We start from the raw sequence: 57,671 nt of genomic DNA on the forward strand, positions 1-57,671 counted from the left end.
GGGTCACTTCGGGGTAGGTACCAGAGGTGACCCTGTTTCCACAGGAGTCAGTTACGACTCTAGACGAGTTTGGGACACGACCAATCAATTACGCAACGGGGTCTGAGATACAAATAGAAATAGTGAGCCACTGCCGGTCTCGACCGAGTCGTGTGTCTCTACCGCTATCAGAGTCTTAGAATTATCTCTGTCCCATCTGTTGTCAATACTTATTGCCTATCGGTAAGGAGAGCGAGAGCGCCGATCCGACGCCGACCTCCGAATCGACTCGAACCTCGCCGCCGTGGCGCTCGACGATCCGTTTCCACAGCGCTAACCTGATACCCGTTACCGCGTCGAGTACTCGGAGGTCTCGCCCTCGAGAACCTGCTCTTCTGGCGCATCGGCACTCGAAGTAGCCCCGTACTCTCGGAAGCCGAGGAACGTGGTCGTCGCGCAGGCGGTCAGGAACGTCGCCCACGTGATCGCGGTCAGCGAGAGGGCGTGCATGTCGGCGTTGCCGGGGACGGCCGTGCCGACGGTCTCGAGGCCGATCAGGTGGAGGCCGGCGACCGCGAGGAAGCCGACCCAGAGGGCGAAGGAAAGTTCCGCGAGGGTGCGTCGGGAGACACGGCTTGCGTACTGGGCGACGCAGTAAACGGCCGTGATGGCGAGTGCCGTCGCCCCGAGCGTCGGGGCGAGTGCGTCGACGGCACCGGTAGCGGTGCCGGCGACAGCAAAACAGGCGAACGAGACGGCGAGCAGCAGCCAATCGGAGCTAATAGTGGACGGAATCACGTCATGCACCGCTTTCGTGGGACCAGTAGGCCGGTGAATATATAGCTGTTGGCTCGGCGTCTGAAATGGCGGTGTGGTGCCGTACGCGGTCACGAACCGACTCGAGAGTGGCGAAATACAGCGAAACGTGGGCGACTGGATTGCGTACCTCACAGCGCCGGGTTTCCCGACGATTTCTGTTGGGCACCGTCCGATCGGTGATCGATGGGCCCGGCAGTCAGCCTACCAATAGCGGCGACTCGAGAACCGCGACCATGTGTGACAATCTGTTGACTTATTCTCGCCATCTGCACAGCTATTCCTCACGGCCGACACCAAAAACCGAGAGAAATAGCGATAGTGGCGAAAGGTTAGCATTCCAAACACTACCGACTGGATAAATACCGGAATACAGACAGTAATTGGCTGCCACCATGGAAGTAGGGGCGGGAAACAACTGTCAATGGGATACCTTTTTGCTTCTGTGCGATACGGGAGAGCCGGATTGTGACGGACGTTCCGAATCGAAGGGGGTGAGATACCGACCCTACCAGTCGGTTTCCTTTCGGGATAGCGACGGTGAACGGAATTAGCTGAGAATCGATTTTCCGATACCGATATTCCGAGAGCGACGGGATTCACTTCTCCGTACAGCTATCGGATAACAATGGTCACGACTGTCTGAGTGTTCGGTACCCGCGACGGTCACGACGACGATGACCGACTCGCGAGTGATCAAACGATGTCAGACGAAACCAATCTCTCACGACGACAGAGCCTGCTCGGAATCGGTGCTGCAGGGGCCGCCATCGGTGGCACAGCACTCAGTGTTAACGCACTCGCTGGCGAAAACGAGACGAAAAGCGACGATAAACCGACGGACGACGAGCAAAAAGACGACGAGAAAAACGGCGATGATAAACCGACGGACGACGAGCAGAAACACGGTCTCGAGATCGAACTCGTCTGCCATAAGAAAGCGACGGCGGAGTTCCGTGTCCACAACGAGAGTTCGAAAGCCGCCAAGGTGAACTGGAAGGTCGATACCGACCGACTCGACCTGGACGGGATCGACGTCGATGATCTCGACGACCTTGACGACCTCGACGATCTTACTGACGCGAACGGAATCGACGATATCGTCGACGACAACGGGTTCGACGATATCGACGACCTCGACGGCCTCGAGGATCTCATCGGCGACAAGAAAACCCGCGACAAGAAGATCAACGTCGACGATCTACGCGGGAAGCTAACGGTTCCGAAAAAGGATTCCGAGACGTTCAACGCCGCGGCCATCTCGAAGGACGCGACGGTCGACATCTACTACAACGGGAAAAAGGTCGACTCCGCGAACGCCCACAAAGACGCCTGCGAGAAGTCGGCAGGCGACATGATCGATCTCGAGGCGGTCTGTTACCGCACTCGGAAGGTCGACTTCGCCGATATCGACGACCAGAGCTTCGACGCCGTTACCGATCCCGACGTCTCCGAGGTCAGCGAGGACTTCGATCCCGACGGCGAGATGCTCATCAACGGCGAGGAGGTCGACGAAGACGACTACGACGACCTCACCGACGACAACGGGTTCGACGACTTCGACGACGTCGACGGCCTCGACGATACCGATGATATCGAGGGGCTCGAGGGAACCGGAACGGTCCGTGAGGCGAAGTTCCGTGTTCACAACTACGGCAAGAAGCAGGTGAAGGTTGGCTGGACCGTCGACGCCGACAAGCAGGGCGGCAAACTCGAGGTCGACGACAAAGACGCGGCGGACATCTGGGTAACCGCACCCGAGGGCCGGAAAACGTACGTAACCCTCACTCACGACGATACGGCCGTCGACACGAAGAAGGCGGATACCGACACTGAGTGCGACGGCAGTCACTGCGACGACTGATCCGCGAGACGTTCGAAACACGCCTTCGCGCCACTGCCACGCGGTCTATCGGTCTTCTATTCCTCGACTGCCGGTAACGTCATCGAAAACGTCGTCCCGTCGCCGGGCTCGGACTCGACCCAGATCTCGCCGCCGTGGCGTTCGACGATCCGCTGGCAGAGCGCCAGTCCGATCCCGGTCCCGTCGTGTTCCTCGTGGCTGTGCAGTCGCTGGAAGATTTCGAAGACCTGGTCGGCGTCGTCCGGATCGATTCCGATTCCCTCGTCGCTGACCGAGACGATCCACTCTTGTCCGTTGCGTTCAGCCGAGACCGAGACGCGAGGCGACCCGTCGCTGTATTCGATCCCGTTCGAGAGCAGGTTCTGGAACACCTGCCGGAGCTGGCTCCGGTCACCGCGGACTGCGGGCAGCGACGGGGCCGTGATCTCGGCCTCGCGCTCCTCGATCTGCAGTTTGAGATCCGCGCGAACGTCTTCGAGCACGTCCTCGAGTTCGACCGGTTCGAACGGTTCGCCCTGCGTCTCGACCCGCGAGTACTCGAGCAGGCCGTCGATCATCTCGCGCATGCGGTCCGCGCCGTCGACGGCGTAGTCGATGAACTCCTCGCCGTCTTCGTCTAGCTCGTCGGCGTACCGTCGCTCGATCAGCTGGAGGTAACTCGTCACCATCCGCAGCGGCTCCTGGAGGTCGTGGGAGGCCGCGTAGGCGAACTGCTCTAAGCGCTCGTTGGACGCCTCGAGTTTCCGTTCGTACTCCTTTCGCTCGGTGATGTCCTGTACGACGAGCATGCCCATCTGTACCCCCTCGTCGGTACGCACGGGAAGGGTGTGTGCCAGCAACTCGAGTCCGCGGTTGGTTATCTCGAAGGAGCGTTCCTCGCCCTCGAGTGCGGCCTGAAAGTGCGGTTCGATCTCGGAGAGCAGGGCATCGGAGTACCGGTCGTAGATCGAATCGCCGATCGCGTCCGAGCGGTCGATTCCGAGTTTGCCGAGGAGTTGGCCCCCAGCGGCCGTATACCGCAGCTCGTCGTCGTAGAGCGCGACGACGCCGTTCGGGAAGTTCTCCGCGAGGGTGCGGTATCGCTGTTCGCTCTCCTCGAGTTTGCGCTGTCGGTCCCGCCGCTCGGTGATGTCGCGGACGACGCCGACGCGTTCGCGCCCGCCGCCGACCGTCGCGAGCCCCGCCACCGTCGCCTCGATCGGCACGCGACCGCTGGACTTCGTCCTGATTTCGGTTTCGATCGTCGAAACGTCGCTCTCTTCCGTCGCAACCGTCTGAGCGAGGTTTCTGATCGTTTTGTCGGCGATGATCGAGGCGTGTTCGCCGATGAGCTCTTCGCGGTCGTAGCCGGTCAGTTCCGCGTAGGCCTCGTTGACGGTCGTAAACCGTTCGTCCTCGTCGAGGACGTAGATCCCGTCTTCGATGGTTTCGACGACCGTCTCGTAGGTCGTCAGCTCCCGTTCTCGGGCTTTCTGGTCGGTGATATCGCGGAAGTAGATCGAGAGCCCCGTTTCGGACGGATAGACCTGTACCTGTGCCCAGATTCCGAGCGGTTCCGAGTGGCGTTCGAACGAGACCGGCTCCTGGGTCCGCAACGCCTCGTGAAACCGGTCGTCGAGATCCGAGTCGACGGCTTCGGGAAACAGCTCCCAGAGCACGTTCCCGAGGAGTTCCTCCCGCGAGCGACCCAGTAGCTCCTTGGCGGTTTCGTTGACGTGCGTAAAGCGGAACTCCTCGTCGAGCGCGTAGAACCCGTCCGAGACGCGACCGAGGATCTCGCTCAGCTCGGTCTCGAGTTCGCTCTTGCGACGCTCGAGGCGACGTTCGTGTGCTTTGCGCTCCGTGATGTCCTCGCCGACGGAGATGACTCGCTCCAGCGCGCCGTCGGCCCCGAAGACCGGCGCGGCGTTGACCGAGAACCACTTGCGTTCGTCGCTCGGTCCGTCGAGGACGAGTTCCCGATCGAACACCGGTTCGGCGGTCTCGCGGACGCGCGTCGTCGGAGAGCGGTCGGACGGGATCGAGTCGCCGTCGGCGTCGACCACGTCCCAGCCGTCGATCGCGGCCGCCTTGTCGATCGGAACTCCGTCGGTCACGCCGAGAGTCTCCCGCGTGCGTTGATTCGACAGCAGCGTCTCGCCGGTCACGTCTTCGACCGAGATCGCGACAGGTGCGGTCTGCAGGAGTTTCTCGGTCTGAGCGCGCTCGCGCTTGAGGACGCGCTCGTGGCGGATCCGGTCGAAGATCACCTCGAGACTCGAGGCGACGACCTTCGCGAGCGACAGATCACCGTCGTCGAACGCGGTTCGTTCCTGCGAGCCGATGAGGACGACGCCGTGGTCGCCGATCGGGAGACAGATCTCGCTCCGGATGGGTGTCTCCGGGTTGTAGCGGTCCGGATCGGTCGTGACGTCGTCGTAGATCACCGGCTCTCCGGAATCGAAGACGCGCCAGGCGATCCCCTCGTCTTCGGCGAACGTCGGGAGATCGTCGAACAGGGTTTCGGCCGGGTCGGACCAGCCCGCCGGCTGGAGGGTCTGCGTGTCCGTGTCGTGGAGGTAGATCCCGTTGATCTCGAGGTCGAGAATCTCTCGGATGTGGTGACTGGCCGCGTCGGCGACCGCCGCACGCGAATCTTCCCCGAGCCACTCGCGAACGGCTTCGTTCAGCTGACGGAGCTGGGCGGCACGGTCGTGTTGTTCGGTGACGTCGTAGTACAGTTCGACTCGCCCGCCGGCGTACGGGCCGGACTCGATCGGTTTGCTCCGGTGTTCGAGCCACCGTTCGTCGCGCCCGTCGCCGGCGGTGACGTGACACTCGAACCGCTCGACGTAGCTGTTGTCGCGGTAGGTGGCGGTAACGGTGTCGGCGAATCGCTCGGGATCGGCGAACCGTTCCCGAATCGTCTCGTCGATCAGTTGCTGTTTGTCGCGGCCGAGGACGTCCGATCGGTCGAGTTCGAAGTACCGCTCGGTCGCCTCGTTGATCCACGCCACGTCGAACTCGTCGTCGAGGATGAAGACGCCGACGTCGGCTTCGTCGAGCACGGAGGTGGCGGCTTCGAAGGTTGACGCCGTCGAGGGTGCGGGGTTCGACCTCGCCGCCGCGTCAGGTTCGGCTCGACCGCGGTCTCGAACGACGCCGATCACGCCACGAAACCGGCCGTCGGTTCGGACGGCTTGCAGCCGAAGCGTACCGGGAACCGCCGCCCCGTCGGCGGTCTGGACCGATACCTCGAGCGCCGCGTCATCGCTATCGCCCCGATCTGTACGTCGTTTTGCGTACAGGTCCTGCTCGAGTCGCGTCGCATCGGATTCCGAGACGAGCGCGGAGACGTGTTCGCCGATAATCTCGTCGCGGGTGTACCCGGTCGTCTCGAGAAGTGCGTCGTCGATCGCAACGAACCGGTCGTCGGTATCGAGTTGAAAGACCCCGTCTTCGATCGCGTCGACGAGCGCCTGAGAACACTGGAGCGCTGTCCGGTCGTCACCGGCCGTCCAGAATCTCGCGTCCGACGACTCTGTCCGTTCGCTCATTGGACACACAACGGCGCTCGGACGCATAAGTCCAGCGTAGCTGCACCGAACATGTTCCTGTAGCCGACCGGGACTGCGCGCGATGGTTTCGGTGGCTCGGTCGGCCGAGCACGGTCAGTTCTCCTCCAACCTCGAGACGAGTGCTACCGTCGGCCGGTTCGCTTCCCCTCGCGGCCGCTGCCGGGCTGGGGGTCCAGATGCGAGTCCGGCATGAGGTCATCGAAGGGCTGATCGTCGAGCCACTCGAGCAGGGCGACCAACTGGTCGGTCGCGGCCGCGAACAGTTCCGCGCCGATTTCGGGGGTCGCGTCCGTCTGATCGCCGAAGACGCCGTTTTTGCTGTTCTCGATACAGTCGTAGAAGGTGGTCGCGCCGTGGACGCGCTCGGCGTCGTAATCGAAGACCGCGCCGCCGTCGCGGGCCGACTCGAGGCGGTCCTCGCGGACGAGGTTCTCGGCGATGTGCATGATCATTGCGGTCTCCTTGGGGCCGCCGTGGGGGCCGGGGGTCTCGAAGACGTCGTCGATCAGTTCGGGGATCGATTCGTCCCACATCCACTCGATGGCGTAGGCGGTGCCGTCGTCGTGGAGGCGGCTGCCGACCTCGCGGAGATGGGCCACGTTGCCGCCGTGGGCGTTGACGTAGACGATGCGGTCGATACCGTGATAGGTGAGGTTTCGCGAGAGGTTTTCGACGTAGTCCCGGAACACCGGCGGCTCGACCCACATGGTGCCGTGGAACTGTCGGTGGTGGGAGCTGACGCCGATCGGAATCGGTGGCGTACAGAGGTAGTCCGTCCGGTCTGTCGCCTCGCGGGCCAGGGCCTCGGCGATCATGTGATCGGTCCCCTCCGGGAGGTGTGGTCCGTGCTGTTCGGTCGACCCGAGCGGGACGACGGCGAGCGATTCGTTCGCGTGATACTCGCCGAGTTCCGGCCAGGTCTGATGTGCGAGGTACATATGCTGTCCTCACGACGAACCGGGAAAACAGTGTGCGCTATTCGAGCGTCGTTTCCGCCTTCGGCCGCGGACTCGCCGTGTCACGCGCGACCGACGCCCGGCGAACTCGAGTCGATGATAAGGCTTAATAGATTATCCGCACCGAGTTATTATATGGCAGTCGTAAGCGTCTCGATGCCGGACGAACTCCTCGAGCGACTCGACCAGTTCGCGGACGAACACGGCTACACCGGCCGCAGCGAAGTCGTCCGGGAAGCCTCCCGAAACCTGCTCGGCGAGTTCGAGGACACCCGTCTCGAGGACCGAGAACTGATGGGGATCGTTACCATTCTCTTCGACTACGAGACGACCAGCGTCGAAGAGCGGATGATGCACCTTCGCCACGAACACGAGGACCTCGTCGCCTCGAACTTCCACAGTCACGTCGGCGATCACTACTGTATGGAACTGTTCGTCCTGGAGGGCGAACTCGAGGATATCTCGACGTTCGTCGGCAAGATCCGAGCGACCAAGGACGCGCTGACCGTCGACTACTCGGTGATCCCGGTCGACAGTTTCGATCCGATCGCGCAGGACAACTGAGCTGAGGCGCTCGTACGGACTGTTGTCCGTCATCGCCGATGCAACCGCGATTCGGGCGGGTTACGTCGACACATCGGTACAGCGGTAGATCGGTACATCGGCACAGCAGCCGTATCACACGAACCACTCGTACTGCCGTGACCGACTGCGAACACGGACCGTCGCCCACCGGATCGTTTCGTCCGCAGCACGTCAGTGAACAGTATTGTTTTACTGTGGCCCGCCGAAGAGACAGCTATGACCTACCGGAAGGTGAACTACGAGGAGGTCGATCAGGTCTCGAGTGCGATGCACTTCCTGAGCGATCCGCTCGAGACCGAGCGCGTGGGCGTGACGGTGGCTCGCTGCGATCCCGGCTGGAACAGCCAGCCACACGATCACACGGAGAACGACCACGAAGAGGTCTACGTGCTGATCGAGGGGAAAGCGACGGTGATCGTCGACGACGATCCGATCGAGATGGAGACCGGCGACGCGCTCTGGATCCCGCCGGAGTCGACGCGCCAGATCCGAAACGGCGACGAGGAGAGCGCGTTCGTCCTGGTCAGCGCCCCGAGTATCGACGACGACGAAGACGAGGACGGGGAGTGGCTGCTCTCGGGCTTTGCCGGCTGAAACGCGTGTTCGGAACGGACCTCTCCGCGCGGTATTCCTACTCCCACGGTCAGCGTCAGCGTCACCGTCGCTGTGTCCGCGACCAGTTACGGACCGAGCGACTCGAGCACGCCGGCCACCGGCCAGCGAAAAACGCCGGGACGAGGGCGATTTGTTCCCGCGCCGTCAACGCCGCCGGGTGAGTCACCATCTACTCCAAACACCACGCGGCGATCTCGTTCATCGTCGCCAGCGGCCTCGGCTACGCGCTGTCGCCGATCACCGTCTTCGGCTACGCCGTCCCCGTCCCTCTCGTCGTCGCGTACGGCACCGCAGTCGGCGTTCTCATCGATCTCGACCACTTCCTCATCGCCCGGTACAAGACCGGCAGTTGGGGCGCCGTCCGATTCTGTCTCGCACACCCCGCCGCGGCCGTCGCCGACCAGCGCCGGATCTTCGAGCCGGGCGACGTCGGCGTCCTCTCGCGGCTGTTGAGCCACCTGCTTCTCATCGGCATCGCGGTTCCGCTACTCGCTCTCTCGAGTGCGTCGCTCGCGGTCGTGACCGGCGTCGTGCTCTACGTCCATCTCGTCAGTGACGTCGCCTGGGATATCTCGCGACTGGACCAGTACGCGCATCTGTCCACGGACGAACTGCTCCGCGAGTTTCGGTAACGTCCGTTTCGATGGGCGGAACGGTATCGGAACACGGGGTCTGATCCCGGAGTCGAACCGGAGTGCTGCGAGTCTGTTCTCAGGGCTTGCACAGTTGCCCCGCCCCTATTTCCACCACCTTGTCGTACGAGCGGACATGGAACTGCTCGACGACAGCATCGTCCCGGAGCACGCACACGACGTCAAGGCGGAAGCGCGAGAGTTCGCCGCCGAACACATCGAACCCAACGCACAGGAGTACTTCCAGAAAGGCACGTATCCGGAGGATATCCTCGAGGCCGGTCAGGAAGCGAACCTCGTGGCACAGGACATTCCGGAGGAATGGGGCGGACGAGGGTTGGACCTCCCGCAACTGCTCGCGATTACGGAGGAGTTCTACCGAGCCGATGCGGGGATCGCACTGACGCTCCAGTTGGCGAGTTTCGGCTGCGAAATAACCTACGAGTACGGCTCCGACGAGCAGTGTGAAGAGTACATTCGACCGGTCGCGGAGGGGGACATGCGGTCGGGGCTCGCCGTATCCGAACCGGAGACGGGCAGCGACCTCGCCGGGATGCAGACCACGGCCGAGAAAGACGGCGACGAGTACGTCATCAACGGCGAGAAGTACTGGATCGGCAACGGCGTCGAGGCTGACTGGGTGACCCTCTACGCGCGGACGGGCGACGACGAGGACAACCGGTACGGCAACCACTCGATGTTCATCGTCCCGACCGATACCGACGGCTACGAGGCCGAGCACATCCCCGAGAAGATGGCGATGCGCGCCTCGAAGCAGGCTCACATCGAGTTCGACGACTGCCGGATTCCCGAGGAGAACCTGATCGGAACCGAGGGAGCCGGCTTCTGGATGCTCGCCGAGTTCTTCAACCACGGTCGCGTCGTCGTCGCGGGTCACGGCCTCGGCATCGCAGCGGCCGCTATCGAGGAAGCCTGGGAGTTCACCCACGACCGCGAGGAGTTCGGCCGAACGATCAGCGACTTCCAGGCGGTACAACACGGCCTCGCGGACATGCTCCTCGAGTTCGAGAGCGCGCGGACGATGGCCTGGCGCGCCTGTGACAAGGTCCAGAACGGAGAGAACGCCGGCTACTGGGCCGCGATGGCGAAGACGAAGGCCACCGAGACGGCCGTCGACGTCTCCGAACAAGGGATGCAGTTCCACGGCGGGCGATCGATTCTGGACGAACGACGGATCGCTCGCGTCTACCGCGACGCGCGGATTCCCGTCATCTACGAGGGCGCAAACGAGATCCAACGGAACCTGATCTACGGACAGGCACCGTAGTCGACTCGAACCCACCGACTTCGATCTTTTCGCCGATCGAGCTGCGCGAGACCGTGTTCTCGACAGGGTACGGCTCGCCGTCGGCTCGTGTCGAAAGAACAAACCGGTTTGGAAGCAATCGTTCGTATACCACCGATTCCGTCGTGACCGCAAGTAGCGCAACCGCTATCGGTGAACGGCGATCGGTAACATCTGAGATCTGAGATCTGAAATGAGCCGTCCACGCGTCCTCTGTGTGAGCAACGACCGGTCGACGCGAGCGTCCGTGACGCTCTCGCTAACCGACGCCCCGGTCGACGTCGTCGTCGCCCAATCCGCGTCGGAGGGCCTCGAGCGACTCGAGCGACAGTCGATCGACGCCGTCCTCATCGACGCGAGCACGATCGCGAACGTGCCGACGCTCGTCGACGCCGTCGAATCGGCGTCGCCGGAGACCCCGATGTTCGTCCACTGGGGCGATAGCGCCGCCACCGCCGCCAGCGATAGCAGCAACGGCCCCGTCGCCGTGCTCAGCGAAGTCGTCGCCCGCATCGACGACACTGACCGATCGGATCGACTGGCCGACGCGATCACGGCGCGGATCGACGCCGACTCGAGCGACGACGTCGATTCGGAGGAGGCGTTCGACGATACCGGTTTCCTCACCGCCGAGACGGCCGGGTCGTCGGCCGACAGAACCCGCGACGCGACCGGTCTTTCCGACGATTTCGCGGCAATCGTCGCCGCCGTCAGACGGCGGCTGGTCGACGTCACGTCTCCCATTGCGGTCGAACGAGTGCTTCGAGAGGAGTTCACGGCGAGCGATCGATTCGCGTTCGCCTGGGTCGGCGAGTACGACCGCGGCGAGCGGGAGGTCGTCCCGTGGCTGACCGACCCCGACGATATGGAGTGGCCGATGCAACGCACGTTTAGCATCGGCGAGGGCGACCAGCCGCTGCTCGAGCGCGCGATGCGGAGCCGGAAACTCCAGACGCTCCGGGACGTCGCCGACAACCGCGACGCCGTTCCGTTCGGCGATCACGTCTGCGATCGGGACGTTCACGCCGTCGCGGCTGCCCCGTTGGCTTCCAAAGACGAACTCTACGGCGTGTTCGTCGTCTACGCGACCGAACCGATCACCGACGCCGAACGGACGGCGATCCGCTCGGCCGCCGCAGTCGGCTCACACGTCCTCGAGACGATCGCCATCCGCGGCCGACTTGAGCAACGCGAGCGTGCGCTCCACCGATACGAACGGCTCGTCGAGACCGCGGGCGACGGCATGTACGTCCTCGACGAGCAGGGCCACTTCATGACAGTCAACGACGCGCTCACCGAGATGACCGGCTACAGCCGCGAAGGCTTGCTCGGCGAACACGTCTCGATCGTCTTCGATCGAGCGGATACCGACGCCGGCGAGGAGACGATTCGAGCGTTGCTCGAGGACGACGCGAGCACGGATACGGTCGAACTCCGCCTCGAGACAAAAGCGGGTGACACAATCCCCTGCGAAGCGCAGATCGCCGTCCTCGTCCCCGACGAGGAGTTTCTCGGCTCGGTCGCGGTCATCCGTGACATCACGGAGCGAAAACGAGACGAGCGGCGACTCCGCGAACAGAACGAACGACTCGACGCGTTCGCACGGATCGTCAGCCACGACCTGCGAAACCCGCTGGGAGTCGCACAGGGGTATCTCGATCTGCTCGAGGAGACCGAATCGCTCGAGCACGCCGAGAACGTCCGCGACGGTCTCGATCGGATGGAGACGATCATCGAGGACGTGCTGGCGATCGCTCGCGACGGCGACTGGGTGACCGATACGGAGCCGGTCGACCTCGAGTCGGTCGCCGTCGACGCCTGGGAGCACGTCTCGACGGAGGACGCGACGCTCTCGGTCGCGGAGACGACGACGATCGAGGCCGATCGGTCGCGGCTCTTGCGGTTGTTCGAGAACCTGTTTCGGAACTCGATCGAACACGGTGGCACCGACGTCAGTGTCCGAATCGGGCTGCTCGAGTCGGACGGTTTTTACCTCGAAGACGACGGGGCGGGGATCCCCGAAGCGCGACGCGAGAAGTTGTTCGATCCGTCGGTTTCGTCCTCCGAAAGTGGGTTAGGGATCGGTCTCTGGGTGGTCAAAGAAGTCGCTACCGGACACGGCTGGACGGTTACCGCGACCGAGGGCAAGAGTGAAAGTGGGCGCGAGGGCGAGGGAGGGGGCGAGCGTGAGGACGGCGGAGCCCGGTTCGAGTTTGCGTTCGACTCGAGCGACCGAGACTGAGCCTCTAGTTCTCGGACTGAAGATCCTGGAACGCCCCGACGAAGTCGTCGTGAGAGGTCATTCCGGAGACCGTCTCGTCGACGCGTTCCTCGAGTTCCGCGACGCGTTCACAAAGTTCCTGATACTCCTCGTGCTCGGCGAGTTCGCGGTCTGCCTTTTCCGATTCCAGGAGCGCCTTCTTCGAGACGAGCGCGTAGTACTCCTGAATGTCCGACTCGTACTCCGACCGACCGGCGACGTTGTCGACGATCGTGACCAGGTCCTCCTTCGAGACCGGCTTGACGAGGTAGTCGTCGAAGCCCATCTCGATGATGTCGAAGTCGGGATCGACCGCGGTCACCATAACGACCCGCGAGTCGTAGCCTGCCTCCCTGATCTCCGCCAGGACCTCGTCGCCGGAGAGACCCGGCATTCGCCGGTCCAACAGGATCACTTCGACGGAGTCCGCCATCTTCTCGAGGGCCTCCTCACCGTCGTAGGCCGTGTCGACGGTCCACTCGCTCTGGAGCCACGCTGCGAACAGATCCGCAAGTCGTGCCTCGTCGTCGACGACGAGTACCTCGAGTTCGTCACTCACTGGTTGCCCCCTCTGTTCTCATCATCCATTGCAGCCACGACTCACCAATGGTATCTCTGCGTGATAAATCTCGCGCCCAGCTGTTAGTATACTATAATGTTTGAAACTCAAATACGGATCCTTCTCTCGGTAGTTATTTGTTACCGGTTGGACAACGTGTTCAAAACTGTCTCTATCGGATGCGGTCGTTCGGAGCCGTGCGCAAAACGAGCGGGTCGGACGGAATCGATTGCGGTCCACCGTCGGTCGACGGACGACTTACCGCCCGTCGGACCCCGTCTCCATCCGACGGAGTCGAGACGCGAGTCGGTCGGCGCTCGTTACTCCCCTTGGAAGTCCGGCTCGCCGTCGCCCATGAAGGCCGTGATGCCCTCCATGAGGTCGTCGGTTGCCATCAGGTGACCGAACGCCGACGCTTCGTACTCGAGTCCGGCGTCCGTATCGTCACGGCCCGCGAGCATCGCGCGCTTGGTGAACTTCTGGGCGATCGGCGGTCCGCCCGCGAGGTCGGTCGCCAGTTCGAGGGCCTGATCCTCGAGTTCGTCGTTTTCGACGACGTCGTTGACGAAGCCGTAGTCGGCCATCGTCTCGGCCTCGTAACGCTCGGCGGTGAAGATGACTTCCTTTGCGCGCCCTTCGCCGATGATGTGTTTGAGCCGCTGGGTGCCGCCCCAACCGGGGAGCAGCCCGAGGTTGAGTTCGGGCTGGCCGAACTCGGAGCGCTCGCTCGCGACGCGCATGTCGGCACAGGTTGCAAGCTCCATCCCGCCGCCGAGACAGAAGCCGTCGATACCGGCGACGACGGGCAGGTCACAGGCCTCGAGCTTGCCGAAGGTAGACTGGCCCTGTTTCGAGAGTTCCTGTGCCTGAATCGGGTCCGCACCGCCCGCGGCCATGCTCTGGACGTCCGCGCCGGCGGAGAAGGCCTTCTCACCCTCGCCGGTGATGAGGATCGATCGAACCTCGTCGTCGTCCTCGAGGAGGTCGATCGCCTCGGATAGCTCCTCGAGCAGTTCGCCGCTGATCGTGTTCATGCGGTGGGGTCGATCGAGGACGACGTGGCCGACCATGTCGCCGGGGTACTCGACGCGGATCGCGTCGAAATCGGCACCGACCTCGTCGTCTCCCGCGTCGTAGAAGCCGCCTTCTCCGGCGCGCTCTTCGAGGTAGTCAGCGGGGGCGTAGCGTTCGTGGCCCGTCTTCTCGTAGGCCTCCTCGAGGGTCTCGAGTGCGTTCTCGATGCCGAACTCGTCGACCATCTTGACGGGGCCGTCGGGGAAGCCGGCACCGAGTTTCGTCGCTTCGTCGATGGATTCCGGCGGGGCGACGTCGTTGCCGATCAGCTTTGCGGCCTCGTTGGCCATCGTGGCGGTCAGTCGCGCCTCGACCAGTTCGGACTGCTGGTCGGTCGGAATCTCGGCGCCGGGGCCGTCCTCGTAGTCGTAGAAGCCCTTGCCGGTCTTCTTCCCGAGTTCCTCGTTCTCGACCTTTTCTTCGAACAGCGGACTCGGCTCGTAGGCCTCGCCCAGCACCTCGTTCATGTAGTCGAGCACGTGATAGCCGACGTCGATGCCGGTCAGGTCGGCGAGTTCGAAGCTCCCCATCGGCAGCCCCATCCCGTACTTCGTCGTCGAGTCGACCTCCTCGAGCGTGGCCTCGTCCTCGCTGACGAGCCAGCAGGCCTCGTTCATCAGGGGGACGAGAATGCGGTTCACGATGAAGCCGGGAGAGTCCTTGTGAACGCGCACGGGGGACTTGTCGATATCGTCGGCCAACTCCTCGATGACGTCGAGGGTCTCGTCGTCGGTTTCGGCACCCGAAATCACTTCGACGAGCTGCATCCGCACCGGCGGGTTGAAAAAGTGCATCCCGCAGAACTGTCCGGGACGCTCGGTGAACTCCGAGAGGTCCGTGATCGACAGGCTCGAGGTGTTCGTCGCGAAGACGGTTCGGTCGGGGGCGACCGCCTCGAGTTCGGTATAGACGTCCTCTTTGATCTCCATCTTCTCCGGCACGGCCTCGATGACGACGTCGGCGTCGCCGCAGGCCTCCTCCATGTCGACCAGGGGCGTCACTCGCTCGAGAGCGGCCTCGGCTTCCTCCTCGGAGAGCTGATCGTTCTCGGCGAGCTTGTTGAGCGACCACTCGATCTGTTCGTACCCGTTCTGGACGAACTCGTCGTTGATGTCGCGCATGTTTACGTCGTAGCCGGCCATCGCGACGACCTCCGCGATGCCGTGGCCCATATTCCCTGCACCGAGAACTGCGACGGTGTTGATATCTTCCAGCTCCATGGTCACACTTGCAATCGGCACGGGTTTCAACGTTTCCCTATTCAGTAAAGAAAACTATAGTTCTGTTTACTGTCGGTTACAAAGTTCTTTATCGCTGGGATAGGAACTGATTACCATGGAATTCGGTCTCTCCGAAGAGCAAGAACAGATCCGCGAAGAGGTCAAACGGTTCGCCGAGAACGAAATCGCCCCCGAAGCGGAGGAGTACGACGTCGAAGAGAAGTTCCCCCACGAGATCGTCGACAAGGCCTCCGAGATGGGTCTGGTCGGTCCGTCGATTCCGATCGAGTACGGCGGCGCGGGCTACTCGACGCTTGATACCGTGATCATCGCGGAGGAGCTATTCTCCTACGATCCGGGCATCGCGCTCTCGATCATGGCCTGTTCGTTCGGGACCGAAGCCATCCAGGAGTTCGGAACCGAAGCGCAAAAAGAGCGCTTCCTTGAGCCCGTCGCGATGGGCGAGAAGATTTCCGGTGCGGCCATTTCGGAGCCCGACACCGGCTCGGACGTCTCCTCCGTTTCCACGCGCGCCGAGAAGGACGGCGACGAGTGGGTCATCAACGGCAACAAGATGTGGATCACCAACGGCACCGTCGGGGACTTCTTCGTCATGCTCTGTAAGACCAACCCCGACGCCGAGGGTCGCTACAACGGCTTCAGCCAGATCGTCGTCGAGTCCGACCGCGACGGCTTCGACGCGGACAAGATCACGGGCAAGATGGGCATTCGAGCGTCGGACACCGCCGAACTCATCCTCGACGACGTCCGCGTTCCCGAAGAGAACCTCATCGGGACCCGCGACGCCGCGTTCATGCAGCAGATGCAGTTCTTCGACGCCACCCGAACCGGCGTCGCCGCACAGGGCGTCGGCATCGCGAAGGGTGCGCTCCGCGAAGCCCTGGAGTACTCCCAGGACCGCGAGCAGTTCGGCCAGCCGATCAGCGATTTCCAGGCAATTCAGCACAAACTCGCCGATATCGCCACGGAGACCGAGGCCGCACGCAACCTGACCTACAAGGCCGCCTGGAAGGTCGACCAGGGCGAAGACATCACGAAACTCGCCTCGATGGCCAAGGAGTACGCCTCCCGTGTCGCCGTCGACGCCGCCAACGAGGCCGTCCAGATCCACGGCGGATCGGGTTACGTCAACGACTTCCCCGTCGAGCGCTTCTACCGCGACTCGAAGATCACCCAGATCTACGAGGGCACAACGGAGATCCAGAAGAACGTTATCGCGCGCGAACTGCTCGGCAAAGGATTCTAACCAACCTTTTGCTCTGCGTGGGGTCGCTTCGCGACCCCACTCGGCAAAACGTTGATGAAAAGCACTCCTCCTTCCTCTCCAGCCGCGTGAACGCGGCTTCCGAGTCAGTCGTCGGCCCGCTCGCGTCGCATTCGCGACGCTCGCGGCGAGTATCGGTGTGATCGCCTGCCCTCCCCCGAGTCGCGGACGCAGCGAGTTTCGCCGCGCCCGCTCCCGGCCATTCTCGCTGATCGATCTCGAGTCAGCCGTCACGATCCGAGTCGGTATCTGTCCCGTTACTGTCTGAGTCAGTCTCGGTTCCGTCGCTGTCTGAGTCAGTATCTGTCCCGTCGCTGTCGGAATCAGTATCCGTTCCGTCGCTATCGAAGTCGGTATCTCCGTCGTCGCTACTGCGGTCGACATCGTCGGTGCCAGCTGTCCGGTTCAGTTCCGATATCGAGTCTCGGCGCGCACTCGAGTCATCGGTGCTCGATCCGCTCGTCGCAGACTCGACGGTCGGGTCGGGTCGCGCTGAGCGTTGACTCTCGAGGGGCTGGTCACCATCCTCGCGGGATACCGGGCCGCCCGTTCGCACATACAGGACGACGGGGGGCACGACGTAACAGGCGATGGCAACCGCTGCGAACCACGGATCGACGAACACGAGCAGACCGAAAATCGCCAGCGCGGCCGTTGCCGCCGTATGGATCGCCGTGTTCGTATACCGACGATAGTACGACCAGAGGCCACGGAGCCACGCGCTGGCGGCCAGGATCACCGTGGACGATGCCATCGAGCGACCGTACACCGTCCATCGAGAAACCCCTTTGGCGCGCGAGCCCCTCCGTACGAACAATGAGAGAATTCGTCTTCGCCCTCGAGTACGAGTCCGGAACCAATCCGGTTGCGGACGTCCTCGCGGAGCACCCCGAGGCGTCGATCCGTTCGCTGTCGTGTCACGTCACGAGCGACAGCCTCTGGCGGGTCGACCACGCCGAAGGGCCGGCCGAAGCGCTGGAGGCCCTCGAGGACGCCTACAAAACGTCCGAGTTCTTCGCGGACTGTTTGGTCAAAGACGACTGCGGCGCGGACTGCGAGGTACAGGTGCTCGACCGATCGAACGGGACGCTGGTGGTCTACACCTACTGGGACCGGACAGACGCCTGTACGTCGGTCCCGCACGTCGCACTCGAGTACCTCGGCGAGGGGCTGCTGTTCGAGACCTACCGCGAGGGGCGGCGGTACCGCTGGCGGATCGTGCTTGGAAGCGACGCACCGATTCACGAGTTCTTCGACGGATTGGGTGACGAGGTCGGCGAGTGTACGGGCATGGAGATGCTCCGGCTGACGGAACTCGATCCGGAACACGGTGACGTTTCCACCGAGCGCGACACCGAACTCCCGCGCGAGCAACGGGACGCGTTGCGTGCGGCCGTTGACCACGGCTACTACGAGACGCCCCGCCGGATCGAACTCTCCGAACTCGCGGAGCGACTCGAGGTTCCCCGATCGACGCTCTCCTACCGAATTCGCCGGGCCGAGGCCACCCTCGCGACGGCCTTCGTCGACGCCGACGACTCGCTCGAGACGCTGGCCGCGGGACTCTAGGTCGATTCGAACAACGACGGACCGCGATCGGCGCGATTCGACCCGCCGTTTGGCGCACGCCAAATAACCGGTAAGGTTTCGCCCAGACTAGGGAAGACCGATGAGCGAGTCGTCTCCCTCCACGCCGCCCGACTCGAGTCGGACCCTCGAGTTTCGGGTGCCCGAGATGGATTGTCCGTCCTGTGCCGGGAAAGTAACCAACAGCGTCGAGCGACTCGAGGGGATCGACGACCTCGACGCGCGGGTGACCAGCGGTCGGCTCGTCGTCGAGTACGATCCGACGCGAACCTCGGAAGCGGAGATTCGAGAGCGCGTGCACGCGGCGGGATACGAGGTCGCGACGGCCGACCCCGAACGTACCCTCTCGGTCCCCGAGATGGATTGCGCTTCCTGTGCGAACAAAGTCGAAAACGCACTCGAGGGCGTCGACGGCGTCCGCGAGATCGAAGCCCGGCCCACTTCCGGTCGCGTCACCGTGTCGGTCGATGAGGGGACCGGAACCGAGACGATCGTCGACGCGATCAGCTCGGCCGGATACGACGCGACGGCGGTCGGCGACGGGAGCGACGCGATCGTCGACGACCAGTCGGTCTGGAAGGGGCGCCGCGCCGTCGGGACCGCGATCGGTGCCGTCGTCGTCGCGGTCGGGATGGGCCTTGAGTTCGTCTTCCCGGCTGTCGATCCGCTGCTCGGAACGGTCGCGGGTCGACCGTACGAACTCTCCCACTTGCTTTTCATCCTCGCCGTGGTCGTCGCGGGAACGCCGATCCTTCGGAACGGCTACTACTCGGTACGCAATCGGAGTCTCGACATCGACTTCCTGATGAGTCTCGGCATCGTTGCGAGCGTCGCCGCCCACCACCCCTTCGAGGGGGCGATGCTCGCAGTGTTGTTCTCGGTTGCGGAGCTGTTAGAGCGGTTTTCGATGGACCGTGCTCGCGACTCGCTGCGGGAGTTGATGGATCTCTCACCCGACACCGCGACCGTCAAGCGAGAGGACAAAACCGAGGAGACGATTCCCGCGGACGAACTCGAGATCGGAGACACGGTCGTCGTCCGGCCGGGCGAGAAGATTCCGGCCGACGGCGTCGTGCTCGAGGGCCAGAGTGCAATCGACCAGTCGCCGATCACGGGCGAGAGCGTTCCCGAGGACAAGACCGCCGGGGACGAGGTCTACGCGGGGACGATCTCCGAATCCGGCTACCTCGAGATCGAGGTCGAGAGCGAGGCCAACGATTCGACGATCGCTCGCATCGTCCGGATGGTCGAGGATGCCGAACGAGAGAAGACCGAACGCGAGCAGTTCATCGACCGGTTCGCAAGCGTCTACACGCCGATCGTCGTCGCTCTGGCGGTCGCGGCCGTCGTCGTCCCGCCGCTCGCTTTCGGCGCGTCCTGGAGCTACTGGTTCATCGTCGGACTGACGCTGCTCGTGATCTCCTGTCCCTGCGCGCTCGTCATCTCGACGCCCGTCAGCGTCGTCTCGGGGATCACCAGTGCGGCGCGAAATGGCGTCCTCATCAAGGGCGGCCGCTATCTCGAGGCCGTCGGCGACAGCGACGTTCTCGCCGTCGACAAGACGGGAACGCTGACCGAAGGTGACCTCGCGGTGACCGACGTTATCCCGCTCGAGGGAGCCGACGAGGACGACGTCCTCCGACGTGCGAGCGCCCTGGAACGGCGCAGCGAACATCCGATCGGGCAGGCGATCGTCGGCTACGCTGAGGAAGCGGGTGTCGTGCCCGAAGTCGAGGATGACCCGGACGTTTCGGAGTTCGAAGCCCTCACCGGAAAGGGCGTCCGCGCGGAAATCGACGGCAAGACCCACTACGTCGGGAAACCGGAGCTGTTCGACGGACTCGCGGATCTCGAGCACGTCCACGCGACGACCGACGGGGGTGTCGCGCTCACCGAAATGGGCTACGGGGGCCGGCCCCAGTGCGACCGCGAGGGCTGTCTGGACGTCCTCGCCGAAGTCGTTCCCGACCTCCAGTCGGAGGGGAAAACCGTCGTGATCGTCGGCACCGACGAGCGACCGGTCGGCGTCATCGGCGTGGCCGATCGTGTTCGACCGGAGGCAAAGTGGGCCGTCTCGAGGCTGCAGGATCAGGGCGTCCGCGTCGTCATGCTCACCGGCGACAACGAAGGGACCGCCCGCGCCATCGCCTCGGAGGTCGGGATCGACGAGTACCACGCCGAGTTGCTCCCCGACGAGAAACTCGAGTGGATCGATCGACTAGAACGCGAGGCCGGTTCCGGCGGGACGGATGACGCGGGACACGTGGCGATGGTCGGCGACGGCATCAACGACGCGCCCGCGCTCGCGACGGCCAGCGTCGGCATCGCGATGGGCGCTGCGGGAACGGATACGGCCCTCGAAACGGCCGACGTGGCGCTGATGAGCGACGATCTTACGCGACTGCCCTACCTCTACGAGCTCTCCGGAACGGCAAACGGCGTGATCCGGCAGAATATCTGGTCGAGTCTGGTCGTCAAGGCGGTTCTCGCCGCCGGCGCACCGTTCGGCATCGTGACGGTGATCCACGCGGTCATCATCGGCGACATGGGGATGAGCCTCGGCGTGACGGGCAATGCGATGCGACTCGCGAACGTAGAACCCGAGGCTCCCGAACGCGCCGACAGCGGTAGCGAGCGGTAGCGACGGACGGCGCGGTACTATGAGAGGTGGGCGGTGACGTCCGTCGACGAGACCATCCCGACGTAATCGTCGTCGACGACCGGGAGGTGCTTGATACCGTACGTGGTCATCATCGCGGCGACTTCCTCCATGTAGAGGTCCGGCGAGACGGTTTCGACGTCGGTCGTCATCACGTCCGAAACCGACAGACTCGAGACGTCCCGTCCTTCGGCGACGGCCTCGAGGACGTCCGTACTGCTGATGATCGCCCGCGGCGTGGTCGGGACGACCAGCGCATTGATGTTTTGCTCTCGCATCCGCTGTGCGGCCTCCATTACCGTCGCGTCCTTCGAAATCGTCTCCAGTGGCGTCGACATCACGTCGCTGACGGTCCGTTTGGTATCGTTACTCACAGTTACATTCGTACAACGACGGGGTCTGCCAAGGAACTTTCCCAGGTGTCGGCCCCACCTGCAGGCTATCGCGCACCGAGAGCACGTCGAATCGCACCGACTCCCGGTCGTCCGTCGACCCACCACAGCACGATACCGGCGACGAGAATTACGGCCTCGAGCCACAGCGTCGTCACTTCGACTCCGGTGACAGTTCCGAGGGGTTTGACGCCCGTGTAGGCTGGCATGTCAGTGATCGGCCAGAGAAGAAAGCCGAGTTCGTCGAAATCGCCCGAGATGAGGTGCCACGGAACGTCCGTCGCGATGTGTGAAAGGTAGCCGATGGCGAAGGCGACGCCGAGGATGGGGCGATCGCGTCGGCTTGCGACGAGCCAGACGAACAGTACCAAGGGAATTGCAAACAGCAGCGAGTGACCGATCGTTCGCCCGACCGGCACGACACCGGCCGCGTGAAGCGGCTTGTCGATGAGATCCGCGAGTCCGGCCGCGAAGACGGCGACGAGTGCGGGTACGTCGGCCGGTTGCCGGCCCAGACTCCACCGCGTGTACGCCGCATAACAGAGGTAGCCGACCGCGAGGTGGACGACCGGTTGCATCTGTCAAAACGGTACGTGACCCAGCATGCTAAATGCCCCGGATGAGCATGCGTTCCCGGCGTTGACGGTCGATTGCATGGTTTGGAGTCGGGCCTATACTCGATCGTCCCTTCGGTACCAGTGATGACAAAACACTCGCCGACCGATGACGGTGGATCGACGATCGAGGGGGCCGGCATCGACGGTCGGATCCACGTCCAGACCGACGGCGAACGCCGCGGCAGCGACCGCCAGGTCGAATACGAAACGGTCACGACACCCGTCCTCGTTATCGGCGCCGGTGCGGCGGGAGCGCGCGTCGCCATCGCACTCGCCGAATCGAACCTCGAGCCGCTGGTCATCGGCAAGCGTGATCACGGCGACGCCCACACGACGTGGGCCGCGGGCGGGATCAACGCCGCGCTCGGCTCGCTCGACGAGGACGACGACTGGACGATCCACGCGGCGGACACGCTGAACGAAGGCCACCACCTGAACGACCCCGAGGCCGTCGAACTGACCGCGAAACGGATGCCGGATCGCATCCGCGAACTCGACGACTGGGGGATGGCGTTCGACCGCACCGATGACGGCAAAATCAACCAGCGCTACTTCGGCGCGCAGTCGTACCGCCGAACCTGTTTCGTCGGTGATCGAACCGGCGAGGCGATGCTCGAGACGCTGATCGACCGGGCACGGGAACTCGAGATTCCCTACCGCGACAACGTGATGATCACCCGGCTGCTCTCGGACGGCACCCGCGTCGACGGCGCGGTCGGATTCGATATGGAGACCGGCGAGGGACTGCTGTTCCGGACGAACCACGTCGTCCTTGCGGCCGGCGGGTTCTCGGCGCTGTACCACCGCCACTCCTCGCGGGACGACGAGAACAACGGCGACGGACAGGCGCTTGCTCTCGAGGCCGGTGCGCAACTGACGGCCCTCGAGTTCGTTCAGTTTCACCCAACGGGGATGGTCGGCGAACGATATGGCGATGAGTGGGACGGCCGACTCGTCACCGAGGCCGTTCGGGGCGAGGGTGGTCGCCTGTTCAACGCCGAGGGCGAACGGTTCATGGAACGCTACTCGCCGGACCAGATGGAACTCGACGCGCGCGACGTCGTCGCGCGAGCGATCGCACGGGAGGTTCGGGAGGGCCGCGGGACCGACAACGGCGGCATCTACCTCGACATCTCTCACCGCGACCCCAGCTACGTTCAGGAGCGGCTGCCGTCGATGGTCGAGCGATTCGCCGACCTCGGGGTGGATATCACGAGTGAACCGATGGAAGTCGCCCCGACGGCCCACTACACGATAGGTGGCGTCGATATCGACTTCCGAACCGGCGAGACGGGCGTCGACGGGCTGTACGCCGTCGGGGAGACGGTCGCCGGCGTCCACGGCGCGAACCGCCTCGGCGGAAACTCGCTGGCGGAGACCGTCGCCGTCGGCAAAGTCGTCGGCGATCACGTCGCGAACGCGGTGACCAGCAGGGATCGCGTACCCACCGTCACCGATGCCCAGCGCGCGCTCGCCGAGCGGGAGTTTCGGGCACTCGCGGATCTCGCCGACTCCGACGGTACGGTTCCCCCGAAAACGTTGCTCGAGGACCTGGGAGACCTGTTGTGGGACACCGCAGGCATCCTTCGGGACGCCGAGTCACTTCGCGAGGGGCTGGACGGTGTCGCCGAAATTCGGGCACGAACGGCCGATATTCACGTTGACGGCGACCGAACGTCTCGCTCGTTCGAGTACGCCGTCGACCTCTCGTTCAGCCTCACCGTCGCCGAAGCGATGCTCCGGACTGCCCTCGAGCGAACCGAATCTCGAGGGGCACACTATCGAACCGACTACCCCGAGACGGATAGCGACTGGCGGGTCACGCTCGTCCTCTCGGCCGACGAACGCGGGCTCACGATCACGCGTCGTGGCGTCGCCGACCCGTCGGAACCGGTACGGGAATCACTCGAGGAGGGCCACGAACTCGACTACCACCACCTCGAGTAACGACGCGGCCGATCCGTTCGAGTCGGAGCCGCCACCGAGATGCCTTTGCCCGTCGGCCACCTTCGTTCGGGTCCAAGAGGATGTTAGCAGACGCCGAACCCATGCTCCGGCAGGACCCCGTCATGGCGGAGCTCATCGAGCGACACGATCCGTACGTCGAACCGAACTGGGACGAGTTCGAACGACTCTGTATCTCCATCATCAACCAGCAGCTCTCGACGGCGAGTGCGGCCGCCGTCCGCGAACGGGTCTTCGAACTGTTCCGCGACGACGTGACGCCCGAAGCCGTCCTCGAGGCCGAAGACGAGGCGCTGCGCTCGGCTGGACTCTCCCGGCAAAAGGTCGAGTACGTGCGAAACGCAGCGCGGGCGTTCCAAGAACAGGACTTCACCCGGGAGGGGCTGTCCGACCACTCGAACGATGAGGTGATCGATCTGCTCACCGAAATCAAGGGAATCGGCGACTGGACGGCCCGCATGTACCTCCTGTTCGTCCTCGAGCGACCGGATATCCTTCCGCTGGGTGATCTCGCCGTCCGTCGCGGCATCGAACAGCTGTACGGGAACGGCGACGAAGAGCTGACGCGAGCGGAGATGCGTGAGATTGCCGACGCGTGGCGACCGTACCGAAGCGTCGCGACGCGATACATCTGGGCCGAGTACGAGTCCGAGTAGCGAATTTCGGCGCGAAGGCGTCGCCGTCGCCGACTCCGTCGAACGAACAAACGCGCGTTTCTCGTCGGTGAACGGTCTGAAACGGTCGGGGTTCCCGTCGGCCGACTGCAGTAATCCGTTGCTGTTACTGGCTCACACACCGGGGGTCGGGCGACAAGACGAGATTACGCACCCGCCTGTGCAGGCCGATTGCGGGGGTTCGAGAAACGAGATACTGATCCGGTGAGACGGCCCTGCCGACTCAAGTGTCGTTCGGCCGCAGACGCGACTATGGGAGACGAAACAGCCAGCGGCGACCCGGAGCGACGAATGACGACCGATCCCGAACGGATCAGAGAGTGGGCCGAAACCCGCGATGCCGTCCCCGTTTCGATCCACGGCGGCGAGGGCCACGGCGGCGGTCCCGGCCACTCGTTCGTTCGACAGGGCGATATCGGGGAGGGTCACGAGGAGTACACCTGGGACGAGTTCACTACCACGTTCGAGAACGAGGATCTGGTGTTCGTCTACCGCGATGACGAACCGACCGGCGAGGAACTGGGTCACTTCGAACTCGTCGAGCGCGAGACGGCGTTCGATCGAGCCGATCTCGGCCGGACCGAACTCGAGGACAAGCTCCGGCAGGGGGAGACGGTAACGACCGAAATCGTCGAGACGCAGGTCATCGAACGAGAAATCGTCGAGCGGGACACCATCGAGAGCGAAGTCGTCGACACCGAACTCACCGAACGACACGTCGTCGGCTCGGAACTGTTGAACCGGGAGATCGTCGACACCGAGTTCGTCACCGCCGACGTCATCGAGGTCACGACCGACGAGACTCGCCTCGACACCGTCGAAGAGATCGAACGGTACACGATCGAGAGCCGCGTGGTCGACGTCGACCTGGAACACGACGAGGAGATCGAACGCGGCGAAATCGAGACCGATGTGGAACTCGAGAGCGTCCAGCGGTCGATCCTCGAAAGCGACGTCATCCGCTCTAGCGTCTCGCCGGACGAGGTCATCGAACGGGAGGTTATCGAGAGCCAGCGCGGCGAGGGCGACACCGTCCGTAGCGAGCTCCTCGAGCGTCGTACGGTCGAAGAACAGATCGACGAGCGGACGCGAATGCGCTTTACGCTCGAGGAGACCGAACTGATCGAATCGGAGGTGATCGGAAGCGACATCATCGAGGGCGAGATCATCGACGTCGCGGAATACGGCGAAATCGAGACGGCCGGTGTGGGAACGGAAACCGAAGTCACGGCGGGAGAGTCCGGAGTGACTGAGACGGACGCCGGCGCGTCGGGGATGGGTGAGGCCGATCCGGAGACTGGGACCGGGCCCGGCACGGGAACCGGAACCGAAGCCGAAACTGACACTCCGGCCATCGACGCGGGACCGGTCGAACTCTCGAGTCACGATCGGGGGAAAGACGTCGTCGACGAGACGGGCCAACAGATCGGTATCGTCGCGGAAGTCGACGGTCAGACCGCCTACGTGGACCCCGAGCCGGGCCTGGCGGATCGACTCAAAGCGCGATTGAACTGGGGGAGCCGCGGCGACGACGAGTATCCGGTCGAGGCGTCGAAGATCAACGAGATCACCAACGACACGGTAATCATCCAGCACAGCGGGGACGAGACCGCCACCGGCGATCACGGTCACGATATCGACTAATCACGACTCCGACGACGAGCGGGCCGAAACGAGCGAAAAATCGCGCGGAAAACCGGAACGGGGTCGACGGGACTCGAGTCGCTACTCGAGGTCGAAGCGGTCGTGTTGCATCACTTTGCTCCACGTATCGACGAAGTCCCGAACGAATTTCTCTTCGGCGTCGTCAGACGCGTAGACGTCCGCGATGGCGCGAAGCCGGGAGTTCGAACCGAAGATGAGGTCCGCGCGGGTCGCCGTCCACTCGACGTCGCCCGTCTCGCGGTCGCGGATCTCGAAGACCTGACCCTGGTCCTCCTCGGTGTCCGAGGCCGCTTCCCAGCCCATGACGTCGTGAGACTCGTCGGACGCGTCCCACTCGTAGCCCATGTCGAGCAGGTTCACGAAGAAGTCGTTGGTCAGCGTCTCCGGCCGGTCGGTGAGGACGCCGAGACCGGAATCCTGGTAAGTCGCGTTCAGCGCGCGCATTCCGCCGACCAGTACCGTCATCTCGGGTGCCGTCAGATCCAGCAGGTCGGCCTTGTCGACCAGCAGTTCCTCCTGGGACTGGTCGGCCTCGTCGCTGTAATAGTTGCGGAATCCGTCGGCTACGGGTTTGAGCGCCTCGAACGACTCGACGTCGGTCTGTTCCTGCGAGGCGTCGGTCCGACCCGGCTCGAACGGGACCTCGACGTCGTGGCCAGCCTCGGCCGCAGCCTGTTCGACGGCCGCATTGCCGCCCAGCACGATCAGGTCGGCTAGCGACACGCGCACGTCGTCGGATCGCGAACCGTTGAACTCCTCCTGAATCCCTTCGAGGGTCGAAAGCACGGTCTCGAGTTGGTCCGGCTCGTTCACTTCCCAGCTGTTCTGGGGCTCGAGACGGATACGAGCGCCGTTGGCGCCGCCGCGCTTGTCGCTGTCACGGTAGGTCGATGCCGCCGCCCAGGCGGTCTTGGCCAGCTGGGAGATCGAGAGATCCGACGCGAGGATCTCGTCTTTGAGCTCGGCGATCTCCTCGTCCCCGATCAGGTCGTAGTCGGCGTCGGGGACGGGATCTTGCCACAGCATCTCCTCGTCCGGAACCTCCGGACCGCGGAATCGGGTCGGCGGGCCCATGTCGCGGTGGATCAGCTTGTACCAGGCCTTCGCGAAGGCGTCCTGGAACTCTTTGGGGTTCTCCTGGAAGCGCTCGAGGATCTCACGGTAGTCGGGATCACGCTTGAGCGCGACGTCCGTCGTCAGCATCATCACGTCCTCTTTCTCGTCCGGATCCTCGGCGCCGGGGGCGGTGCCGTCGAGTTCGCCGTTCTGGGTGGTCCACTGCCACGCACCGCCGGGACCCTTCTTGGGCCACCACTTGTAGTTCAGCAGGTTGTCGATGTAGCTCGTGTCCCACTGGGTCGGCGTGGCGTTCCACGGCCCCTCGATCCCGCTGGTGATCGTATCGGCTCCCTTGCCGGAGCCGTGCTTGCTCTCCCAGCCGAGACCCTGCTGATCGATCGGGGCTGCCTCGGGCTCCGGGCCGACGTGTTCGTCGGGATCGTCGGCGCCGTGGACCTTCCCGAAGGTGTGTCCGCCGGCGATGAGCGCGGCCGTCTCCTCGTCGTTCATCGCCATCAGGCCGAACGACTCTCGAATCCGCTCTGCCGACTTCTCCGGATCCGGCTCACCGTCTGGTCCCTCCGGGTTCACGTAGATCAGGCCCATGACGGTGGCGGCGAGGGTTCCTTCGAGTTCGCCCTCCTCGCTGAAGCGATCGGACGCTTCCCACTCGTCTTCGGGCCCCCAGTCGACGGCGTCGTCGGGCTTGTACTCGTCCTCGCGCCCGCCAGCGAAGCCGAACGTCTCGAATCCCATCGACTCGAGGGCGACGTTTCCGGCCAGGACGATCAGGTCGGACCACGAGAGTTGGCGACCGTACTTTTGCTTGACGGGCCAGAGCAGGCGGCGAGCCTTGTCGAGGTTCGCGTTGTCGGGCCAGCTGTTGAGGGGTGCAAAGCGCTGTCGACCACCGGTCGCGCCACCGCGGCCGTCGCTGGTGCGGTACGTCCCGGCGCTGTGCCACGCCATCCGGATGAAAAGCGGCCCGTAGTGGCCGTAGTCGGCCGGCCACCAGTCCTGGGACGTCGTCATGACGTCCTCGATGTCCGCTTTTACCTCCTCGAAGTCGAGTTTCTCGAACTCCTCGCCGTAGTCGAAGTCCTCATCCATCGGACTGGATGTGGGGACGTTCTGGTCGAGGATGTCAACGTTCAACCGGTTTGGCCACCAGTCTTGATTTGACTTAGTCATCAGTGTCCAATTGCCGCTTTCCCCTATTAAGATTTCCTAACCCGGTGAGGAACTCTTCGGTCATAGAAAAACAATCTTCGACAGACGTAAACTTTTGTCAGCGATGGTGTCGCTGGTTCCCGTCACTGAAGGAGCGTTCAGCAACGTCAACTGGATTCGGTTCTCGAGAAAGAGGGATCCTCGAGTGATGAACCGATTACTCCTCTTCTTCGGGCGTATCGGGAACGTCCTGGTCGACCCGACGGCTCACGTCGACCTGATAGTTCCCGAGGATGTCCCGCCCGAGGAGGACGGGGTAGTCCATGTGGCTCCGGTCTTCGACGCTTGCGGTGACGGTATGCTGGTTCCCGCCGACGCCGACGACTACGTCGACGACGGGGCGACTCTTGGCGGTCTTACTGCTGCCGGACCGAATACGCGTGATGGATTTGATGGGGCCCGCGCCGATATCAGCCGCGAGGCTCGTATCGATGCTCGTTCGCGTCGCTCCGGTGTCCGATTTGGCCAGTACGGTCTTCGAGCCGCTGGTCCCCGATAGCACCACCTCTTCGGTGTAGCCGATCACGGCGTGTTCCGCCTCCTGTGAGGTCGCCTCTATCGGCTGGGCCGTCGGCCGCGAATCGTCGAGAACGCTTGCGAGTTCTCGAACGCGGTCGTCGTCGACCTCGCCGCCCGCGCGTTCGATGGCGAGTTTGGCGATGTACGGAGCCGGGCTGATCTGTGTCGCCTGATAGAGGCCCTTGAACCCCGCCGTCGGGTTCACCTCGAGGACGAACCAGCCTTCGTCACCTTCGACGAGATCGACCCCGGCGTAATCGAGATCGACGGCGCTGGACGCTCGACGAGCCATGTCGCGGGCTTCGTCGGGGAGGTCATCGGTCGCGTCCTCGACGGAGCCGCCGAGTGCGACGTTGGTCCGCCAGTCGTTGTCGGGAGCGTACCGGTACATCGCGCCGACGATTTCGCCGTTGACGACGTAGACGCGGGCGTCGAAGTGACGGTTGTCGTCGCGGTCGATGAGTTCCTGCAAAAAGGCGTACCGGTTGCCGACCTTCGCGTTGATCGGATCGTCGGGTCCGACCTTCCAGGTGCCGCCGCCGTGGGTACCGATCGCCGTTTTGTACACCGCCTCCTCACCGTAGCGGTCTCGAGCGGCGTTCAATCGATCGCCGCTGAGTGCGAGCGTGACGTCCGGCGTTCGGACGTCGTTCGACGCGAGGGCGGTCGCCGTCGAGAGCTTGTGGATCGCCGTCATCACCGATGTGGGCTTGTTGAGCATCGGGACCAGCTGGGAGAACGTGTTCGCTAGCCCGAGTTCCTCGGCGGGCTGTTCGGTGTTCGACAGCAGCATTCGGTTCGCGATCACGTCGACGTCGGGTTCGAGCACGACGCTCCCGTCGGTGACGCTGACTGAGGTGTTCTCGGTTCGGAGCCACTCGGTATCGTGGCCGAGCGCCTCGACGGCGTTGAGAATCGCTTTCGTTTCTTTGCTCGTATGAAGACTCAATACCCCGACGGTGACGGGATCGGAAACAGCCATACGCGAGTACACGCTAACCCGGGGGAAAAGTATACTGTTCGCAACCGCGCGTATGCGCTCGATTTCGGGATAATTTCCTCGATCGACCCGACGATGTCGGGCGTGGACACTCGATCAGGAGATCACCGCCCGAACCTCTCGCGGATCGACCATCCCGCTCGCGACGACGAGAACGGCCCAGGTGATCGCCCCGAGCGCGATCGCTCCGAAGAGCATCACCAGGTTCGAGACCATCGGTGTCACGAGCAACACGGCAAGCGCCATGATTCCGGTGATCGCACAGATGAGCGCCATCGAGCGAGCGAGCTGTCCCAGCCGCAAGTCGAGCTCTAAGTGGACGATGTAGAGATTTACCGCCACGTAGACGGAGTGGGTCGCGACCGTCGCGATCGCGGCGCCGACGACGCCGATCGTCGGAATGAGGACGAGGTTCAGCCCGAAGTTGGCCGCGGCCGTCCCGCCTTTGGCGATCGCCCGGTGACGGGCCCGGCCGAGGTAGTCCAGACTGTCGCTGGTCAGGTTCGTAATCGCCTGCAGGACGATGAAGATCGTCAGAACCTGCAGGACCGGCACGGCCCCGCCGTAGTCGGGGAACAGCATCGAGATAAACGGATCCGCGACGATTGCGAGGCCGACGGCGGCCGGAATATACAACAACATCGTGTTCGTCAGCGCCGTCTCGTAGATTCGACGCGCCTGCTCGAGTTGGTCCGCGGCCTTCTGTTCGCCGAAGTTCGGCGAGATGGTAAAGCCGAGGGATTCGGCCGGTGCGAGCACGAAGTCCGTGATCTGCTTGCCCAGCGTGTAGAACGCGACCGCCGTCGGCGTGAGGAAGATACCGACGAGAACGGTGTCGATCTGTTTGTCCACCACGTTCGCGCTGCGCGTCGCGGTCAGGGGGACGCTGTACTCCAGGAGCCGTTTGGACAGTCCGTCCTCGTACGTATCTGCGGCGTCGTAGGGGCGATAGTACTTGTAATAGAGCAGTCCCACTCCGAGGAGGGCCGCGATCGTGTAGCCGACGACGTACCCGAAGAAGGCACCGAGCGCGCCCAGCCCGAGGAGGGCGAACCCGACGGCGAACACGAGGCGTGCGAACCCGCTGACGGCCTGGACGATGGCGCTGTACTGGAGGTTGTTGAAGCCCTGAAAGGCGACCTGCGTGAAGGTGCCGAACGAGAAGACGGTGATGTAGATCACGCCGGCCGCCAGAAACGGCGCGGCTGCCGGCTCGCCTAACAGCGCCGCAAGCTGTTCGTGAAACAGCAAGAGGACGTAGCCGACCAGCGCGAGTAGCGCGATTTTGAACGTGATCGTTGTCCTGATCAGATGCGGGATCTGTCCGGGATCCGTTTCGTTGTACTCCGAGAAATATCTCGCCGCGGACTTACCGATCCCGAGATCCGCGACCAACTGAATCATAGCCAGGATCCCGATCACCCAGTACAGCGTCCCGTAGCCGTCGGTATCGAGCAGATACCGCGCCAGAAGGAACATTAACAGCGCGCTCGAGAGCATATAGACCGCTCGAGCGACCAGCGTTGCTTTGAATCCGTTGACGATGTGCTCCTGTCTACTCATTCGAAATATCCGTGACGCCGTTAGTGGCTCGTCCGATCGACCGCTCGAAGCGGGGTCGCTCCAGTCAGGTCGTGGACTGAGTAGCCAATTGTAATGCGGGGACAACAGGAGACACGTCCCGTTACCGGCACTGAAACGGAGGCGTACACTGATGTCTCTGCGGAATATTCGAGTCTGCTAACGCCGACGTTGATCGTTCGACCGGCCCGTACTGGCTGGGTACGGGCCGTGTAGGGTCGCCGTTACCACCAAATGGCCCGAGAATGGTTGACACGATAGCGATCTACGTCTCGATCTATCGAGCGTGTCCGACGATACCTATTCAGCGTCGGTCCGATGCGGTGGCGAGAGCGTCAGAGGTACGACGCGTCCCATCGCGTCGCCTTCCGCCGATTGCCACAGACGTTACACTCGATGCGGCCCATCGTGTCCATCGTGTTATCCAGGGAGTCGCAGTTCCCGCAGAACCAGGCGTACAGTTCCTCCTTCGCGTCGGACTCGTACGCGCCGTAGAACGGGGACTTCTCGCCGCGGGCCGCCTCGCCGTAGCTTACGTACACCGTCTCGCCGTCGACCTCGAGTTCGTCGACGGCACCCCAGCCCTCGTCGCCGATCTCGCTTTCGGCGTAGACGTTCTCCGTGAACGTTTCGTCGCCGATCTCGACCTCGCGCTGACCGGCCTGTTCGAAGCCGTGGTCCCGGTAGAACTCGTTGCCGCCCTCGTTGTCCTCGAGGACGAGACACTGGATGTGGTCCGCGCCTTCCTCGAGCAGTTTCTCGCGGGTTCGGACGAGCAGTCGAACGCCCGTGCCGCCCTCGCGGTGGTCGGGATCGATGTGTAGCCACAGAATTCGGCCGGTTCCGTAGCGCTGGCCGATCAGGTCGTTCTGGGAGAAGCCGACGACCTCACCGTCTCGCTCGACGACCAGCACGAGCGAGTGGTCGCCGTCTAGCTCGTCGCGAAACGAGTCTCCGTACCACTGCTCGATCGCGTCGTCGATCGTTTCCTCCTCGAGGAACTCCGTATACGTCGAGTTGAGCGAGCGCTCGGCGATCGATCGGATGGCATCGATGTCGTCGTCAGTCGCTTCACGAATCTCCATGACCGAGGCTACCATGGCCTTGTACAAAACGTATGCCCCGGGAGACGTTTGTAGCGAAAGTTTGGGAGAAAGCGAATATAGTAGCCACTGGAAGTCGGTGTGTGAACAGTTCCAGTGGCTACTATAGCGGCTCGACGGATCTCGGAGTCGTGACAGCGATAGCAGTCGGCGTTCGCCGGCGGACAAGCGAAGATTCACATTGCTGCCGGCGGAGACTCTGATATGAGCGACGTGGACGAGCCACCGGACGGACCCGATTCCGGCTCCGATTCCGATTCCGCGGCCGACGCGTTTACGTACAACGGTGGCCGGGTCGATCCCGGCGAATCGGCCAATATTCGGTACGGCATCAGCGAGACGTATCTCGGTGACCCCGTCAGGATTCCGGTAACCGTCGTCAACGGCGAACAGCCCGGTCCGACGGTCTGTCTCTCGGCTGCGGCACACGGCGACGAACTCAACGGTATCGAGGTCGTCCGCGAGGTCGCCCACGACTGGGATCACTCGGAACTCCACGGGACGCTCGTCTGTCTCCCCGTGATGAACGTTCCCGGGTTTCTGGCCCAGGAACGATACCTGCCGATCTACGATCGGGATCTGAACCGGTCGTTCCCCGGCCGCGAGGGATCGACGAGCGCCCGGCGGATGGCCTACCGGATCTTCACGAACTTCATCGAACCCTGCGATCTCGGTATCGACTTCCACACGTCCACGCGCGGACGGACGAACATGCTCCACGTCCGAGCGAACATGGAGAATCAACGGGTCTCCCGGCTCGCGAAAGCGTTCAGTTCGAACGTCATCATCGCCGGCGAAGGACCGGCGGGAACGCTCCGATACGAGGCGACGCAAGCCGGCATCCCGACGATCACGGTCGAGATGGGGGAGGCACATCGGTTCCAGCGGCGCTTGATCGATCGGGCGCTGACCGGCGTCGCGAGCGTCCTCGCCGAGTTCGGTCTCCACCCCGATTCGTCGGTCCACTGGCCCGGTTGGCGAACCGTCATCGATGACGATAACGAAAAGACGTGGATCCGCGCGGACGCCGGCGGTATCGTCGACATGAAACACGGCCGAAGCGAACTCGTCAGAGAAGGAGAGGTGATCTGTACGATCACCAACCCGTTCAAGGAGGAAGACGATATCGTCACCGTCGAAGCGCCGTTTACCGGGCTGATCGTCGGCGTCCTCGAGAACCCGGTCGTCTACCCCGGAAATCCGCTGTGTCACCTCGTCGGGCTCTCCCCGGACACGCGGACCGCCCTGGAACGCGAGCGGACGACCGAAAGCTCGCGGTCGGAGCTGCGGTAGCGGACGCGCGCGGAGCCGTCGAAAGCGTTCGCTATCGCACCACTACGACCGGTTCCGTCCGAACAACGCGACCTCGAGTCCCGAACCGATTCGGCCTGCTTGCCGAACCGAATTCGTTTCAGCTGTCAGGTACTGGGGAGAAGAGGCAACAGGCGAGATAAAAGTAACTTCTATACCCCCACGGTCTAACCGTCCACATGAGCGTATGAGTCAGTCTTACAATCGCGGTCTCATCGAGGACTTCGGTCGCTGGAAGGAGTTCTCGGCCGGCATGTGGGCGTGGATCTTCCACAAGTTCACCGGGTGGATGCTGATCGGCTACCTGTTCACCCACATCGCCGTGTTGAGTAGTGCATTGACCGGTCCGGAGGCGTATACGAACACCATTCAGGGCCTCGAGAGCCTCTTTATCGTCCGGGTCCTCGAGGTCGGCCTGCTCGCAGTGGCAGTGTTCCACATCCTGAACGGGCTTCGACTGCTGATGGTTGACCTCGGCGTCGGACTCGACGCCCAGGACAAGAGCTTCTACGCCTCGCTGGTGCTGACGGCGATTATCACCATCGCGAGCGTGCCGACCTTCATGGACGGGGTGACCCTCTGATGGCGGAGCGATACTCTTCGTTCGCCCCCGGCGGCACCGCGTGGCTGCTTCAGCGGATCACGGCGGCGTTCTTAGTTATCGTACTCGCGTTCCACTTCTTCCTCTTGCACTTCGTCAACCACGCTGCAGACGTCACGTTCGCGGGCACCCAGGCGCGGATGGAGAACGTCGGCTACTTTCTGACGATGGTCCTGTTCCTGATCGCCGGAACGTTCCACGGCGTCAACGGCGTCTACAACGCGCTGGTCAACCAGGGACTGAAGGGAACGCAGAAGAAAGTCGTTCTCGCAGTGCTTGTCATCGCGAGCGTCGCACTCATCGCGCAGGGAATCTACGTTGCAATCGCTATGGCGGGATGGTAATATGAGCACGCAACAACAAGAACCAGAACAACCCGAGAGTCAAGAAGCACCGGAAGACCCCGAAATGCGGGGGGCCGAGTCGCCGGTCGACGAACGAGAGAAAGCGGGCGGTGACATCGACCAGACGACGGCCGATCGATCCGAACTCGAGGGGGAAACGATCCTCATCAAGGTGTTCCGCTACGATCCCGAAGTCGCGGACAAACAGGAACCGCGTTTCGATGAATTCCACGTCCCCTTCGAGAAGGGGATGACCGTCCTCGATGCGGTCATGTACGCGCGGGACAACTACGACTCGTCGCTGACCTTCCGACACTCCTGTCGACAGGCCGTCTGTGGCTCCGACGCATTCTTTGTCAACGGCAAACAGCGTCTGGGCTGTAAAACGCAGATGGCCGACCTCGAGCATCCGGTTCGTATCGAACCGCTGCCCCATCAGGAGGTCGTCAAGGACCTGGTCGTCGATATGGATCACTTCTACGATCAGATGCACACCGTCGAGCCGTACTTCCAGAGCGAAGACACGCCCGACGCGAGCGACCTCGAAGAACAGCGCCAGTCGCGAGAGAACCGCGAGAAGGTGAAGATGTCCACGCGCTGTATCTGGTGTGGTGCGTGTATGTCCTCGTGTAACATCGCAGCGGGCGACAACGAGTATCTCGGGCCGGCGGCGATCAACAAGGCCTACCGCTTCGCGATGGACGACCGCGAGGACGCCGATATCAAAGAGCACCGACTCCGCATTCTCGAGCAGGAACACGGCGTCTGGCGATGCCAGACCCAGTTCTCCTGTACCGAAGTGTGTCCGAAAGATATCCCGCTAACCGAGCACATTCAGGAGCTCAAGCGGGAAGCGGTCAAAAAGAACCTGAAGTTCTGGTAATATGTACGAACACGACGTAATCGTGGTCGGCGCCGGCGGCGCTGGCCTCCGAGCCGCGGTCGCAGCGGACGAGGCGGGTGCGGATGTCGCACTCGTCTCGAAACTCCACCCGGTTCGCAGCCACACGGGTGCGGCGGAGGGTGGCATCAACGCCGCCCTCCGCGAGGGTGACGACTGGGAACTCCACGCCTACGACACGATGAAGGGGTCGGACTACCTGGGCGACGCCCCGGCGGTCGAGACCCTCACGCAGGATGCTCCCGAAGACACCATCACCTTAGAGCACTGGGGGATGCCCTTCTCGCGCGAGGAGGACGGCCGCGTCTCGCAGCGACCGTTCGGCGGCCTCTCGTTCCCGCGAACGACCTACGCGGGTGCGGAGACGGGACACCACCTGCTGCACGTGATGTACGAGCAAGTCGTCAAACGCGGCATTCAGGTCTACGACGAGTGGTACGTCATGGACCTCGCGACGACCGACGAAGACGACCCCAACGACCGCGAGTGCCACGGCATCGTCGCCTACGACGTCCAGTCGGGCAACGTCGAAGGGTTCAAGGCGAACGACGGTGTCGTCCTCGCGACCGGTGGCCCCGGTCAGGCCTTCGACCACACCACGAATGCCGTCTCCTGTACCGGCGACGGCCACGCGATGGCCTACCGCGCGGGCGCACCGCTGGAAGACATGGAGTTCATCCAGTTCCACCCGACGTCGCTGCCGTCGACGGGGGTCCTCATTTCGGAGGGTGTCCGCGGCGAAGGCGGAATCCTCTACAACAACGAGGGCGAGCGGTTCATGTTCGAACATGGCTACGCGAACAACGACGGCGAACTCGCCTCCCGAGACGTCGTCGCGCGCGCTGAGCTAACCGAAGTCCAGGAGGGCCGCGGCGTCAACGACGAGTACGTCCACCTCGACATGCGCCACCTCGGCGAGGAGCGCATTCTGGACCGCCTCGAGAACATTCTCCACCTGGCCGAGGACTTCGAGGGCGTCGACGGCCTCGTCGAGCCGATGCCGGTCAAGCCCGGCCAACACTACGCGATGGGTGGTATCGAGGTCGACGAGAACGGCCAGACGTGTATCAACGGTCTCTACGCGGCCGGCGAGTGTGCCTGCGTCTCCGTCCACGGCGGGAACCGGCTCGGCGGTAACGCCCTGCCCGAACTGATCGTCTTCGGCAAGCGGGCCGGCTACCACGCGGCCGGCAAGGATCTGGGCGACCCCGAGATCAAGACCGGCTACGGAGACGACGTCGAGGACGAAACCGAGACCGAGCTTCCGGTCCAGCCCGGCACCGCTGGCCTCGATTCATCCGGCGGCGTCGCCGCCGATGGGGGAGTCACGGCCGACGCCGAGGGCATCCTCGAGCGAAAGGTCGAGAACGCCCGCGAGCACGTCGATTATCTGATGGAGAAAGACGACGGCGTCCAGCACGCCGAAATCCGCCAGAAGCTCCAGAACGCGATGACCGACTACGTCAACGTCTTCCGTACCGAGGAGGGCGTCAAGAAGGCGCTGCGACTCATCCGCGAGTGCCGCGAGGAGTACCAGGACGTCTACGTCGACGATCCGTCACGGACGTTCAACACCGACCTCCAGCAGACCATCGAGACGCGAAACCTGATCGACGTCGCCGAAACGATCGCCCTCGGCGCGCTCGTACGCAACGAATTCCGCGGCGCCCACTGGCGCCAGGAGAACCAGATCCGCGACGACGAGAACTGGCTCAAACACACGCTCATCTCCTGGGAGGACGGCGAACCCAAGATTTTCTACCGCCCGGTGATCCTCGAGGGGCAGGATAAGACCTACGAGCCGAAAGAGCGCAGCTACTAGCGGTCGCGTCGTTCGTTTTCCGTTCGGGTTTGGTGGTGGGACTGGCCGTTTGCCGTTTGCTGTTTGTCGTTTTCGCCCATCGTCTGTCGTCTGTCCTTCGATTCCGCATCGAAACGCTAATCGCGCCACGTTCTCGTCGTTCCACGGAGTATCGAGCGGCATCGATGTTGATGCCGAGAGCAGAATACGGCACGCGAGTCACCGTCGAGCAGAACGTGACCCGCCATCACCTGATTCGACGATCGACGTCAGGACGACTCCCTCGCTCAGAGGCCGATCGAATCGAGGAGGTCGATGCTGATATTCGCCGCTTGTACGAGCTTGTACCCCAGGTATATGCCGACGATTCCCATGAGTCCCGGAAGCTCCGGCGGGGCCGGAATGGGGACATCGAAGAGTGCGAAGAACGCACCGGTGAGCGTGCCGGTCAGCAATCCGAGCGCGATGAGCTGATAGTTCATACTAATGAGCGGGGCGGTGACGACAAAAACACACTGTCTCACGGCCGTTCCGATCGAGACAGGTTCCGATTATCCGGACTCGAGTGCGTCGAAAAACCGCCAGCAGTCGCCGGCCTCGAGTCACGAAATTCGACAGTTGGCGATACACAGTTTTAATATCGTCGAACTACCGAGCCACGTGTATGAGCCAGAACGCGCAGCCACGTTCGACGGTATCGGTTCCGGCCGATGTCGAGTCCGCACAGGCGAAGCTCGTCTACCTCTATCTATCCGTGTATCCCGATGCGACACCGGCGGACATCTGTGGGTCACTCGAGATGACCAAGGGAGCCGTCCTCTCGATTACCGGTACGCTTCGGGAACGAGGCCATATCGAACGGACGGATTCCGGGTTCGAACTGGCCTAACTGGCCACTGGCCAACGGTGATACCGATCGGGACTGGATAACGAATCACGGATTGCGGGAGACTCACGACCGGGCAACGGCAGAAACCTGAAACGTGCTTTCGGCATCGCTTCGTGACCGCACGCGGCGCAACCGTCTACAGTTCGATTCGCTCGACTAGCTGCTCGCGGTTTTCGTTCGTGTTAACGGCCACGATTCGAATCTGGTCCTCGAGTCCGGAGTCTTCGAGTTTCGCCTTCAGCAGGTTGTCGACCTGGTAGACGCCGGCGGCGTTGGTCATGGCGATTTCGACCATCACGGGGCTCTGATCGCCTTTCTGGAGCGAGACGCGATTGATCGCCTGACTCGAGAGGGTGTTGATGCCGCGGCCGCCGTGCTCGTAGGGGATCCGTGACCGACCGCGTTCCATGTCGAGGGCGTCGGCGACGCGAATGATTCCAGCTTCGGTCGTCAGTGGCATTTCGGCCGTATGGTGACAGAGAATCGCGTGCAGGACTTCGCCTTTCATGCGGACCGTCTCGGCGAGGTCGTAGAACTCGGGGAGGATCCGATCGAGGATGTCCGCAGCGAGCGGGATCGAGTAGTAGACGTGTTCGTCCCGGTGGACGACGTGGCCGACGTCGTGCAGCGTCGCCGCGAGCACGATGATGACGCCTTCGTCTTCCTCGGCCAGGCCTTGCTGGCGCGCGCCGTTGAAATCCACGTTGCCGGCCTTGAGCAAGTCGTACAGACAGAGTGCTCGGTTGCGGACGATTTCGATGTGTTTCGACCCGTGATCGTTGTACTGCATTCGGTCGACGGCGTTGACGTTCTGGGCCTCGAGATAGGTCTGAATCTCTTCGTCTTCGGTGATGAACTCGAGGACGCGGTTCAGTTTCTCGTCGGGAAAATGATGGTCCGCAGCAGGGGAGTACACACGATGTTCGGCGTCGTCATCGATAGAATCGGTCATACGAAATCTTCGCCTGCTGACTAAAAAAGCCCTGCGACGACGGCTGCCGGGCTATCGCTCGGAGTGGATCGAGTCCTGCTGGCTCGTTTCAGGCCGCGTCTTCGGCGGCGGCCTCGACCTCGTCGTAGTCGGGTTCGACGCCGGGGTCGTCGCTGACCCAGGCGTAGGTGATTTCGCCGTCGCCGTCGATGACGAAGACCGAGCGCTTGGCGACGCCGTAGACGCCGAGGTCGGCGAAGTCCATCTCGATACCGTAGTCGTCGATGATCTCTCCGTTGTAGTCGCTGATGAGGCCGAACTCGAGCTCGTTCTGGTCGCGGAACTCGTTCAGCGTGAACGGGGAGTCCCGGCTGACGCCGTAGACGGTGGCGTCGAGGTCGTTGAACGACGCGAGTCGGTCCTGGAACGCGCACATTTCGGTCGTACAGACGCTGGTGAACGCGCCCGGGAAAAAGGCGAGAACGATCGGTGCGTCGTCCTCAAGGCGCTCTGAAAGCGTGAACTCCTCGATATCGCCGTTTGCAAGCGGTGCGGTGAAATCGGCTGCAGTGTCTCCGGTTTCGGGCATCAGTGGGTGTTATCGGTAACTCGGAAAGACAGTTTCGTTCGCGGAACCGAGGGTGGACCGTGCTGGGTCCCGTTCGCATCGTCCGATACGTACGGAGGTGCCCGGTATCGGTCAGAATAACTGTAATACCGCTCCACCAGGTGGTTTCTCCAACGTTTGTGTATTGCTGTTCGATTTTCACCCGCCGTTTTTGGAAAATCACTATATACGTTGTCGAACGATGTTGTAATTAGGCCGCTAGTCCGGCTCAAACGGACTTTCGCTGAAACTTGCTATACTTAGTGGTCCAAAAAGGTTATAATTGCCAGCGGATAAGCCACGTATAGAGATGGTAGCCGAAATCGCACCGCTGTTCATCCCCGGCGCACCCGGGGGTCCGGAACTACTGATCATCCTTTTCATCGCCATTCTGCTGTTCGGGGCCAACAAGATCCCGAAGCTGGCACGGTCCACCGGTGAGGCCATGGGCGAATTCCAGAAGGGGCGTGAAAAGGTCGAAACGGAACTCGACGAAATGCGCGAGTCAGGGTTTGAAGACGTTGACGAGGACGAAGACGACGAGTTCGTCGACACGGAGCCCGTCACCGAAGAAACTGAAACCGACACGGAAACTGAAACGGAAACCAACTAAGCGTTTTTCTCGAGGGACGTGTGGCCTAGCGGAGAGGGCAGAAGGTTCCTAACCTTCTGAGCGCGGGTTCAAATCCCGTCACGTCCGTCCGCGACGAACGAACGTGAGGAGCGGACGGCCCCGGGATTTGAATGAGAGAAGACGCGCGCAGCGAAGTGAGCACGTCTTCGCGTGGTTCAAATCCCGTCATGTCGGCCACCAGTCATAATCGTGAGTGTACACTGGAAAACATCACATCCAGCTTTCGCTCACTCAAGCAGAGAGCGTCGCTTTCGGCGAGCAACTGCGGATTGCACGAGGGGAGAACTCCCCTCGAGCACGCTTATTGCGAACCAAAAACGGGCCACACTGTTTGCTGTACCGATGTACCGGTGCAATCGCAGGACGGTCGCGATTGTCCCGGCAATGACGTACAGTAGACAGTATCAGTGGGTGTCAGTACTCCCGCCACTCCGCCCGTTCGGATCCCCGAATCGGGTCAGGGGCTCGAGTTCTTCGCGAGCGACATCCTCGAAGGCGTCGCGGGCGATGACGCGCCGGTGAACTTCGTCGGCTCCGTCGACGATGCGGAACTGCCGGACGGACTCGTAGAAGTCGGCCAGCGGGAGATCTTTGCCGATGCCGTTTGCGCCACAGCACTGAACGGCGAGATCGATCGCGTCCTGAGTGACGTTCGCGGTGAACACCTTGCACATCGAGACGGGGATGCGGGCCTCGTCGCCGGCATCGATCCGATCCGCCGCGTCGCGGATGGCGGTGCGCGCGACGTGGAGTCTGGTTTCGGCGTCGGCGATGCGGTAGCGCAGCGACTGTTTCTCCGAGAGCGTCGAGCCAAAGCCCTCGCGCTCGCTGGTGTAGGCTTTTGCGATCTCGAGGGCGCGTTGGGCCATCCCGGAAAAGCGCATACAGTGGGTGAGTCGGGCCGGACCGAGCCGTTCCTGTGCGTGGGTAAAGCCCCGATTCAGCTCACCCAGCAGGTGTTCCTCGGGGACCCGGACGTTCTCGTAGCGGATTTCGGCGTGGGACGCACCGCGGGGGCCACCGCCCATGTGGGGTACGTCGCGGACGATCTCGACGCCGTCGGCGTCCGTGGGGACGATAAAGAGCGAACAGCCCTCGTAGGGGTGGGCGTCCGGATCGGTGCGCGCGAGGACGAACAACACGTCCGCTTCGACGCCCTGCGTCGTCCACCACTTGTGGCCGTTGATAACCCACTCGTCACCGTCTCGAGACGCCGTGGTTCCCTCGGCAGCGTCTTTTTCCGCGGTGGTCCGGATCATCTTCGGATCCGAACCGGCCCCCTGCATCGGTTCGGTCATCGAGAACCCCGATTTGAGCTCGCCCTTTACGAGCGGCTCGAGGTAGGTCTCCTTCTGAATCTCGTCACCCGCAAGCTCCAGCAGGTGCATGTTCCCCTCGTCGGGGGCGTCGACGCGCATCGCGACGGGACCGAGCAGGCTCCGGCCGGCCTCCTCGAAGACCGGGAGTGCGTCTCGAAAGCTCATCCCCATCCCGCCGTAGGCTTCAGAAATCTGGGGCGCGTAGACGTCGTACTCGCGAGCCGACTGGCGAAGATCCGCGACGGTGCCGCTCGAGACGGTCATGCCGCCGGATCGCTCTCGCTCGATCGGGAGGACGACCTCGTCCATCAGCGCTCGAGCGCGTTCGGCGAGTTCCTGCGCCTGGTCGGAGTCAGCGTACTGCATACGATCACTTGGACGGTCACTCGTTAGGGAGGGTCGCTCGCTCCTGCTCGGATGGAATTTGAGTAATGTATTTATAATCGTATCTTGACCCTCGGGTTTCAGTTTACAGATGCAGCATTTAGTCCTAATAACAGAACCGATGGTAATTCCACTATTCAAAAACCGCCATCGTTTGGGGGTTCCGAACAGTTACCGCGACGTCCACCCGCCGTCGACCGCCAGACAGGCTCCGGTCATGTAGCTCGCGGCGTCGCTGGCGAGAAAGACGACCGGTCCAGCGATCTCTTCGGGGTCGGCGAACCGGTCCAGCGGCGTGCGGTCGATGATCGATTGCCGGAGCCGTTCGTTCGCCTCGAGGTCTTCGGTCAGTTCCGTCGAGACGTAGCCGGGGGCGACGGCGTTGACTCTGACCTCGGGTGCCCAGTCGAGTGATAGGCTCTTCGTGAGGCCGACCAGCCCGTGCTTCGAAGCGACGTAGGGATGCTGTCGGGGGAGGCCGACGAGTCCGCCGACGCTTGCGACGTTGATCACGGAACCGCCGTCGCTCTCGTGGAGGTGGTCCGCCGCCGCGCGAGTCACCTCGTAGGCCCCGTTCAGGTTGACGTCGAGAACGCGATCGAGACTCTCTTCGGAGACGTCTTCGGGCCGGCCTAGCGCATCGTCGGGGTTGAAGCCGGCGTTGTTGACGACGATGTCGACGCCGCCGAACGCCTCGTCGGCTCGCTCGATTACGTCGCCCACTGCGTCGGAGTCGGTTACGTCCGCGGAAACGGCGAGTGCGTCGCGGCCGTCGTCCTCGATCGCGTCAGCGACGGCCTCGATTTCGTCGGTCGAACGCGCCGACGGCACGACCGCAGCGCCGGCGTTTGCGAGTTCCACCGCGATCGCGCGCCCGATACCGCGGCCGCCGCCCGTTACCACTGCAACCCGTCCGTGGAGATCGAATTGGTCACTCATCGCCTAATGCTACGTCGATCCGGTTGCGTAATGCTTTTTTGTCGAACGTCCCGGTCGCCGTCTTGGGTATCGCGTCGACCGTTCTGATCTCGTCGGGAAGCTACCAATTGGGCTGGTTGAGTTCCGCCTCGAGATGTCGCCAGTCTCGCCGCTTTGTCTGACCATTCTGTCTCGCTGCTCCGTCCGGCCGCTTTGTCTGGTTGTCCGTCTCGCCACGATAGCCACAGAACGCGGCCGTCCAAACGATCGAGGAGAAAGCGAGGTGACGATCCGGCGCGGATATTCCGCCGGTAGTCGCTCGAGTCCTCCCGTACGGACCCCTGATCGATCGACGGAACGTTCGAATTCGATACAGTATTATGGGATGAGCAGGCGCAAAACCTCGCCGTTTACGGCGGGGATACGCGCCGTCACTGGATGACGCCTTCCACCAATGACTGCACGGCTGGATATTCCAGGTTCAACCACTATCTTTAATACTGATTAATTCATAAGTACTTATGAACATAGTACGATGCTGAAGACAACCCGCACCTATCGAGCGAAAATCGTCAACCACACCCAAGTGAGTGACGACCTCGATGACTGCGGACACTCTGCATCGAAACTGTGGAACGTCGCCCGCTACCACACCCAAAAAGAATGGAATGAAACCGGAGAGATACCGTCTGAAGCCGGCCTCAAGCGTGAACTAAAAGACCACGAACGCTACAGTGACCTACATTCTCAGTCAAGTCAGCGAGTTCTAGAAGAGCTTGCTGAGGCGTTCAACGGCTGGTTCAAAAAACGCAAGAACGGCGATACAGACGCGAATCCACCCGGCTACCGAAAGCGAGGCGACAACCACCCACGCTCCACCGTGATATGGAAGCAGATGGGTATCAAGCACGATTCCAAACACAATCAACTCCGCCTATCCAAAGGCTTCAACCTGAAGAACCACCGCTCGGACTTCATCCTTGCAGAGTACGAGACGAGACCGGACGTGACCGTGGAGAACATCCAACAAGTACGCGCCGTGTGGAACGGCGACCGCTGGGAACTCCACCTCGTCTGCAAAGTCGAAATTCCCGTCGAGGACGCACCCGGTGACAACACGGCGGGTATCGACCTCGGAATCAAGAACTACCTCGCCATCGCCTACGATGATGGAGACGCCGAGTTGTATCCGGGGAACGTGCTGAAGCAAGACAAGCACTACTTCACGCGAGACGAGTACAACACTGAAGGTGAAAACGGGCCGTCGAAGCGTGCGCTCCGCGCTCGACAGAAACTCTCTCGTCGGAAAAACCACTTCCTGCACGCCCTCGCCAAGCACATCGTCGAGAGGTGCATCGACCACGAGGTCGGTCGCATCGCCATCGGTGACTTGAGCAAGATTCGTGAGGAGGAGAACGGTGACGCTCGAAACTGGGGCAAGCGTGGCAACAAGAAACTCCACGGCTGGGAGTTTGACCGCTTCACCACGTTGCTCGAATACAAGGCCGAAGAACACGGCATACTCGTAGACCGAAAGAGCGAGCGGGACACGAGTAAGACGTGTTCGTGCTGTGGCCGGAAGCGTGATGCGAATCGCGTGGAGCGCGGCTTGTACGTCTGTGCATCGTGCGGAGCGACGATGAACGCAGACGTGAACGGTGCGGTGAACATTCGCAGAAAGATAACTCAGAATCCCCCAACTGGGGATATGAGTAACGGTCGTTTGGCACGGCCAGTAGCCTACCTGTTCAATCAAACCTCGGGGCGTTTCGCACCGAGCGAACAGGCGGGTTGCGAACCTTAATATCCCAACGCTCGGGAATCCTCGCCCTTCAGGACGGGGAGGATGTCAAACGTGGTGTTAGGAGTTGAGTAGAAGACCGCAATGAGTGTGACAGTAGTCTGATGAGTTATCTGACTCGCTGCCGACAGATGTGGGTTCCGTGCGTACGCACCACTGTACGCGGGATTATCAGAAGTGGTAATATACGGATGAATTTTTTGAAGGGGGAGGGTTTGGGTGAAGTCAATGGCTATTGATGAGGGCGATCAGTCGGACGCCGGGGAATTTTCTGAGGGGGCGGCATCCGACCCAGCGTCGGAGGACGACCGATCTCGCGAGTCGACTTCTGATTCGGACTCGAGCGGTGGTGTTCGCGTCGGCGACTACACGTGGGAAGACTTCATGGAGGAGTACGGGTACGGTGACGAGATTTCGGTGCTGTACCCCGACGAGCCCGCGGGTGCGAACGCAGACGACCAGCTGGGACTCGACACCGACGAAACGCCCGAGCGAACGATACCGAGCGGGACGGACTGGGAGCGAGTCGAGTTCGATCCGACGGCGTATCTCGACTATCATCCCGACGACCTTCGATCGTCGGTGATGGCGACCGCCGGCGAGAACGCCGAGACGCTCTGGGACGCCTTCCTCGAGTACGCCGATCCGGAGACGACGCCGGTCACCAAAGACGTCTGGACCTGGGAGCACTACAAGTGGGAGTATTACTACGAAGACGACGGCTCCCGACCGCGCGACGGCGACGGCGAGATCGTTCGCCACGACGAAGAAGAAGCGCTCGGGTTCGACCCCGATACGATAGAGCAGCGCCTGTTCGCGGGCGACGAAGCCGCGATGGAACTGGACGAACTCGTCGAGGAACGAACCGTCAACATTCAGGACGACATCGAGGAAGACGAGTTCTTCTCGACGGCGGACGGAACCACGACCGTCTCCAACCGCTACGACCTCGAGAAGGCGGTGCCGTTCGAGAAGAAGACTCACTTTCAGGAAGTCGAGCGCTACTGGGTGAACAAACCCTACGCCTACGTCGTCATCTTCCACTCCGAGAAGGAAAACGAGAAGAAGTACTACATGGTCGAGCCGTACCTGAACGAGATCGAACTGGAACTCCAGGAGTTCCTCTCGGGGAAACTCAGGACGGCGATCAAGTATTCGGAGGACGGAATCAAAGAGAAAGCCAGCGAGGACGGCCGCCGAACGGTCATCGAAGAGGAAACGCGACGCCTGCTGAAGCGGTACGACCTCTTCGAGAAGACCTCGGGGAGCACCAAACAGGGTCTGCTCGAGGCGCTGAAATCGGTCCTCGACGATGAGGACGAAGAGGAGGAGGAGCCGGGCCCGAGCCCGCTCGAAGGGATCGAGGTTCGACCGGAGCCGGCGATTCTCGCGGACGATCCGGACACGCTAAACGAGTACCAGGTCGAGAAACTCCTCTATCTGCTCAAACGGAACTTCATCGGCTACGAGCGCATCGACGGCATCAAACACGATATCAACGTCGAGGACATCTCCGTCGACGGCTACAACTCGCCGGTCTTCGTCTATCACTCGGAGTACGAGCAGATCATTTCGAACATTTACCACGGCGAGGACGAACTCGACGACTTCGTCGTGAAACTCGCCCAGCGGTCGGGCAAGGGGATCAGCAAGCGGCTCCCGCAGGTCGACGCGACGCTACCCGACGGCTCACGCGCCCAGCTGACGCTGGGACAGGAAGTCTCCGATCACGGGACCAACTACACCATTCGACAGTTCAAGGACGTTCCGTTTACCCCGATCGACCTCATCAACTGGAACACCTTTAGTCTGGACGAGATGGCCTTTCTCTGGCTCTGTATCGAGAACCACAAGAGCCTGATCTTCGCCGGCGGTACCGCGTCCGGGAAGACGACCTCGCTGAACGCGGTCTCGCTGTTCATTCCGAGCAACGCGAAAATCGTCTCGATCGAGGACACTCGCGAGGTCGAACTCCCTCAGCGAAACTGGATCGCAAGCGTCACGCGCCCGTCGTTCTCCGACGACGAGCAGGGTGACGTCGATGAGTTCGACCTGCTCGAGGCCGCGCTCCGTCAGCGACCCGACTACATCGTGATGGGTGAGATCCGCGGCGAGGAAGGCCGGACCCTGTTCCAGGTTATGTCGACGGGTCACACCACCTACACGACGTTCCACGCCGACTCCGTCGACGAGGTTCTCAAGCGGTTCACGACGGATCCGATCAACGTCTCGAAGACGATGTTTACCGCACTCGACCTCGTCTCCATCCAGACCCAGACGCGGGTCCAGGGGCGGAAGGTCCGCCGGAACAAATCGCTCACGGAGATCAACCACTACGAGGCCGAACACGACGAGATCAACGTCCAGGACGTCTACCAGTGGCAGGCCGAAACCGACGAGTACCTCAAGATGGGGGACTCGAACACCTTAGAAGAGATCCAGTTCGACCGCGGCTGGAACAAGGAGAAACTCGAGGAGGAACTGTTCAAACGCGAGGTCATCCTCGCGTACCTCATCAAAAAGGGGCTGAACACGTACGCGGAGGTCGCGGCAACCGTCCAGGCGTTTATCAACGACCCCGATACGATCCTCACGCTCATCGCGAACGGGCAACTCGAGGACAGTCTCGAAGACCTCCGGGAGATGGAGAGCGTCTTGATCGACGTTGACCAGGAGAAAGAGGAACTCGTCCCCCGTCCGGACGCAACCAGCGAAACCTCCAACCTCTCGATGGATATCCTCGAGCGGGCCGAGGAGTCGCTGTTCGAGGAGTACCGCGGGAAGGTACCCAGCGGTCTCGCCAGCGCACTCGGCGAGTCAGACGAGGAAGAGACGATCGACGTGGATCAGGCAACCGCCGAGAAGTTCGACTTTGCCGGCGACGTCGACAACTCGGTCGACGAAGAGGAGTGGGAACTCGGCACCGATTCGACCGGGTTCGCTGCGAATTCCGCCGCCGAAAGCGACGAACCCGCGTGGCTCAGCGAGGACACCGGCTTCGATATCAGCGGCGAAGCCGAAGCCGAGACCGACGAGACGACGGCCGACGCGGCCACTGGCGGCGCGTCCGCGTCCGGCCAGGATGGCGGCGATACGGTGAGTGCGTTCGATCGAGACGGGACAAACGCAGTCGAGACGACTTCCGAAGACCCAGCAGCCGAGACGAGTACGGAGACCGAATCCATACCGCCGGCATCGACGGCAAACACCGCGAACGACACCACGGTATTCCCGTCCGATGACGCCGAGGACGGAGACCTGGGCGGACTGTTCGACGATATGGACGAGACGATCGAGCAAGTCGACAACACTTGGGACGAAGCCCCGACCTCCGCGGAATCCGGATCGGACACGGCCGGAACAAGTTCCGGTATCGACTCGATGTTCCCGGACGGAAAGCTCGAGCCGATCTTCGACCCCGAATCACCCGACGACGGCGCAGGCGACTTCAGCGACGAACTCGAGGATACCGGCGAGAACGAGCGGTCGCCGCCTTCCTCGGATGAGACGGAATTGCAGTCGTCGGCTTCGGACGGAGAACAGCCGTCGTCCCCGTCCGATGAGGGGGCCGCTGCCGACGAAACGGCGGGCTCGAGTGCCGAGGCGATGTCGTCGCCGGCGTCGGAGAGCGAGACGGAGACGCCGGACGACGCCGTTGAGTCGGACGCACAGACTGAACCAGCGACGGCCGAGACGGATACGGGTTCGGCGTTGGATCCGGAGCCGGAGACAGAGACAGATCCGGAGACGGAGCCAACCCCGGTCGCCGAAAGTGAGTCGACGGACGACGAACCTGCCGGCGTGTCCGCGGAGAGCGTCGGCGGCGATGATGCGGCCGCAGAGAGCGACGTTCCTGATGAAGTCGCCGAAGCCGATGGCGAGGCGAACGCCAGTCCGATGGATGATAGTGCCGGCGAGGACACGCCTATCGAATCCGATGACGATGGTGGGCCACCACCGGAGAACAGCGAGCGAGCACCGGACGCCGGCGAGCCATCGGTCGACTCACCGCCATCTGACGCGGATGAGACACCGAACGACCAACTAACGTCCGGCACCGATGGCAGCGTCGACGAACAGCCGTCTGGTGATGGCGACGGTCGATCGGTGGCTTCCCCGGACGAATTGTCGCCCGACGATAACGACGAGCCGGCCACCGATGATAACCGGGCCGAACCAGCCACGGATCGCAGCGCCGCTGAACCGGAGACAGCAACCGAGTCAAACCCCGACGATACGATCGATGATGACGTCGCGTCGATCTTCGGTTCGGACACCGAGTCGATCTTCAGCGACGACGCTGACGCTGACGCTGACGTTGATGCTGATGCTGATGAGGATACCAATGACGATGAAACCGGCAACGTCGGCTCGCTGTTTGATGACAGCACTCAGTCCGGGACAGGTGATTCGATCTTCAGCGACGACGGTGACGATGCGATGACTGACGACGGCTCGCTGTTCGAGGACGATACTCGATCCGACGCTGACGATTCGATATTCAAGCAACGGAACGACGACGTCCAGGACGGGAGCGAAGACGACGCGAAAACCGAACGCGACGCTGACGGCGACGGTACCGACGGAAACACGCTGTTCGACGACAGTGATGAGGAACCCGACGAATGAGCCTCAAAACCGACAACAGTGGTGATTCCGGTGGAGTTTCGGGTAGCTCTGACGTTCTGGGAAATGCGTTCTATCCGCTCTACACTCGGCTGTTCAGCGACGACAGCGAGTTCGTCAGCGACGTCGAGACGAAACTCGCCCAGGCCCGAATGACCGACACGGTCGAGCTCTACCTCTCCAGAGCGCTCGGTATCGGCTTCATCAGCGGGCTCGCGCTGTGGCTGATCGGTCTCCTTCTCGGATACGGCCTCTTTGCTACCGGCCTCATAGAGGTCGAAGCGCTGCTCGGGATCCCACTTAGCAACGAGACGGTTATCTACGTCCTCGAGACGCTCCGCGTACCGGCGCTAGTGACCGCCACCGGACTCGTATTCGGGACGATCGGATTCGCACTCGGCTTCGGTTCCCTCGTCGCGATCCCGTACTCGCGCGCCTCCACCCGCAAGCGCGAGATCAATATGCTCCTTACCGACTCCGTCTCGTTCATGTACGCGCTGTCGGTCGGGGGCCTGAACCAACTCGAGATCATCGAGGCGATGGCCCAGGCCGACGACACCTACGGCGAGGTCGCGATGGAGTTCCAGAGCATCGTTAAGGAGACGGAGTACTTCGACGTCGACTACCGGACCGCGATCCGCAAGCAGGCACTCGAGACGCCGAGCGACGAACTCTCGCAGTTCCTGACCGACATGCTCTCGATCATCAACAGCGGCGGCGACATGGAGAGCTTCCTTGAGGACAAGAAAGAAAAGCACATGCGAACCGCCAAACAGGAACAGGAACTGACCCTCGAGACCCTCGAGCTATTCGGGGAGATGTACATGACGCTGTCGCTGTTCCCGCTGCTCCTGATCATCATTATGGTCGTCATGCAGATGATCCCGCAGGCGGAGGTGACGAACGATATGCTCTACCTGACCGTCTACGGCCTGATTCCGCTCACGGGGATCGGGTTCCTCGTGCTGGTTTCGACGGTCAAACACGACGAACCCGGTGACGGCTACCTCTCGATGGGCGACAACGATCGACGCGTCGAAACCGCACAGGATCAGGGACTGCTCAACCTCGGCCTCGTCGAGCAGTTCACGGGCGAACACGGCGTCTTCGACCGCATCAAAAACCGCGAAGGGACCTACGAGACGATGGAAGTGTTGCGGAAGCCACACATCTTCTTCCGCGATAACCCGCTGTACACGCTCGCGTTGACGGTGCCGGCATCGCTCGTCGTCATTGCCACGGCGATGATGAACGGCGCGGCACCGCTCTCGTGGAGCCAGATGCTCGATAACGCTATCTGGGGGACGTTCATCTACATCTACGTCCCGCTGTATCTCATCGCGATTCCGCTCGCGATCTTTCGCGAATGGAACGTTCGCCATCGAAACGCCGTCGTCAGTCAGCTCTCCGAAGATCTTCGGAAGCTCTCGAGTTCGAACGATACGGGGTTGACCCTCCTCGAGTCGCTCAAATCGGTTTCCGACACCACGAGCGGGAAATTAGCTCGCGAGTTCGAGATGATGCACACGAAGGTCAACTACGGAACGAGCCTGAAACAGGCGCTGATCGAGTTTAACAACAAGTATCACATCCCTCGCCTCGCCAGGACGACGCGGCTGATTACGGAAGCCCAAGAGGCGTCGAACCAGATTTCGGACGTGCTTCGGACGGCCGCCCGGGCGAGCGAGAATCACGACGATATCGAGCGGGAGCGAAAGTCCCGAACCCGGATGCAGGTCGTGATCATCATCATGACGTTCATGACGGTACTCGCCGTTATCGCGATCCTCAAAACCCAGTTCATCGACACGATGGCCGGTCTCGAGGCCGGAAGCGCCGATACCGAGGCGGGCGGTGGCGGTGGTGGTCAACTCGCGGATGCCGATCTGAGCGACAACATCAACGTCGATATGCTCTCGGTGTTGTTCTTCCACGCCGTGACGATGCAGGCGATCATCTCCGGGATCATCTGCGGGTATATCCGCGACGCGGACGTGCTCAGCGGCCTGAAGTTCTCCGTGATACTGTCGACGGTCGCCCTCGTCGGCTGGATACTGGTGGCATAAGATGACTCGAGAACGAACCAAGCACAGTCGTGGCCGGCGGCGGGAGCACCGCCCGCACACGGTCTCGGTATCCCTGCGTGATCGCGGTCAGACCACGCAGGACTTCGCCGTCGGGATCGGGGTGTTCATCCTGGCGGTCGCCTTCGTCTTCTCGTTCCTGCCGACGATTCTGACGCCGTTCGACTCGACGGTTAGTGGCGGAGAGACGGCGCAAGCAGATCGGATTGCGGATCGGCTGGTGCATAATTTGTCGGCGGAGGATAGTCCGAGTCCGAACGAAATCGACGGGGAGCGATTCCGGAAAGATTTCGCCAGTGATGACGACAACCTGACTGAGTCGCTCGGACTCCGGGCAAGCGACAGTCCCGATATCAGGTACGATCGAATCAATGTCACTATCGAGCATCTCAACGGGACGTCCGTGACTGACGAAGCGGAATGGAGCGCTGGCGACCGATACGACGGCCAATCGGCGGCCAGCTCCGCGCGGATCGTCGCTGTCGATCACGAGGAGTTCCCGAAAAATGATCAACCAGCCTACCGGCTCGTCGTGAGGGTCTGGTAACCATGTTCCGAGATAACTCCTCACGCGATACTGACCGGGGGCAAGCGTACACGCTCGAGGGGTTCATCAGCGCGATGATCGTCTTGATGGCGTTGCTGTTTGCCATGCAGTCGGTCGTCATCACGCCGACGACCGGTGGACTTGCCGATCGAACGGTCCAGTCGCAGATACAGCAGGAGGCACAGGATGCGCTGGTGGTTGCCGCAATGGACGATGAAGGCGACCTTTCAGAGATGATTCGGTACTGGGATGAAGACGAAGACGAGTTCTACAATGCGACCGAGTCATCAACGGCCCCTGGAAGCTACAACGCGACGAACAACACGGAACTCTACAACGAGTTTGCACTCGGGGAGATCCTCTCGGATCGGTTCACCGAACGGGGACTGAGTTACAACGTCGAACTCGTCTATCAGAATGAGAGCGGCGAGTTCGATAGCGAGAACAGTACGTATCTCGTCTACCAAGGCGAGTCTGAGGCAGTGGTGGCGAGTTATACGGTTACGTTGTTCGAGACTGATGATCTTAAGGCACCGGCGAGTTCCGAGACTGTCGATGGCGCTGATAGCTACCCGGTTCCTCGAGCTACTGATAGCTCCAGTGCAGTCTACAACGTCGTGGAGGTGCGCATCGCAGTATGGTAACTGATAGTATCCGAGACCGACGGCAGCAGGATCGTTCGAACGAAAAAGATCGACCCGACAGAGGACAGATCATCCTCATCGGTGCCATTACACTCGCGTTCATCATTCTCGGTGTTGTCGTCGTCTTCAACGGCGTCCTCTACACCGAGACCCTGTCGTCGGCCGATACGGGCCAGAGTGCGAGCACTGCTGAGACGACTGAACTCGAGATCGAACAGGGAATTGGTTGCCTGATTGCCAGCGACGAAGTAGATGAGAGCGAGTTGAACGACGAAATACGTGATTTCAACAAAGTCTATCAGAACGCAACAGCCCATTCGAGGCCAGCGGCAGTGAATATCGGCAATATCGAGGAAAACAATGATGGGGATGGGCGCAACGTCACGATAACCTACGATTCTAACGATCTCAGTTACACACAAACCCGGACGATCAAAGAGGGAGATTGCCCATCATGATCCGATCAGACCACACCACGGACCGCGGGGTGTCGATCGCGCTCACGCACGTCCTGACGATCGGGATCACCACGATTCTCATCGCCATGCTGTTGGTGAGCGGGAGCACAATGCTTGACTCCCAGACGGAACGGTCCGCACAGACGTCGCTCGAGACCGTCGGCGAACGGCTGGCCGGCGACATCGATAACGTCGACCGGATCGCAGCGGCGGAAGACGATACGGTGACGCTGACCGCAGATCATCCTCGATCGGTTGCGAACTCGGGGTACACCGTCGAGTTACTGGAGGAAGACGACTGCGATCAAGGGCCGTTGCTCGATGGACAGACCGACTGCGTGAGGTTATCGGCCCACGATGTGGATGTGACGGTTTACGTGCCGGTCACACTCGATGCAGACGTTGCCGATGACGAAAATTCGGTGACGGGTGGCTCGGTCGAGATCAGCTACGACAGCGAGGACGGGGAGATCCAGCTCACGGAGGCAAACCGATGATCAACCGACGAACCGAACCGGCGACGGAGTCGTGGACTGACGACCGGGGCGTTACCGAAGTACTCGCGTTTATTCTCGTCTTCGCGACGATCTTCGGCTCAATCGGGCTACTGTATATGACCGGATTTCAGGCCATGTCCGACTATCAGGAGGTCGAACAACAGGTTAACGCCGAACGGGCGATGGACGCTCTCGCGGATAACTTCAACGACGTCATTCGATACGACGGCGTCAACCAGCGCTACGGTGAACTCGCGCTGCGGGAGGGGACGGTGACGACTGGTGATAGCGGAACAAAGCTAGACATAATAATTGAAGATATAGACGGTGATGTAATTGAAATTGGCGATAACGACCGATTTGCTCATTATAGTGACGACGCCACGGTGGATCTAGGCGAGTTCTCCTACACCTCGGACGGCAGTACGATCGCCTACGAAGGTGGTGGACTCGTTCGAAGCGATGACTCCGGTGAGTGGAGTACCGTTTCCAAACAGCCACAACTGAACTGTGGCGATAACGCTGCGACGATTTCGCTCGTTGCCGTCTCCTCGGAGAGTCGGTCGCTACAGAGCAGTGAGGGACTCGGCGTCACGATGTCTGTCGAAAACCGTACGACCAAGGTCTACAACGACGTCGAGGACGTTACGATCGAGATCGACGAGTCCGAGACGGAGTACGACGCTGCTTGGAAATCGACGCTCGAGAACTGGGGCGGCAGTGAAACCCTTGAGGAAACGTGTGAACTTGGCGGCGGCCAACTCGTCGTCACCTTCGTCGAAGTCGACATCGACTACTAACGACGCTCACTGCCCACGAAACGCCTATTCTGCGTCCCAGTCGCCGGTCAACATCGCTCGTAGTCCGGCCCGGGACACCAACGCTTCGACACGCGCTGCCAGCACCTCCGTCTCGCCGCCGGTCTCGAGATACAACCCGTTCGAGAGCTGCTGTGGGTCGGCCATCGGGCTGCCGTCGGCGTGTGTCGGCGAGTCGTTCAGGACGGCTCGAACGCCATCGTCATCGTCATCGACGTCGTCGGGGCTCCAGGGGACGGTCACACCCGAAAGCCCGCGATCGAAGAGGTACTCCGCGGTTCCGACGAGCGCTCGAGCCGAACTCGAGTGACCGATCGCGCCGATCGAGCCGCGATCGTTGAAGAATCTGACGACGTATTCGTCGCCGTCTGCGTCGTGATCGTTGGGTTGGTCGGTACCGGCATCGGTACCGATATCGACATCGGCATCAGCCGGGACGGATCCCGCGCTGACGTCATCCTCGCTGTCGGGTTCGTTTTCGTCGATTACATCGGTATCACCACTTTCACCGCTTTCATCGGTTGCACTCGAGTCCGTCTCGGTCGAGGTCGCGGTAGTGTCTTCGTCGGGGTCCGGTGTCTGCACGTCCCGCTGTGTACGGTTCTCGGCCGCCGAGTCCGACTGGTAGCTGACCGATCGAGTGCCGGTGGCCTCCGAGTCCGAATCCGAGGCCACGCTCGTGGGTTCGGAAAACTCGACGGCAACGTCCGAACTGGACGTCGTCTCGAGTTCGGCGGCCGGTTGCCCACGACCGTCGTCGGCGAACGTCGCGACGAGTCGCTCGATAAATCGGTCAGCGGCGGACTCGAACTCCGTTTCGTAGGTCGATCCCTGCTCGGTCACGCTCGTAAGCTCCGCGACGATTGCGTCGACGAGTGTCGATCGTTCGGTGGCGAGTTGACGGGCGACGAACTCGCGAGAGTGGCGCTCGAGACGACGGCCAACCGTTTCGCGCGAGTAGTGGGCGATGGTCGATTCGTGTTCCGAGAGCGATGACAGCTGGCAGGCGAGGCGTTCGGCGTCGGTCGTCCCGGCGAGGAGGAGGTAGTCGCGGCCGTTGGTATAGATCGCGCGGTCGATCCCCGTCCACGCCATCGTCTCGAGAAGCTCAACGGCGCGGGATTTGTCCAGTGACTCACTGAAGGGCTCGACGGCGACGAACAGGGCGGGGACGCCATCGACCGAACAGACGTACTCGAGTTGCGTGTCGTCGACTGTCGTCTGGGTCACACACGAGTCGGCGTGGACGTCCCAACCGAGCGTCTCGAGGAAGGGATCGACGAGCCAGGCGCGTGTCTCCCGACTCGAGGTCGGGGGCGCGGAGTCGACGAGCGCCCGAGAGCGGCGGACGAAGGCGTGGAGGTCGAGTGCACTCATCGTAGGACAGTATTCGAAGCAGTGGTATGTAAGCTCCCGTGTGCGTTGCAGCAGGCGGGAGACCGACCAGCACGGATTACGTTCCGCGTTCGATGTCGACGTCGACGTCGACGCCGATCAGTTCTGTGCGATCCCGTTCGCTTCCAGTTGCTCCCGATGATAGATGCGGAGTCGAGCGTCGTGGACGGCGAACGCCGATTTGAGGTTCGGTGGGATCGTCTCGGCTTTCCCGATGACGAGATAGCCGTCCCGGTGGAGCGACTGTGCGATCGTCTGGAGCATCGACCGTTTGTACTCGTTGTCGATGTAGATGAACAGGTTTCGGCAGATGACGAGATCGAACCCGGACTTGGGGTCGTCGTTAATCAGATCGTGCCGTTCGAAGCTGACCGGGGTTTTCACGTCGTCTGCGATCCGGTAGATTCGATCGTCTCGGTCGACGTACGTGCTGTAGTCGTCGAGAAATTCGAGTTGATCGTCGAAATCGACGGTTCGTGATTCCTCGTAAACTCCTCGACGGGCCGTCTCGAGTGCCGGTTCGCTGATATCGGTGCCGAGAATTTCGAGGGCGGAGGCGTCGATATCGGGGTCGTCGTGGGCGAGCATCGACACCGAGTACGGCTCGCGGCCGTCCGCACACGCGGCGCTCCAGACGCGGACGGTCTCGTCGGCTGCGGTGAGACGCTGCAGGACCTCCCGGATTCCCTCCCAGACGTCCGGATTGCGGAAGAAGCCGGTCACGTTGATGCTCAGCGCCTCGAGGAGCGCCTGTTGTTCGTCCGCGTCCTCTCGGAGCAACTCGAAGTAGTCAGCGTACGTCTCGTTCTGAGTCCGGCGCATCCGCGAGGAGACGCGGCGATCGAGGTAGCTGTCGTTGTAGTGACTCGTCGCGAACGCCAGTTCCGCCTCGACGAACGCGAGGAGGTCGTCGAAGCTGTCGTCGGTCATAGCTCCGTGACTCCGTTTTCGGCGCTTTCGTCGGCCGTTTTGACGACGAGCGTTCCCGATCCGGGCGTGAACTCGACGGTTCGGCCGTACTCGCCGCCGACGTCTTCGGCTTCGAGTGGAACGCCGAGTTTCTCGAGTTCCGCTTTCGCTGCGGCGATATTCCGCTGGCCGACGCCGTCACCGAAGCTCTCGAACTTGAACATGTCGCTGCCGCCGGCGATTTTGGCTTCGACGGTGGTGTAGTTGGCACCCTGTTCGACCATCCGTCGAAGCAGCGCTCGGATGGCGGTGTCGGCGTACTTGCCGGGTTTCCGGTCGCTGTTTTCGGCGGCGTCGCCGTCCGGCAGCATGATGTGTGCGAGACCGCCGATATCGCTGTCGGGATCGTACAGTGCAATCGCGAGACAAGAGCCCAGCCCGTAGGACTTGAGTGTGTCGTCGCCTTCGCTGACGGCCAGTTCGGAGATGCCGA

47 protein-coding genes and 1 tRNA gene (1 of these 48 running past the window's edge) are annotated in these 57,671 nt (G+C 62.2%); 28 read left to right on the forward strand and 20 right to left on the reverse strand.

The window, feature by feature from the left end:
• Positions 1 to 327: 327 nt before the first annotated feature.
• Positions 328 to 786, reverse strand: coding sequence for a hypothetical protein (locus GS429_RS18175; RefSeq protein ID WP_328821473.1), 459 nt, complete (start codon positions 784 to 786; stop codon positions 328 to 330).
• Positions 787 to 1,498: 712 nt separating this feature from the next.
• Between GS429_RS18175 and GS429_RS18180 the strand changes: the two genes are divergently transcribed.
• The gene (locus GS429_RS18180) at positions 1,499 to 2,659 is read left to right on the forward strand and encodes a hypothetical protein (protein WP_160066829.1); all 1,161 of its coding nucleotides are present in this window, start codon (positions 1,499 to 1,501) and stop codon (positions 2,657 to 2,659) included.
• A 56-nt stretch (positions 2,660 to 2,715) separates the two neighbouring features.
• Here GS429_RS18180 and GS429_RS18185 read toward each other — a convergent pair whose 3' ends face one another.
• Positions 2,716 to 6,195: a PAS domain S-box protein gene (locus tag GS429_RS18185; RefSeq protein WP_160066831.1), complete on the reverse strand. Its 3,480-nt coding sequence runs from the start codon at positions 6,193 to 6,195 to the stop codon at positions 2,716 to 2,718.
• Positions 6,196 to 6,338: 143 nt separating this feature from the next.
• The gene (locus GS429_RS18190; RefSeq protein ID WP_160066833.1) at positions 6,339 to 7,154 is read right to left on the reverse strand and encodes a creatininase family protein; all 816 of its coding nucleotides are present in this window, start codon (positions 7,152 to 7,154) and stop codon (positions 6,339 to 6,341) included.
• A 153-nt stretch (positions 7,155 to 7,307) separates the two neighbouring features.
• On the opposite strand from GS429_RS18190, the gene nikR reads away from it, so the two are divergent.
• From nikR to GS429_RS18215, 5 genes are all read left to right on the forward strand, one after another.
• The gene (nikR, locus tag GS429_RS18195; RefSeq protein ID WP_160066835.1) at positions 7,308 to 7,736 is read left to right on the forward strand and encodes a nickel-responsive transcriptional regulator NikR; all 429 of its coding nucleotides are present in this window, start codon (positions 7,308 to 7,310) and stop codon (positions 7,734 to 7,736) included.
• Positions 7,737 to 7,973: 237 nt separating this feature from the next.
• Positions 7,974 to 8,351 (forward strand): cupin domain-containing protein, encoded by a 378-nt coding sequence (locus GS429_RS18200; RefSeq protein WP_160066837.1) that lies wholly within the window; start codon positions 7,974 to 7,976, stop codon positions 8,349 to 8,351.
• A 248-nt stretch (positions 8,352 to 8,599) separates the two neighbouring features.
• Positions 8,600 to 9,004, forward strand: a complete 405-nt coding sequence (locus tag GS429_RS18205; RefSeq protein WP_160067274.1) for a hypothetical protein — start codon at positions 8,600 to 8,602, stop codon at positions 9,002 to 9,004.
• Between the two features lie 136 nt (positions 9,005 to 9,140).
• Positions 9,141 to 10,292 carry an acyl-CoA dehydrogenase family protein gene (locus GS429_RS18210; protein ID WP_160066839.1) on the forward strand — a complete coding sequence of 384 codons (1,152 nt, stop codon included), beginning with the start codon at positions 9,141 to 9,143 and terminating at the stop codon, positions 10,290 to 10,292.
• 211 nt (positions 10,293 to 10,503) lie between these two features.
• Complete coding sequence (locus GS429_RS18215) at positions 10,504 to 12,552, forward strand: PAS domain S-box protein (RefSeq protein WP_160066841.1); 2,049 nt, start codon at positions 10,504 to 10,506, stop codon at positions 12,550 to 12,552.
• Positions 12,553 to 12,556: 4 nt separating this feature from the next.
• On the opposite strand, the gene GS429_RS18220 is transcribed toward GS429_RS18215, so the two are convergent.
• On the reverse strand, positions 12,557 to 13,129 hold the full coding sequence (locus tag GS429_RS18220; RefSeq protein ID WP_328821474.1) for a HalX domain-containing protein: 573 nt from the start codon (positions 13,127 to 13,129) through the stop codon (positions 12,557 to 12,559).
• A gap of 320 nt (positions 13,130 to 13,449) precedes the next feature.
• Complete coding sequence (locus GS429_RS18225) at positions 13,450 to 15,423, reverse strand: 3-hydroxyacyl-CoA dehydrogenase/enoyl-CoA hydratase family protein (RefSeq protein WP_160066843.1); 1,974 nt, start codon at positions 15,421 to 15,423, stop codon at positions 13,450 to 13,452.
• Positions 15,424 to 15,538: 115 nt separating this feature from the next.
• On the opposite strand from GS429_RS18225, the gene GS429_RS18230 reads away from it, so the two are divergent.
• Positions 15,539 to 16,690, forward strand: a complete 1,152-nt coding sequence (locus tag GS429_RS18230; protein WP_160066845.1) for an acyl-CoA dehydrogenase family protein — start codon at positions 15,539 to 15,541, stop codon at positions 16,688 to 16,690.
• Positions 16,691 to 16,931: 241 nt separating this feature from the next.
• Here the strand turns inward: GS429_RS18230 and GS429_RS18235 are convergent, their stop codons facing one another.
• A complete protein-coding gene (locus GS429_RS18235) occupies positions 16,932 to 17,462 on the reverse strand; it encodes a hypothetical protein (protein WP_160066847.1) in 531 nt (176 codons plus the stop codon).
• 62 nt (positions 17,463 to 17,524) lie between these two features.
• Here GS429_RS18235 and GS429_RS18240 point away from each other — a divergent pair, with 62 nt between their 5' ends.
• The gene (locus GS429_RS18240) at positions 17,525 to 18,277 is read left to right on the forward strand and encodes a helix-turn-helix domain-containing protein (RefSeq protein ID WP_160066849.1); all 753 of its coding nucleotides are present in this window, start codon (positions 17,525 to 17,527) and stop codon (positions 18,275 to 18,277) included.
• Between the two features lie 100 nt (positions 18,278 to 18,377).
• The gene (locus GS429_RS18245; protein ID WP_160066851.1) at positions 18,378 to 20,936 is read left to right on the forward strand and encodes a heavy metal translocating P-type ATPase; all 2,559 of its coding nucleotides are present in this window, start codon (positions 18,378 to 18,380) and stop codon (positions 20,934 to 20,936) included.
• A 17-nt stretch (positions 20,937 to 20,953) separates the two neighbouring features.
• Here the strand turns inward: GS429_RS18245 and GS429_RS18250 are convergent, their stop codons facing one another.
• The gene (locus tag GS429_RS18250; RefSeq protein WP_160067278.1) at positions 20,954 to 21,292 is read right to left on the reverse strand and encodes a CBS domain-containing protein; all 339 of its coding nucleotides are present in this window, start codon (positions 21,290 to 21,292) and stop codon (positions 20,954 to 20,956) included.
• A gap of 101 nt (positions 21,293 to 21,393) precedes the next feature.
• Positions 21,394 to 21,924: a metal-dependent hydrolase gene (locus GS429_RS18255; protein WP_160066853.1), complete on the reverse strand. Its 531-nt coding sequence runs from the start codon at positions 21,922 to 21,924 to the stop codon at positions 21,394 to 21,396.
• Between the two features lie 123 nt (positions 21,925 to 22,047).
• Here GS429_RS18255 and GS429_RS18260 point away from each other — a divergent pair, with 123 nt between their 5' ends.
• From GS429_RS18260 to GS429_RS18270, 3 genes are all read left to right on the forward strand, one after another.
• Positions 22,048 to 23,910 carry an L-aspartate oxidase gene (locus tag GS429_RS18260; protein WP_160066855.1) on the forward strand — a complete coding sequence of 621 codons (1,863 nt, stop codon included), beginning with the start codon at positions 22,048 to 22,050 and terminating at the stop codon, positions 23,908 to 23,910.
• Between the two features lie 80 nt (positions 23,911 to 23,990).
• Complete coding sequence (locus tag GS429_RS18265) at positions 23,991 to 24,584, forward strand: DNA-3-methyladenine glycosylase family protein (protein WP_160066857.1); 594 nt, start codon at positions 23,991 to 23,993, stop codon at positions 24,582 to 24,584.
• Between the two features lie 270 nt (positions 24,585 to 24,854).
• On the forward strand, positions 24,855 to 26,246 hold the full coding sequence (locus tag GS429_RS18270; RefSeq protein WP_160066859.1) for a hypothetical protein: 1,392 nt from the start codon (positions 24,855 to 24,857) through the stop codon (positions 26,244 to 26,246).
• Between the two features lie 81 nt (positions 26,247 to 26,327).
• On the opposite strand, the gene katG is transcribed toward GS429_RS18270, so the two are convergent.
• The 4 genes from katG to GS429_RS18290 all read right to left on the reverse strand — a co-directional run bounded on the left by katG (position 26,328) and on the right by GS429_RS18290 (position 32,741).
• Positions 26,328 to 28,517: a catalase/peroxidase HPI gene (katG, locus tag GS429_RS18275; RefSeq protein WP_160066861.1), complete on the reverse strand. Its 2,190-nt coding sequence runs from the start codon at positions 28,515 to 28,517 to the stop codon at positions 26,328 to 26,330.
• A gap of 196 nt (positions 28,518 to 28,713) precedes the next feature.
• On the reverse strand, positions 28,714 to 30,057 hold the full coding sequence (locus tag GS429_RS18280) for a RimK family alpha-L-glutamate ligase (protein WP_160066863.1): 1,344 nt from the start codon (positions 30,055 to 30,057) through the stop codon (positions 28,714 to 28,716).
• Between the two features lie 114 nt (positions 30,058 to 30,171).
• Positions 30,172 to 31,638, reverse strand: coding sequence for a flippase (locus GS429_RS18285; protein ID WP_160066865.1), 1,467 nt, complete (start codon positions 31,636 to 31,638; stop codon positions 30,172 to 30,174).
• 353 nt (positions 31,639 to 31,991) lie between these two features.
• Entirely contained in the window at positions 31,992 to 32,741 is a 750-nt protein-coding gene (locus GS429_RS18290) for a GNAT family N-acetyltransferase (RefSeq protein WP_160067280.1), read from the reverse strand.
• Between the two features lie 222 nt (positions 32,742 to 32,963).
• Here GS429_RS18290 and GS429_RS18295 point away from each other — a divergent pair, with 222 nt between their 5' ends.
• The 5 genes from GS429_RS18295 (at position 32,964) to GS429_RS18315 (ending at position 37,738) form a co-directional block, all read left to right on the forward strand.
• Positions 32,964 to 34,052: a succinylglutamate desuccinylase/aspartoacylase family protein gene (locus GS429_RS18295; RefSeq protein ID WP_160066867.1), complete on the forward strand. Its 1,089-nt coding sequence runs from the start codon at positions 32,964 to 32,966 to the stop codon at positions 34,050 to 34,052.
• A gap of 205 nt (positions 34,053 to 34,257) precedes the next feature.
• A complete protein-coding gene (sdhC, locus tag GS429_RS18300) occupies positions 34,258 to 34,653 on the forward strand; it encodes a succinate dehydrogenase, cytochrome b556 subunit (protein WP_160066869.1) in 396 nt (131 codons plus the stop codon).
• Complete coding sequence (locus tag GS429_RS18305; RefSeq protein ID WP_160066871.1) at positions 34,653 to 35,015, forward strand: succinate dehydrogenase hydrophobic membrane anchor subunit; 363 nt, start codon at positions 34,653 to 34,655, stop codon at positions 35,013 to 35,015. The genes sdhC and GS429_RS18305 overlap by 1 nt, the downstream gene beginning before the upstream one ends.
• 1 nt (position 35,016) lies before the next feature.
• Entirely contained in the window at positions 35,017 to 35,898 is an 882-nt protein-coding gene (locus GS429_RS18310) for a succinate dehydrogenase/fumarate reductase iron-sulfur subunit (RefSeq protein WP_160066873.1), read from the forward strand.
• Position 35,899: 1 nt separating this feature from the next.
• Entirely contained in the window at positions 35,900 to 37,738 is a 1,839-nt protein-coding gene (locus tag GS429_RS18315) for an FAD-binding protein (protein ID WP_160066875.1), read from the forward strand.
• A 266-nt stretch (positions 37,739 to 38,004) separates the two neighbouring features.
• On the opposite strand, the gene GS429_RS18320 is transcribed toward GS429_RS18315, so the two are convergent.
• A complete protein-coding gene (locus tag GS429_RS18320) occupies positions 38,005 to 38,199 on the reverse strand; it encodes a XapX domain-containing protein (protein WP_160066877.1) in 195 nt (64 codons plus the stop codon).
• A 182-nt stretch (positions 38,200 to 38,381) separates the two neighbouring features.
• On the opposite strand from GS429_RS18320, the gene GS429_RS18325 reads away from it, so the two are divergent.
• Positions 38,382 to 38,606: a MarR family transcriptional regulator gene (locus tag GS429_RS18325; protein WP_160066879.1), complete on the forward strand. Its 225-nt coding sequence runs from the start codon at positions 38,382 to 38,384 to the stop codon at positions 38,604 to 38,606.
• A gap of 136 nt (positions 38,607 to 38,742) precedes the next feature.
• Here GS429_RS18325 and GS429_RS18330 read toward each other — a convergent pair whose 3' ends face one another.
• Positions 38,743 to 39,558, reverse strand: coding sequence for an HD domain-containing protein (locus GS429_RS18330; protein WP_160066881.1), 816 nt, complete (start codon positions 39,556 to 39,558; stop codon positions 38,743 to 38,745).
• Positions 39,559 to 39,646: 88 nt separating this feature from the next.
• The gene (locus GS429_RS18335) at positions 39,647 to 40,126 is read right to left on the reverse strand and encodes a redoxin domain-containing protein (protein WP_160066883.1); all 480 of its coding nucleotides are present in this window, start codon (positions 40,124 to 40,126) and stop codon (positions 39,647 to 39,649) included.
• A 328-nt stretch (positions 40,127 to 40,454) separates the two neighbouring features.
• On the opposite strand from GS429_RS18335, the gene tatA reads away from it, so the two are divergent.
• Together tatA and GS429_RS18345 are read left to right on the forward strand one after the other, a co-directional pair.
• On the forward strand, positions 40,455 to 40,757 hold the full coding sequence (tatA, locus tag GS429_RS18340; protein WP_160066885.1) for a twin-arginine translocase TatA/TatE family subunit: 303 nt from the start codon (positions 40,455 to 40,457) through the stop codon (positions 40,755 to 40,757).
• Between the two features lie 14 nt (positions 40,758 to 40,771).
• Positions 40,772 to 40,844 (forward strand) — tRNA-Arg (locus tag GS429_RS18345).
• 338 nt (positions 40,845 to 41,182) lie between these two features.
• Here the strand turns inward: GS429_RS18345 and GS429_RS18350 are convergent.
• Together GS429_RS18350 and GS429_RS18355 are read right to left on the reverse strand one after the other, a co-directional pair.
• Positions 41,183 to 42,463 carry an acyl-CoA dehydrogenase family protein gene (locus GS429_RS18350; protein WP_160066887.1) on the reverse strand — a complete coding sequence of 427 codons (1,281 nt, stop codon included), beginning with the start codon at positions 42,461 to 42,463 and terminating at the stop codon, positions 41,183 to 41,185.
• A gap of 189 nt (positions 42,464 to 42,652) precedes the next feature.
• Complete coding sequence (locus GS429_RS18355; protein ID WP_160066889.1) at positions 42,653 to 43,420, reverse strand: SDR family NAD(P)-dependent oxidoreductase; 768 nt, start codon at positions 43,418 to 43,420, stop codon at positions 42,653 to 42,655.
• A gap of 514 nt (positions 43,421 to 43,934) precedes the next feature.
• Between GS429_RS18355 and GS429_RS18360 the strand changes: the two genes are divergently transcribed.
• From GS429_RS18360 to GS429_RS18395, 8 genes are all read left to right on the forward strand, one after another.
• Positions 43,935 to 45,203, forward strand: a complete 1,269-nt coding sequence (locus GS429_RS18360) for an RNA-guided endonuclease InsQ/TnpB family protein (RefSeq protein ID WP_160066891.1) — start codon at positions 43,935 to 43,937, stop codon at positions 45,201 to 45,203.
• Between the two features lie 225 nt (positions 45,204 to 45,428).
• Positions 45,429 to 49,829, forward strand: a complete 4,401-nt coding sequence (locus GS429_RS18365) for an ATPase, T2SS/T4P/T4SS family (RefSeq protein ID WP_160066893.1) — start codon at positions 45,429 to 45,431, stop codon at positions 49,827 to 49,829.
• A complete protein-coding gene (locus GS429_RS18370; RefSeq protein ID WP_160066895.1) occupies positions 49,826 to 51,892 on the forward strand; it encodes a type II secretion system F family protein in 2,067 nt (688 codons plus the stop codon). Before GS429_RS18365 ends, GS429_RS18370 begins: the two co-directional genes overlap by 4 nt.
• Position 51,893: 1 nt before the next feature.
• A complete protein-coding gene (locus GS429_RS18375) occupies positions 51,894 to 52,457 on the forward strand; it encodes a DUF7287 family protein (RefSeq protein ID WP_160066897.1) in 564 nt (187 codons plus the stop codon).
• Positions 52,458 to 52,459: 2 nt separating this feature from the next.
• Positions 52,460 to 53,101, forward strand: coding sequence for a DUF7288 family protein (locus GS429_RS18380; RefSeq protein ID WP_160066899.1), 642 nt, complete (start codon positions 52,460 to 52,462; stop codon positions 53,099 to 53,101).
• Entirely contained in the window at positions 53,095 to 53,559 is a 465-nt protein-coding gene (locus tag GS429_RS18385) for a DUF7261 family protein (protein ID WP_160066901.1), read from the forward strand. Before GS429_RS18380 ends, GS429_RS18385 begins: the two co-directional genes overlap by 7 nt.
• Positions 53,556 to 54,056 carry a DUF7266 family protein gene (locus tag GS429_RS18390; RefSeq protein ID WP_160066903.1) on the forward strand — a complete coding sequence of 167 codons (501 nt, stop codon included), beginning with the start codon at positions 53,556 to 53,558 and terminating at the stop codon, positions 54,054 to 54,056. Before GS429_RS18385 ends, GS429_RS18390 begins: the two co-directional genes overlap by 4 nt.
• Positions 54,053 to 54,856, forward strand: coding sequence for a DUF7289 family protein (locus GS429_RS18395; RefSeq protein WP_160066905.1), 804 nt, complete (start codon positions 54,053 to 54,055; stop codon positions 54,854 to 54,856). Before GS429_RS18390 ends, GS429_RS18395 begins: the two co-directional genes overlap by 4 nt.
• A 24-nt stretch (positions 54,857 to 54,880) precedes the next feature.
• Here the strand turns inward: GS429_RS18395 and GS429_RS18400 are convergent, their stop codons facing one another.
• From GS429_RS18400 to GS429_RS18410, 3 genes are all read right to left on the reverse strand, one after another.
• Complete coding sequence (locus GS429_RS18400) at positions 54,881 to 56,251, reverse strand: hypothetical protein (RefSeq protein WP_160066907.1); 1,371 nt, start codon at positions 56,249 to 56,251, stop codon at positions 54,881 to 54,883.
• Positions 56,252 to 56,368: 117 nt separating this feature from the next.
• The gene (locus GS429_RS18405) at positions 56,369 to 57,199 is read right to left on the reverse strand and encodes a CheR family methyltransferase (RefSeq protein WP_160066909.1); all 831 of its coding nucleotides are present in this window, start codon (positions 57,197 to 57,199) and stop codon (positions 56,369 to 56,371) included.
• Positions 57,196 to 57,671: the 3' portion of a chemotaxis protein CheD gene (locus tag GS429_RS18410; protein WP_160066911.1), read on the reverse strand. 46 nt of this gene lie beyond the right edge of the window; only the last 476 of its 522 coding nucleotides appear in the window; its start codon lies beyond the right edge, outside the window; it ends in the stop codon at positions 57,196 to 57,198. Before GS429_RS18410 ends, GS429_RS18405 begins: the two co-directional genes overlap by 4 nt.

Origin of the sequence: Natronorubrum halalkaliphilum, assembly GCF_009834785.1 — an archaeon.
GTDB classification, from domain to species: domain Archaea; phylum Halobacteriota; class Halobacteria; order Halobacteriales; family Natrialbaceae; genus Natronorubrum; species Natronorubrum halalkaliphilum.

What these genes read in the sequence shown, in the direction of transcription:
- GS429_RS18180 (WP_160066829.1), top strand. Translation starts at nt 1,499, where the DNA reads ATGTCAGACGAAACCAATCTCTCACGACGACAGAGCCTGCTCGGAATC.
- GS429_RS18185 (WP_160066831.1), bottom strand. Translation starts at nt 6,195, where the DNA reads ATGAGCGAACGGACAGAGTCGTCGGACGCGAGATTCTGGACGGCCGGT.
- GS429_RS18190 (WP_160066833.1), bottom strand. Translation starts at nt 7,154, where the DNA reads ATGTACCTCGCACATCAGACCTGGCCGGAACTCGGCGAGTATCACGCG.
- nikR (WP_160066835.1), top strand. Translation starts at nt 7,308, where the DNA reads ATGGCAGTCGTAAGCGTCTCGATGCCGGACGAACTCCTCGAGCGACTC.
- GS429_RS18200 (WP_160066837.1), top strand. Translation starts at nt 7,974, where the DNA reads ATGACCTACCGGAAGGTGAACTACGAGGAGGTCGATCAGGTCTCGAGT.
- GS429_RS18210 (WP_160066839.1), top strand. Translation starts at nt 9,141, where the DNA reads ATGGAACTGCTCGACGACAGCATCGTCCCGGAGCACGCACACGACGTC.
- GS429_RS18215 (WP_160066841.1), top strand. Translation starts at nt 10,504, where the DNA reads ATGAGCCGTCCACGCGTCCTCTGTGTGAGCAACGACCGGTCGACGCGA.
- GS429_RS18225 (WP_160066843.1), bottom strand. Translation starts at nt 15,423, where the DNA reads ATGGAGCTGGAAGATATCAACACCGTCGCAGTTCTCGGTGCAGGGAAT.
- GS429_RS18230 (WP_160066845.1), top strand. Translation starts at nt 15,539, where the DNA reads ATGGAATTCGGTCTCTCCGAAGAGCAAGAACAGATCCGCGAAGAGGTC.
- GS429_RS18235 (WP_160066847.1), bottom strand. Translation starts at nt 17,462, where the DNA reads ATGGCATCGTCCACGGTGATCCTGGCCGCCAGCGCGTGGCTCCGTGGC.
- GS429_RS18240 (WP_160066849.1), top strand. Translation starts at nt 17,525, where the DNA reads ATGAGAGAATTCGTCTTCGCCCTCGAGTACGAGTCCGGAACCAATCCG.
- GS429_RS18245 (WP_160066851.1), top strand. Translation starts at nt 18,378, where the DNA reads ATGAGCGAGTCGTCTCCCTCCACGCCGCCCGACTCGAGTCGGACCCTC.
- GS429_RS18250 (WP_160067278.1), bottom strand. Translation starts at nt 21,292, where the DNA reads ATGTCGACGCCACTGGAGACGATTTCGAAGGACGCGACGGTAATGGAG.
- GS429_RS18255 (WP_160066853.1), bottom strand. Translation starts at nt 21,924, where the DNA reads ATGCAACCGGTCGTCCACCTCGCGGTCGGCTACCTCTGTTATGCGGCG.
- GS429_RS18260 (WP_160066855.1), top strand. Translation starts at nt 22,048, where the DNA reads ATGACAAAACACTCGCCGACCGATGACGGTGGATCGACGATCGAGGGG.
- GS429_RS18265 (WP_160066857.1), top strand. Translation starts at nt 23,991, where the DNA reads ATGTTAGCAGACGCCGAACCCATGCTCCGGCAGGACCCCGTCATGGCG.
- GS429_RS18270 (WP_160066859.1), top strand. Translation starts at nt 24,855, where the DNA reads ATGGGAGACGAAACAGCCAGCGGCGACCCGGAGCGACGAATGACGACC.
- katG (WP_160066861.1), bottom strand. Translation starts at nt 28,517, where the DNA reads ATGACTAAGTCAAATCAAGACTGGTGGCCAAACCGGTTGAACGTTGAC.
- GS429_RS18280 (WP_160066863.1), bottom strand. Translation starts at nt 30,057, where the DNA reads ATGGCTGTTTCCGATCCCGTCACCGTCGGGGTATTGAGTCTTCATACG.
- GS429_RS18285 (WP_160066865.1), bottom strand. Translation starts at nt 31,638, where the DNA reads ATGAGTAGACAGGAGCACATCGTCAACGGATTCAAAGCAACGCTGGTC.
- GS429_RS18290 (WP_160067280.1), bottom strand. Translation starts at nt 32,741, where the DNA reads ATGGAGATTCGTGAAGCGACTGACGACGACATCGATGCCATCCGATCG.
- GS429_RS18295 (WP_160066867.1), top strand. Translation starts at nt 32,964, where the DNA reads ATGAGCGACGTGGACGAGCCACCGGACGGACCCGATTCCGGCTCCGAT.
- sdhC (WP_160066869.1), top strand. Translation starts at nt 34,258, where the DNA reads ATGAGTCAGTCTTACAATCGCGGTCTCATCGAGGACTTCGGTCGCTGG.
- GS429_RS18305 (WP_160066871.1), top strand. Translation starts at nt 34,653, where the DNA reads ATGGCGGAGCGATACTCTTCGTTCGCCCCCGGCGGCACCGCGTGGCTG.
- GS429_RS18310 (WP_160066873.1), top strand. Translation starts at nt 35,017, where the DNA reads ATGAGCACGCAACAACAAGAACCAGAACAACCCGAGAGTCAAGAAGCA.
- GS429_RS18315 (WP_160066875.1), top strand. Translation starts at nt 35,900, where the DNA reads ATGTACGAACACGACGTAATCGTGGTCGGCGCCGGCGGCGCTGGCCTC.
- GS429_RS18320 (WP_160066877.1), bottom strand. Translation starts at nt 38,199, where the DNA reads ATGAACTATCAGCTCATCGCGCTCGGATTGCTGACCGGCACGCTCACC.
- GS429_RS18325 (WP_160066879.1), top strand. Translation starts at nt 38,382, where the DNA reads ATGAGCCAGAACGCGCAGCCACGTTCGACGGTATCGGTTCCGGCCGAT.
- GS429_RS18330 (WP_160066881.1), bottom strand. Translation starts at nt 39,558, where the DNA reads ATGACCGATTCTATCGATGACGACGCCGAACATCGTGTGTACTCCCCT.
- GS429_RS18335 (WP_160066883.1), bottom strand. Translation starts at nt 40,126, where the DNA reads ATGCCCGAAACCGGAGACACTGCAGCCGATTTCACCGCACCGCTTGCA.
- tatA (WP_160066885.1), top strand. Translation starts at nt 40,455, where the DNA reads ATGGTAGCCGAAATCGCACCGCTGTTCATCCCCGGCGCACCCGGGGGT.
- GS429_RS18350 (WP_160066887.1), bottom strand. Translation starts at nt 42,463, where the DNA reads ATGCAGTACGCTGACTCCGACCAGGCGCAGGAACTCGCCGAACGCGCT.
- GS429_RS18355 (WP_160066889.1), bottom strand. Translation starts at nt 43,420, where the DNA reads ATGAGTGACCAATTCGATCTCCACGGACGGGTTGCAGTGGTAACGGGC.
- GS429_RS18360 (WP_160066891.1), top strand. Translation starts at nt 43,935, where the DNA reads ATGCTGAAGACAACCCGCACCTATCGAGCGAAAATCGTCAACCACACC.
- GS429_RS18365 (WP_160066893.1), top strand. Translation starts at nt 45,429, where the DNA reads ATGGCTATTGATGAGGGCGATCAGTCGGACGCCGGGGAATTTTCTGAG.
- GS429_RS18370 (WP_160066895.1), top strand. Translation starts at nt 49,826, where the DNA reads ATGAGCCTCAAAACCGACAACAGTGGTGATTCCGGTGGAGTTTCGGGT.
- GS429_RS18375 (WP_160066897.1), top strand. Translation starts at nt 51,894, where the DNA reads ATGACTCGAGAACGAACCAAGCACAGTCGTGGCCGGCGGCGGGAGCAC.
- GS429_RS18380 (WP_160066899.1), top strand. Translation starts at nt 52,460, where the DNA reads ATGTTCCGAGATAACTCCTCACGCGATACTGACCGGGGGCAAGCGTAC.
- GS429_RS18385 (WP_160066901.1), top strand. Translation starts at nt 53,095, where the DNA reads ATGGTAACTGATAGTATCCGAGACCGACGGCAGCAGGATCGTTCGAAC.
- GS429_RS18390 (WP_160066903.1), top strand. Translation starts at nt 53,556, where the DNA reads ATGATCCGATCAGACCACACCACGGACCGCGGGGTGTCGATCGCGCTC.
- GS429_RS18395 (WP_160066905.1), top strand. Translation starts at nt 54,053, where the DNA reads ATGATCAACCGACGAACCGAACCGGCGACGGAGTCGTGGACTGACGAC.
- GS429_RS18400 (WP_160066907.1), bottom strand. Translation starts at nt 56,251, where the DNA reads ATGAGTGCACTCGACCTCCACGCCTTCGTCCGCCGCTCTCGGGCGCTC.
- GS429_RS18405 (WP_160066909.1), bottom strand. Translation starts at nt 57,199, where the DNA reads ATGACCGACGACAGCTTCGACGACCTCCTCGCGTTCGTCGAGGCGGAA.